51 protein-coding genes and 1 other RNA gene (1 of these 52 only partly in view) are annotated in these 56,634 nt (G+C 63.1%); 38 read left to right on the top strand and 14 right to left on the bottom strand.

The window, feature by feature from the left end:
- Positions 1-22 precede the first annotated feature (22 nt).
- On the top strand, positions 23-1,075 hold the full coding sequence (gene hisC, locus ACN0X6_RS16935) for a histidinol-phosphate transaminase (protein ID WP_417705696.1): 1,053 nt from the start codon (positions 23-25) through the stop codon (positions 1,073-1,075).
- A gap of 69 nt (positions 1,076-1,144) precedes the next feature.
- Here hisC and ACN0X6_RS16940 read toward each other — a convergent pair whose 3' ends face one another.
- The 3 genes from ACN0X6_RS16940 to algW all read right to left on the bottom strand — a co-directional run bounded on the left by ACN0X6_RS16940 (position 1,145) and on the right by algW (position 5,191).
- Complete coding sequence (locus ACN0X6_RS16940; RefSeq protein ID WP_417705698.1) at positions 1,145-1,864, bottom strand: DUF4198 domain-containing protein; 720 nt, start codon at positions 1,862-1,864, stop codon at positions 1,145-1,147.
- A 13-nt stretch (positions 1,865-1,877) separates the two neighbouring features.
- Positions 1,878-3,959: a TonB-dependent siderophore receptor gene (locus ACN0X6_RS16945; RefSeq protein WP_417705700.1), complete on the bottom strand. Its 2,082-nt coding sequence runs from the start codon at positions 3,957-3,959 to the stop codon at positions 1,878-1,880.
- Between the two features lie 89 nt (positions 3,960-4,048).
- On the bottom strand, positions 4,049-5,191 hold the full coding sequence (gene algW, locus ACN0X6_RS16950; protein ID WP_417705702.1) for a Do family serine endopeptidase AlgW: 1,143 nt from the start codon (positions 5,189-5,191) through the stop codon (positions 4,049-4,051).
- A 110-nt stretch (positions 5,192-5,301) separates the two neighbouring features.
- On the opposite strand from algW, the gene ACN0X6_RS16955 reads away from it, so the two are divergent.
- The 3 genes from ACN0X6_RS16955 (at position 5,302) to cysN (ending at position 9,018) form a co-directional block, all read left to right on the top strand.
- Positions 5,302-6,060, top strand: a complete 759-nt coding sequence (locus tag ACN0X6_RS16955) for a Nif3-like dinuclear metal center hexameric protein (protein WP_417705704.1) — start codon at positions 5,302-5,304, stop codon at positions 6,058-6,060.
- Positions 6,061-6,192: 132 nt separating this feature from the next.
- Complete coding sequence (gene cysD, locus ACN0X6_RS16960; RefSeq protein WP_074675866.1) at positions 6,193-7,110, top strand: sulfate adenylyltransferase subunit CysD; 918 nt, start codon at positions 6,193-6,195, stop codon at positions 7,108-7,110.
- Between the two features lie 12 nt (positions 7,111-7,122).
- Positions 7,123-9,018, top strand: coding sequence for a sulfate adenylyltransferase subunit CysN (gene cysN / locus ACN0X6_RS16965; protein ID WP_417705707.1), 1,896 nt, complete (start codon positions 7,123-7,125; stop codon positions 9,016-9,018).
- A gap of 187 nt (positions 9,019-9,205) precedes the next feature.
- On the opposite strand, the gene ACN0X6_RS16970 is transcribed toward cysN, so the two are convergent.
- Positions 9,206-9,637, bottom strand: coding sequence for a YhcB family protein (locus ACN0X6_RS16970; protein ID WP_160019485.1), 432 nt, complete (start codon positions 9,635-9,637; stop codon positions 9,206-9,208).
- Positions 9,638-9,902: 265 nt separating this feature from the next.
- Between ACN0X6_RS16970 and ACN0X6_RS16975 the strand changes: the two genes are divergently transcribed.
- From ACN0X6_RS16975 to zapE, 3 genes are all read left to right on the top strand, one after another.
- Positions 9,903-10,532: an alpha/beta hydrolase gene (locus ACN0X6_RS16975; RefSeq protein ID WP_417705709.1), complete on the top strand. Its 630-nt coding sequence runs from the start codon at positions 9,903-9,905 to the stop codon at positions 10,530-10,532.
- A 110-nt stretch (positions 10,533-10,642) separates the two neighbouring features.
- Positions 10,643-11,989, top strand: a complete 1,347-nt coding sequence (locus ACN0X6_RS16980; protein WP_417705711.1) for a tryptophan--tRNA ligase — start codon at positions 10,643-10,645, stop codon at positions 11,987-11,989.
- 134 nt (positions 11,990-12,123) lie between these two features.
- Positions 12,124-13,218, top strand: coding sequence for a cell division protein ZapE (gene zapE / locus ACN0X6_RS16985; protein WP_417705713.1), 1,095 nt, complete (start codon positions 12,124-12,126; stop codon positions 13,216-13,218).
- A 39-nt stretch (positions 13,219-13,257) separates the two neighbouring features.
- Here zapE and ACN0X6_RS16990 read toward each other — a convergent pair whose 3' ends face one another.
- The 4 genes from ACN0X6_RS16990 to ACN0X6_RS17005 form a co-directional block, all read right to left on the bottom strand.
- Positions 13,258-15,435 carry a TRAP transporter large permease subunit gene (locus ACN0X6_RS16990; protein ID WP_417705715.1) on the bottom strand — a complete coding sequence of 726 codons (2,178 nt, stop codon included), beginning with the start codon at positions 15,433-15,435 and terminating at the stop codon, positions 13,258-13,260.
- A gap of 53 nt (positions 15,436-15,488) precedes the next feature.
- On the bottom strand, positions 15,489-16,487 hold the full coding sequence (locus tag ACN0X6_RS16995) for a putative solute-binding protein (protein WP_417705717.1): 999 nt from the start codon (positions 16,485-16,487) through the stop codon (positions 15,489-15,491).
- Positions 16,488-16,539: 52 nt separating this feature from the next.
- Positions 16,540-17,571 carry a hypothetical protein gene (locus tag ACN0X6_RS17000; RefSeq protein ID WP_417705719.1) on the bottom strand — a complete coding sequence of 344 codons (1,032 nt, stop codon included), beginning with the start codon at positions 17,569-17,571 and terminating at the stop codon, positions 16,540-16,542.
- Positions 17,572-17,784: 213 nt separating this feature from the next.
- Positions 17,785-18,684: a GlxA family transcriptional regulator gene (locus ACN0X6_RS17005; RefSeq protein WP_417705871.1), complete on the bottom strand. Its 900-nt coding sequence runs from the start codon at positions 18,682-18,684 to the stop codon at positions 17,785-17,787.
- Positions 18,685-18,931: 247 nt separating this feature from the next.
- Between ACN0X6_RS17005 and ACN0X6_RS17010 the strand changes: the two genes are divergently transcribed.
- Entirely contained in the window at positions 18,932-20,071 is a 1,140-nt protein-coding gene (locus ACN0X6_RS17010) for an acyl-CoA dehydrogenase family protein (RefSeq protein ID WP_417705720.1), read from the top strand.
- 78 nt (positions 20,072-20,149) lie between these two features.
- Here ACN0X6_RS17010 and ACN0X6_RS17015 read toward each other — a convergent pair whose 3' ends face one another.
- On the bottom strand, positions 20,150-21,187 hold the full coding sequence (locus tag ACN0X6_RS17015; RefSeq protein WP_417705722.1) for an NADP(H)-dependent aldo-keto reductase: 1,038 nt from the start codon (positions 21,185-21,187) through the stop codon (positions 20,150-20,152).
- A 247-nt stretch (positions 21,188-21,434) separates the two neighbouring features.
- Here ACN0X6_RS17015 and rplM point away from each other — a divergent pair, with 247 nt between their 5' ends.
- The 7 genes from rplM to ACN0X6_RS17050 all read left to right on the top strand — a co-directional run bounded on the left by rplM (position 21,435) and on the right by ACN0X6_RS17050 (position 26,320).
- Entirely contained in the window at positions 21,435-21,863 is a 429-nt protein-coding gene (rplM, locus tag ACN0X6_RS17020; RefSeq protein WP_017678951.1) for a 50S ribosomal protein L13, read from the top strand.
- A 14-nt stretch (positions 21,864-21,877) separates the two neighbouring features.
- Positions 21,878-22,270 carry a 30S ribosomal protein S9 gene (gene rpsI / locus ACN0X6_RS17025; RefSeq protein ID WP_106738907.1) on the top strand — a complete coding sequence of 131 codons (393 nt, stop codon included), beginning with the start codon at positions 21,878-21,880 and terminating at the stop codon, positions 22,268-22,270.
- A 254-nt stretch (positions 22,271-22,524) separates the two neighbouring features.
- Positions 22,525-23,118 carry a ubiquinol-cytochrome c reductase iron-sulfur subunit gene (petA, locus tag ACN0X6_RS17030; protein ID WP_196473719.1) on the top strand — a complete coding sequence of 198 codons (594 nt, stop codon included), beginning with the start codon at positions 22,525-22,527 and terminating at the stop codon, positions 23,116-23,118.
- Positions 23,118-24,329, top strand: coding sequence for a cytochrome b (locus tag ACN0X6_RS17035; protein ID WP_196473718.1), 1,212 nt, complete (start codon positions 23,118-23,120; stop codon positions 24,327-24,329). The genes petA and ACN0X6_RS17035 overlap by 1 nt, the downstream gene beginning before the upstream one ends.
- Positions 24,329-25,108: a cytochrome c1 gene (locus ACN0X6_RS17040; protein WP_417705726.1), complete on the top strand. Its 780-nt coding sequence runs from the start codon at positions 24,329-24,331 to the stop codon at positions 25,106-25,108. Before ACN0X6_RS17035 ends, ACN0X6_RS17040 begins: the two co-directional genes overlap by 1 nt.
- Positions 25,109-25,275: 167 nt before the next feature.
- Positions 25,276-25,893: a glutathione S-transferase N-terminal domain-containing protein gene (locus ACN0X6_RS17045; protein ID WP_192979975.1), complete on the top strand. Its 618-nt coding sequence runs from the start codon at positions 25,276-25,278 to the stop codon at positions 25,891-25,893.
- Positions 25,894-25,906: 13 nt separating this feature from the next.
- On the top strand, positions 25,907-26,320 hold the full coding sequence (locus tag ACN0X6_RS17050; protein WP_017678955.1) for a ClpXP protease specificity-enhancing factor: 414 nt from the start codon (positions 25,907-25,909) through the stop codon (positions 26,318-26,320).
- A 48-nt stretch (positions 26,321-26,368) separates the two neighbouring features.
- On the opposite strand, the gene ACN0X6_RS17055 is transcribed toward ACN0X6_RS17050, so the two are convergent.
- From ACN0X6_RS17055 to ACN0X6_RS17070, 4 genes are read right to left on the bottom strand one after another with little or no spacing between them, the layout of a single operon-like run.
- Positions 26,369-26,902: a BON domain-containing protein gene (locus ACN0X6_RS17055; protein WP_417705729.1), complete on the bottom strand. Its 534-nt coding sequence runs from the start codon at positions 26,900-26,902 to the stop codon at positions 26,369-26,371.
- Positions 26,899-27,492: a phosphoheptose isomerase gene (locus ACN0X6_RS17060; protein ID WP_417705731.1), complete on the bottom strand. Its 594-nt coding sequence runs from the start codon at positions 27,490-27,492 to the stop codon at positions 26,899-26,901. Before ACN0X6_RS17060 ends, ACN0X6_RS17055 begins: the two co-directional genes overlap by 4 nt.
- Positions 27,493-27,517: 25 nt before the next feature.
- Positions 27,518-27,877, bottom strand: coding sequence for a YraN family protein (locus ACN0X6_RS17065; RefSeq protein WP_196473714.1), 360 nt, complete (start codon positions 27,875-27,877; stop codon positions 27,518-27,520).
- Positions 27,874-29,682, bottom strand: coding sequence for a penicillin-binding protein activator (locus ACN0X6_RS17070; RefSeq protein WP_417705733.1), 1,809 nt, complete (start codon positions 29,680-29,682; stop codon positions 27,874-27,876). Before ACN0X6_RS17070 ends, ACN0X6_RS17065 begins: the two co-directional genes overlap by 4 nt.
- 89 nt (positions 29,683-29,771) lie before the next feature.
- On the opposite strand from ACN0X6_RS17070, the gene rsmI reads away from it, so the two are divergent.
- The 18 genes from rsmI (at position 29,772) to lpxC (ending at position 49,099) form a co-directional block, all read left to right on the top strand.
- Complete coding sequence (gene rsmI, locus ACN0X6_RS17075) at positions 29,772-30,671, top strand: 16S rRNA (cytidine(1402)-2'-O)-methyltransferase (protein WP_417705735.1); 900 nt, start codon at positions 29,772-29,774, stop codon at positions 30,669-30,671.
- Between the two features lie 59 nt (positions 30,672-30,730).
- An RNA gene (gene rnpB / locus ACN0X6_RS17080) (RNase P RNA component class A) lies at positions 30,731-31,078 on the top strand.
- A 308-nt stretch (positions 31,079-31,386) separates the two neighbouring features.
- Positions 31,387-31,842 carry a division/cell wall cluster transcriptional repressor MraZ gene (gene mraZ, locus ACN0X6_RS17085; protein WP_003459315.1) on the top strand — a complete coding sequence of 152 codons (456 nt, stop codon included), beginning with the start codon at positions 31,387-31,389 and terminating at the stop codon, positions 31,840-31,842.
- Positions 31,843-31,844: 2 nt separating this feature from the next.
- Positions 31,845-32,789 (top strand): 16S rRNA (cytosine(1402)-N(4))-methyltransferase RsmH, encoded by a 945-nt coding sequence (gene rsmH / locus ACN0X6_RS17090; protein WP_417705738.1) that lies wholly within the window; start codon positions 31,845-31,847, stop codon positions 32,787-32,789.
- On the top strand, positions 32,786-33,079 hold the full coding sequence (gene ftsL / locus ACN0X6_RS17095; protein WP_160019505.1) for a cell division protein FtsL: 294 nt from the start codon (positions 32,786-32,788) through the stop codon (positions 33,077-33,079). Before rsmH ends, ftsL begins: the two co-directional genes overlap by 4 nt.
- Positions 33,076-34,803, top strand: coding sequence for a peptidoglycan D,D-transpeptidase FtsI family protein (locus ACN0X6_RS17100; protein ID WP_417705739.1), 1,728 nt, complete (start codon positions 33,076-33,078; stop codon positions 34,801-34,803). The genes ftsL and ACN0X6_RS17100 overlap by 4 nt, the downstream gene beginning before the upstream one ends.
- Positions 34,803-36,266, top strand: a complete 1,464-nt coding sequence (locus ACN0X6_RS17105) for a UDP-N-acetylmuramoyl-L-alanyl-D-glutamate--2,6-diaminopimelate ligase (RefSeq protein ID WP_417705741.1) — start codon at positions 34,803-34,805, stop codon at positions 36,264-36,266. Before ACN0X6_RS17100 ends, ACN0X6_RS17105 begins: the two co-directional genes overlap by 1 nt.
- Positions 36,259-37,629: a UDP-N-acetylmuramoyl-tripeptide--D-alanyl-D-alanine ligase gene (locus ACN0X6_RS17110; protein WP_417705743.1), complete on the top strand. Its 1,371-nt coding sequence runs from the start codon at positions 36,259-36,261 to the stop codon at positions 37,627-37,629. Before ACN0X6_RS17105 ends, ACN0X6_RS17110 begins: the two co-directional genes overlap by 8 nt.
- Complete coding sequence (gene mraY / locus ACN0X6_RS17115; protein ID WP_160019509.1) at positions 37,630-38,712, top strand: phospho-N-acetylmuramoyl-pentapeptide-transferase; 1,083 nt, start codon at positions 37,630-37,632, stop codon at positions 38,710-38,712.
- A gap of 6 nt (positions 38,713-38,718) precedes the next feature.
- Positions 38,719-40,065, top strand: a complete 1,347-nt coding sequence (gene murD / locus ACN0X6_RS17120) for a UDP-N-acetylmuramoyl-L-alanine--D-glutamate ligase (RefSeq protein WP_417705745.1) — start codon at positions 38,719-38,721, stop codon at positions 40,063-40,065.
- Entirely contained in the window at positions 40,065-41,273 is a 1,209-nt protein-coding gene (gene ftsW / locus ACN0X6_RS17125; protein WP_280069006.1) for a putative lipid II flippase FtsW, read from the top strand. Before murD ends, ftsW begins: the two co-directional genes overlap by 1 nt.
- Positions 41,263-42,333 (top strand): undecaprenyldiphospho-muramoylpentapeptide beta-N-acetylglucosaminyltransferase, encoded by a 1,071-nt coding sequence (murG, locus tag ACN0X6_RS17130; RefSeq protein ID WP_417705747.1) that lies wholly within the window; start codon positions 41,263-41,265, stop codon positions 42,331-42,333. The genes ftsW and murG overlap by 11 nt, the downstream gene beginning before the upstream one ends.
- Before the next feature lie 34 nt (positions 42,334-42,367).
- Positions 42,368-43,768: a UDP-N-acetylmuramate--L-alanine ligase gene (murC, locus tag ACN0X6_RS17135; protein ID WP_417705872.1), complete on the top strand. Its 1,401-nt coding sequence runs from the start codon at positions 42,368-42,370 to the stop codon at positions 43,766-43,768.
- Positions 43,765-44,706: a D-alanine--D-alanine ligase gene (locus tag ACN0X6_RS17140; protein ID WP_417705749.1), complete on the top strand. Its 942-nt coding sequence runs from the start codon at positions 43,765-43,767 to the stop codon at positions 44,704-44,706. Before murC ends, ACN0X6_RS17140 begins: the two co-directional genes overlap by 4 nt.
- A 3-nt stretch (positions 44,707-44,709) precedes the next feature.
- Entirely contained in the window at positions 44,710-45,576 is an 867-nt protein-coding gene (locus tag ACN0X6_RS17145; RefSeq protein ID WP_417705751.1) for a cell division protein FtsQ/DivIB, read from the top strand.
- 16 nt (positions 45,577-45,592) lie between these two features.
- Positions 45,593-46,840 carry a cell division protein FtsA gene (gene ftsA, locus ACN0X6_RS17150; RefSeq protein WP_160019515.1) on the top strand — a complete coding sequence of 416 codons (1,248 nt, stop codon included), beginning with the start codon at positions 45,593-45,595 and terminating at the stop codon, positions 46,838-46,840.
- Between the two features lie 42 nt (positions 46,841-46,882).
- On the top strand, positions 46,883-48,076 hold the full coding sequence (gene ftsZ, locus ACN0X6_RS17155; RefSeq protein WP_160019516.1) for a cell division protein FtsZ: 1,194 nt from the start codon (positions 46,883-46,885) through the stop codon (positions 48,074-48,076).
- Between the two features lie 111 nt (positions 48,077-48,187).
- The gene (gene lpxC, locus ACN0X6_RS17160) at positions 48,188-49,099 is read left to right on the top strand and encodes a UDP-3-O-acyl-N-acetylglucosamine deacetylase (RefSeq protein ID WP_192979965.1); all 912 of its coding nucleotides are present in this window, start codon (positions 48,188-48,190) and stop codon (positions 49,097-49,099) included.
- A 154-nt stretch (positions 49,100-49,253) separates the two neighbouring features.
- Here the strand turns inward: lpxC and ACN0X6_RS17165 are convergent, their stop codons facing one another.
- A complete protein-coding gene (locus ACN0X6_RS17165; RefSeq protein ID WP_417705754.1) occupies positions 49,254-49,709 on the bottom strand; it encodes a DUF721 domain-containing protein in 456 nt (151 codons plus the stop codon).
- A gap of 78 nt (positions 49,710-49,787) precedes the next feature.
- Between ACN0X6_RS17165 and ACN0X6_RS17170 the strand changes: the two genes are divergently transcribed.
- The 5 genes from ACN0X6_RS17170 to ACN0X6_RS17190 all read left to right on the top strand — a co-directional run.
- Positions 49,788-50,708: a M23 family metallopeptidase gene (locus ACN0X6_RS17170; protein ID WP_417705756.1), complete on the top strand. Its 921-nt coding sequence runs from the start codon at positions 49,788-49,790 to the stop codon at positions 50,706-50,708.
- A 238-nt stretch (positions 50,709-50,946) separates the two neighbouring features.
- On the top strand, positions 50,947-53,682 hold the full coding sequence (gene secA / locus ACN0X6_RS17175) for a preprotein translocase subunit SecA (RefSeq protein WP_417705758.1): 2,736 nt from the start codon (positions 50,947-50,949) through the stop codon (positions 53,680-53,682).
- A 159-nt stretch (positions 53,683-53,841) separates the two neighbouring features.
- Positions 53,842-55,059, top strand: a complete 1,218-nt coding sequence (gene argJ, locus ACN0X6_RS17180) for a bifunctional glutamate N-acetyltransferase/amino-acid acetyltransferase ArgJ (protein ID WP_417705759.1) — start codon at positions 53,842-53,844, stop codon at positions 55,057-55,059.
- A 114-nt stretch (positions 55,060-55,173) separates the two neighbouring features.
- Positions 55,174-55,806: a glutathione S-transferase family protein gene (locus tag ACN0X6_RS17185; protein WP_417705761.1), complete on the top strand. Its 633-nt coding sequence runs from the start codon at positions 55,174-55,176 to the stop codon at positions 55,804-55,806.
- A protein-coding gene (locus ACN0X6_RS17190) for a Nudix family hydrolase (RefSeq protein ID WP_417705763.1) crosses the window boundary here: on the top strand, positions 55,803-56,634 show its 5' portion. It continues 107 nt past the right edge of the window; 832 of the gene's 939 nt are visible here — the first part of the coding sequence; it begins with the start codon at positions 55,803-55,805; its stop codon lies off the right edge, out of view. Before ACN0X6_RS17185 ends, ACN0X6_RS17190 begins: the two co-directional genes overlap by 4 nt.

Genomic DNA, 56,634 nt, shown 5'->3' on the forward strand with positions numbered 1-56,634 from the left:
GCATTCGAGGAGAGAAGGGCAGATGAGCAAATTCTGGAGCCCCTTCGTCAAGGACCTGGTGCCCTATGTGCCGGGTGAGCAGCCCAAACTGAGCAAGCTGGTCAAGCTCAACACCAACGAGAACCCCTACGGCCCGTCGCCCAAGGCCATCGCGGCGATGCAGGCCGAGCTGAACGATGATCTGCGCCTGTACCCGGATCCCAATGGGGATCGCCTGAAGCATGCGGTGGCCGCCTATTACGGTGTGCAGCCCGCTCAGGTGTTCGTCGGCAACGGCTCCGACGAGGTGTTGGCGCACGCCTTCCATGGCCTGTTCCAGCACGAGGCGCCACTGCTGTTCCCGGATATCAGCTACAGCTTCTATCCGGTGTATTGCGGTTTGTACGGTATCGATTACCAGCAGGTGGCGCTGGACGAGCAGTTCCAGATCCGCGTCGAGGACTATGCCCGCCCCAATGGCGGCATCATCTTCCCCAACCCCAATGCGCCGACCGGCTGCCTGCTGCCGCTCGAGGCCATCGAGCGCCTGCTGCAGAACAGCCCGGACAGCGTGGTGCTGGTAGACGAGGCGTATATCGACTTCGGTGGTCAGACGGCCATCGCCCTGGTCGACAAGTACCCGAACCTGTTGGTCACCCAGACCCTGTCCAAGTCGCGTTCGCTGGCTGGTTTGCGCGTTGGCATCGCGGTCGGCCACCCGGATCTGATCGAAGCGCTGGAGCGAATCAAGAACAGCTTCAACTCCTATCCGCTCGATCGCATGGCCATCGCCGGTGCTGCGGCGGCGTTCGAGGACCGCGATCATTTCGAGAGAACCTGCCAACAGGTGATCGAGAGCCGTGAGGTGGTGGTCGCCGGTTTGCAGGGACTGGGCTTCGAGGTGCTGCCCTCGGCGGCGAACTTCGTCTTCGCTCGTCATCCGGGCAAGGATGCCGCCACGCTGGCGGCCGGGCTACGCGAGCAGGGGGTGATCGTGCGCCATTTCAAACAACAGCGCATCGCCCAGTTCCTGCGCATTACCATCGGTACGTCGGAGCAGAACCAGGCACTGCTGGACGCCCTGCAAGGCCTTTGATCCAGGCGAGTCTGAAGAGAGCCGGTGGCGCGTCAGCGTCACCGGCTTTTTTCATGGCACAGAGGGGGCTTACTCGTGATGCGGCTCGCCGAGGAAAGTCAGCGAGGTGAACAGACCGCGGCTTTCGATGTTGGGGTCGTTCTCTACCGGCAGGTAGACCGCCGCGCTGATGATGTTCAGCCCTTCGTTGCGCACTATCACCTGAGCGCGGCCTTCGGCATCGGTCTTGGCGCTGACCTGATGCGGCGCGCCGCGATAGTCGCCGACCAGCTCGACGCCCGCCAGCGGCTTGCCGTCGGCCAGCACGCGCACGGGCAGCGGTTTGCCAGGGCCGACCTTGAGCGGATCGACCTGCGGAACGATGACCAGTTTCAGCGGCTCGAGGTCGGGCAGCTTGGCGCCCTCGCTGTAGATCGCCAGGCTGTACTTGTAGGTGTGCAGCGACTGGGTCGAGTTCGGCACCTGACTGCGGCCCTGGTTGATCCATTGGCCTTCCGGGGTCTTTGACCAGGCGCCATTGTCCAGCGCCACGCCGAGCACGGCGGGTGTCTTCAAGGGTTGCAGGCGTGCGTGATCGGCCAGGCGTTCGACGGTCACCGGAATCATTCGACCGGCTGCGTCATAGGCCCAGGCGCCGCTGATCTTTTGTGCCTTGAAGGCATTGTCCTCGGCGCCATGGCCATAGACGACTTCGATATTGCCACGGCGCTCTTCGGTCCAGAGGCCGTGGGCCAGTGCACTGTTGCTGGCGAACAGGCCGGCGAGCAGCAGGTAGGCAGGAATACGCATGTGAATCTCCGATTCAAAGGTTGAGGGTCAGGCTGACGCTGAGATTGCGAGGGTCGCCGGGCATTACCCAGACGCTGTTGAACGAGCGCTCGTAGTACTTGCGGTCGAACAGGTTGTTGAGATTCAGGCCCAGGCTCAGGTCTTTGCTGGCCTGCCAGCGTGCGAGCAGGTCGACCGTGGTGTAGGCCGGCAACTCGAAATCGCTGCCGGTCTGCCCGGAACGGTCGCCAACGTAGGTGATCGCGGCGCCCAGTTCGGAGCCGTGCAGTGCGCCGCTCTGGAACTGGTAAACGCTCATCAGGCTGGCGCTGTTGCGGGCGATGCCGAGCAGGTCGCTACCTTCAGGAATGTTGTTGTCCTCGGTCACTTCGGCGTCGATGTAGGCATAGGCACCGATGACCCTCAGGGCCTCGCTGAGTTGACCGCTGATCTGCAGGTCCAGACCCTGGCTGCGCGCCTTGCCGGCGGCGATGCTGTCGCCGGGGTTGTTCGGGTCGGCAGTCAGCACGTTTTCCTTGTCGATATGAAACAGCGCCACGGTGGCGCCGATGCGACTGTCGAGCAGGTCGAGCTTGAGGCCGGTTTCGTAACCGAGGCCCTTCTCCGGTTTGAACACCTGGCCCTGAGCGCCGATGGCGTTGGGTTTGAACGACATCGAAGCATTGGCGAACACGCCGACCTCCGGTGTCAGCTGATAGAGCACGCCCGCGCGCGGGGTGGCGACATCCTTGCTCTGCTCGTTGCTGACGCGGGCGCTGCGGTTCAATGCGGTCTGTTCGAAGCGCTCCAGGCGCACGCCGAGCAGGCCGCTCCAGCGTTGGTTGAAACTGATCTGATCCTGCAGGTTGAGGGCGTAGCTTTCGCTGTGCTCGTGGAAGTCGTTGGGATTGACGATGGTGGGTTTCGGTTGCCCATGGATCGGCTTGTAGATGTCCTGGCCATAGCCCAGACCGGTAACGCTTTGCGGGTACTTCTGGCTGTTGCGATAGTTCTCGTACTCCAGCCCCAGCAGCGTCTGATGTTGCCAGCCGGCCAGCTCGAACTGCCCATGCAGTTCGGCCTGGGTAATGCTGTCGTTCCATTCGAAGCTGCGTTCGCGATAGAAGCGCGTGACCTGATCGCCAATCAGGCGTGACGGTTCGGAGCTGTTGCCGTCCAGCGTGCCCTGGCTGTAGTGATTGGCCAGGCGCAGCTTCCAGGCATCGTTCAGATAGTGCTCGAGGCTGACCTGCAGCAACTGGTTGTCGTTACGGATCTTGCCGTCATTGGGTTCGCCGAGAAAGGTCGAGCGTTTGACCGCGCCCATCTTGCCGTTGACGGCGGGAATGCCACGGTCGAACACCGAGTCGGTGCGGGAAAACTCGCTGTCGATCATCAGCAGAGTGTCTGGCGACAACTGCCAACTGAAGGTCGGGTTGATGATCTGTCGCTGGTTGCCGAGGTGATCACGGAAGCTGCCGTTGTCTTCCACTGCCAGGTTGACCCGCGAAAGCAGGGTGCCGTCCTCGTTCAGCGGCGTATTGACATCGAGGCTGCTGCGGTAGCGATCCCAGCGTCCGGCGCTGGCCTTGAACTGGGTGAAGGGCTGCAGTTGCGGGCGCTTGGTGACGATATTGACCAGGCCACCGGGGTCGCCACGGCCGTAGAGAGCCGCCGCCGGCCCCTTGAGCACTTCCAGGCGCTCGATGGCCGATGCGTCCGGCGAGCTGTAGCTGCCGCGGTTGATGGCAAAACCGTTGCGATACAACTCGCCGGTGGTGAAACCGCGCACGCTGTAGTTGAGGAAGGTCAGGCCGCCGAAATTGTTCTGCCGCGAGACGCCGCCAGCGAAATCCAGGGCGCGGTCGATACGGCTGCTGCCGAGATCGTCCAGCACCTGGGCGGGGACCACGCTGATGGCCTGGGGAATTTCGCTGATCGGTGTGTCGGTGCGGGTGGCAGTGGATGAGCGTTTGGCGCGGTAGCCCTGCACCGGCCCATCGGCTTGTTCACTGGGGGCGCTGATGATGCTGTCGGCCAGTTGGGCCGGAGATTCGGCGGCAAGAGTGCAGGGTGTTAACAGGCTGCCGGCAAGCAAGGCGGAAGTGACGCGCAAGGGGAAGAGTCTCTGGATGATTGGTGTTTATGTAATAACATTACAATAACCTCAACCGAGAAAAGTTCCCACTTGAAAATGAGCGCCGATCAGTTGCCGTTAACGGGAGGGCGAATACCGACCTCGGCGGTCAGCTGCAGCGGCTTGCCGTTGCGCAGCACGTCGATGCGGATATTGTCGCCAGGCGTGGTGCGTGCGACCTGATTCATCGAACGGCGACCGTCACTGGCCGGTTCGCCATCGATGCTGAGAATCAGGTCGCCAGGCTGCAGGCCGGCCTTCTGTGCCGGGCCGTCGCGATAGACACCGGCGACGACGATGCCGGGACGGCCATCGAGACCGAAGGACTCGGCCAGCTCCGGCGTCAGTGGTTGCACCTCGACGCCGAGGTAGCCGCGAATCACCTGGCCATGCTCGATGATTGCCTGCATCACCTCCATGGCCAGTTTCACAGGAATGGCGAAGCCGATGCCCTGCGAGCCACCGGACTTGGAGAAGATCGCGGTGTTGATGCCCACCAGGTTGCCGTGCGCATCGATCAGTGCGCCGCCGGAATTGCCGGGGTTGATCGCCGCATCGGTCTGGATGAAGTCTTCGTAGGTGTTGAGGCCCAGCTGGTTGCGCCCGGTGGCGCTGATGATGCCCATGGTCACGGTCTGACCGACGCCGAAGGGGTTGCCGATGGCCAGGGTGACGTCGCCGATGCGAATGCTGTCGGAGCGCCCCAGGGTGATCGCCGGGAGATTGGGCAGGTCGATCTTCAATACGGCCAGGTCGGTTTCCGGGTCGTTACCGATCACCCGTGCCAGGGTTTCGCGGCCATCCTTGAGGGCAACGACGATCTGGTCGGCGCCGCTGACCACGTGATTGTTGGTCAGCAGATAGCCTTCACGGCTCAACAGTACGGCCGAGCCGAGGCTCGACTCCATGCGCTGCTGGCGGGGCAGGTTGTCGCCGAAGAAGCGGCGGAAGGTCGGATCTTCGAACAGCGGATGGGCCGGTTTGCTCACCAGTTTGGTGGTGTACAGGTTGGCCACTGCTGGCGATGCGGTATCGACTGCCTCGGAGTAGGACACCGGGCCTTCCTGCAGGCGGCTGTAGAGCGGTGCTTGCACCAGTTGCACGTCCTGGCGTGGCAAGCCGACCCACTGCGGGTAGCGCTGAATCAGCAGCAGTGCGAACAACACACCGACCAGCAGGGGCCAACCGAGAAAACGCAGTGCCTGGGGCATCGAGACAATCCTGAGGGTTGCGGGGGCCAAATCCGGCCCTTAAGGTGGCGCATTATAATGAGGAGCTCGCCAATTAGGCAGCGGCCCGCAACAGCTTGTGAGGAATCTTCATGGCCATTGCCCTGAGCACGTTAGTGGAAGAAGCTGACACCTTTCTGAACGCGTCGCGTATCAATGATTACTGCCCCAATGGCCTGCAGGTCGAGGGGCGTCCGCAGGTCAGTCGCATCGTCAGCGGCGTCACTGCCAGCCAGGCGCTGATCGAAGCGGCCATCGAGGCCGAGGCCGATGTGCTGCTGGTGCATCATGGCTATTTCTGGAAGGGCGAGAACCCCTGTGTCACCGGCATGAAGCAGCGCCGCCTGAAAGCGTTGCTGGCCAACGACATCAGCTTGCTGGCCTATCACCTGCCGCTGGACGTGCATCCCGAGGTGGGCAACAACGTGCAGCTCGCACGGCAGTTGGGCATCGTCGTCGAGGGGCCGCTGGAGCCGGAAAATCCGCGCACCGTCGGCCTCGTCGGCTCGCTGCAAGAGCCGATGAGCGCGTCCGACTTCGCCCGGCACGTGCAGCAAACGCTGGGGCGTGAGCCGCTGCTGGTCGAGGGCGATGGGCTGATTCGTCGAGTTGGTTGGTGCACGGGCGGCGGGCAGGGCTATATCGACCAGGCGATTGCTGCAGGTGTCGATCTTTACCTGACCGGCGAAGCCTCCGAGCAGACCTTCCACAGCGCGCGAGAGAATGGCGTGAGCTTCATCGCCGCCGGCCATCACGCTACCGAACGCTACGGCGTGCAGGCCCTGGGGGATTATCTGGCGCGGCGTTTCGCCCTCGAACACCTGTTCATCGACTGCCCCAACCCGATCTGAATCGCCCGCACGGGCAGGCATAACGCTAGATCGTTTCGGTCTAACCAGCGTCCTGAGTATAAGCAGACGCTGTGTTAGAGTGCGCGCTCGTCCACGGCCCGCCGGCCCCATAACAGCAAACCGTGAGTAGCCATGCTCGACAAATTGACCCATCTGAAGCAGTTGGAGGCGGAAAGCATCCACATCATTCGTGAAGTGGCCGCCGAATTCGACAACCCGGTGATGCTCTATTCCATCGGCAAGGATTCAGCCGTGATGCTGCACCTGGCCCGCAAGGCGTTCTTCCCAGGCAAGCTGCCCTTTCCGGTGATGCACGTCGATACCCGCTGGAAATTCCAGGAGATGTACCGCTTCCGCGAGAAGATGGTCAGCGAGATGGGTCTGGATCTGATCACCCACATCAACCCTGATGGTGTGGCGCAGGACATGAACCCCTTCACCTACGGCAGTGCCAAGCACACCGACGTGATGAAGACCGAAGGCCTCAAGCAGGCGCTGGACAAGTACGGCTTCGATGCCGCCTTCGGTGGCGCGCGTCGCGACGAAGAGAAGTCGCGCGCCAAGGAGCGCGTGTATTCCTTCCGCGACAGCAAGCACCGCTGGGACCCGAAGAACCAGCGGCCGGAGCTGTGGAACGTTTACAACGGCAAGGTCAAGAAGGGCGAGTCGATCCGCGTCTTCCCGCTGTCGAACTGGACCGAGCTGGACATCTGGCAGTACATCTACCTGGAGCAGATTCCGATCGTGCCGCTGTACTTCGCCGCCGAACGCGAAGTGATCGAGAAGAACGGCACGCTGATCATGATCGATGACGAGCGCATCCTCGAGCACCTGTCCGATGAAGAGAAGGCGCGCATCACCAAGAAGATGGTGCGTTTCCGTACCCTCGGCTGCTACCCGCTGACCGGGGCGGTGGAGTCCACGGCACTGACTTTGCCCGAAATCATCCAGGAGATGCTCCTGACCCGTACTTCCGAGCGCCAGGGCCGCGTGATCGATCACGATGCCGCCGGGTCGATGGAAGAAAAGAAACGTCAGGGCTATTTCTGAGGATCGCGCACCATGAGTCACCAATCCGATTTGATCGGCCAGGACATTCTCGCTTACCTGGCTCAGCACGAGCGCAAGGAACTGCTGCGCTTTCTTACCTGTGGCAACGTCGACGACGGCAAGAGCACGCTGATCGGCCGCCTGCTGCACGATTCCAAGATGATCTACGAAGATCACCTGGAAGCCATCACCAAGGATTCGAAGAAGGTCGGCACCACCGGCGATGACATCGACCTGGCACTGCTGGTCGACGGCCTGCAGGCCGAGCGCGAGCAGGGCATCACCATCGACGTGGCCTACCGCTACTTCAGCACCGCCAAGCGCAAGTTCATCATCGCCGACACCCCCGGCCATGAGCAGTACACGCGCAACATGGCCACCGGCGCTTCGACCTGCGACCTGGCGATCATCCTGATCGACGCCCGTTACGGCGTGCAGACCCAGACCAGGCGCCACAGCTTCATCGCCTCCCTGCTGGGCATCAAGCACATCGTCGTCGCCGTCAACAAGATGGACCTCAAGGACTTCGACCAGGGCGTGTTCGAGCAGATCAAGGCCGACTACCTGGCCTTCGCCGAGAAGATCAACCTGCGCCCGACCACCCTTGAGTTCGTGCCCATGTCGGCGCTCAAGGGCGACAACGTGGTCAACAGGTCCGAGCGCTCGCCCTGGTACACCGGCCAGTCGCTGATGGAGATTCTCGAGACCGTCGAGGTCGCTGGCGACCGCAACTTCGACGACCTGCGCTTCCCGGTGCAGTACGTCAATCGCCCGAACCTGAACTTCCGCGGTTTCGCCGGCACCCTGGCCAGCGGCATCGTGCGCAAGGGTGATGAGATCATGGCGCTGCCGTCGGGCAAGACCAGCAAGGTCAAGTCCATCGTCACGTTCGAGGGCGAGCTGGAGCAGGCCGGCCCGGGCCAGGCCATTACCCTGACCCTGGAAGACGAGATCGACGTCTCTCGTGGCGACATGCTGGTGCATGCCGACAACCGTCCGCAGGTCACCGACAGCTTCGAGGCCATGTTGGTCTGGATGGGCGAAGAGCCGATGCTGCCGGGCAAGAAGTACGACATCAAGCGCGCCACCAGCTACGTGCCGGGCTCTATCCCGAGCATTGTGCATCGCGTTGACGTGAACACCCTGGAGCAGGGCGCGGCCAGCGAGCTGAAGCTCAACGAGATCGGCCGGGTCAAGGTGGCACTGGATGCGCCGATCGCCCTGGATGGTTACGAGTACAACCGCACCACCGGCGCCTTCATTATCGTCGATCGCCTGACCAACGGCACCGTCGGTGCCGGCATGATCATCGCCGATCCGGTCGCTCATGGCGGCGGTCAGCATGGTCGTCTGGCGCATGTGTCGACCGAGGAGCGTGCTTCGCGCTTCGGTCAGCAGCCAGCCACCGTGCTGTTCAGCGGTTTGTCTGGAGCGGGCAAGAGCACCCTGGCCTATGCGGTCGAGCGCAAGCTGTTCGATATGGGCCGCGCTGTGTACGTGCTGGATGGCCAGAACCTGCGCCACGACCTGAACAAGGGCCTGCCGCAGGATCGCGCCGGCCGCGCCGAAAACTGGCGCCGCGCCGCCCATGTAGCGCGTCAGTTCAACGAGGCCGGCTTGATCGCCCTGGCTGCGTTCGTGGCACCGGATGCCGAAGGGCGCGAGCAGGCCAAGGCGCTGATCGGCAGCGAGCGCGTCATCACCGTTTACGTCCAGGCTTCGCCGCAGATCTGCGCCGAGCGCGATCCGCAGGGCTTGTATGCCGCTGGTGGCGACAACATTCCGGGCGAAGGCTTCCCCTACGATGTGCCGCTGGATGCCGATCTGGTGATCGACACCCAGGCGCAGTCGGTCGAGGAGGGCGTCAAGGCGGTGCTGGATCTGCTGCGTAGCCGCGGCGCGATCTAAAACTCGCGATGCAGCATGATGAGCCCCGCCTATTAGCGGGGCTTTTTCATTGCTTGCCCCGCAAGGCACCGGCCGGTCGTTGGAGCGAGCTCCGCTCGCGAAGCGTTCGCGAACAGCGCTCGCTCCTGCAATCGTTGCCCAATAAAAAGCCCCGCAATCCGCGGGGCTCCGTGTTTTGCCTGGCGGGTTACTTCTTAAGCCCGTAGCTCTCGTCCAGCATGCCCGGGCCGTCGCTTTTCGGCGCGTAGTCCTTGGGCATTTCATGGTTTTTCGGCGGGGTCAGGCGCTCGCGCTTTTCGCCTGCTTCGGTGCTGTTCAGGGTGGCCAGCAGGCGCTGACGGGTCAGCTCATCCAGGGCCAGGCGGTTGGCGCCGTCGGACAGGTGTTCCTGCACGTCCTGGTAGCTCTGGGTGAGTTTCTTCACCAGGCTGGCGGTGGTGTTGAAGTGGGTCACCACTTCGTTCTGGTAGGCCTCGAAGCGTGCCTGCATTTCATCCATCTGCCGCTGCGTACGGCCCGGTGCAGCATTGGGGGCCAGGCGGGCGAGCACAAAGCCCACGGCGATGCCGACCACCAGGGTCAGGGCGGGTATCAACCAGGCTGTAACGGTCTGTTCCACGAGTCCTTCCTCTCAAAACGGCTTTGCTTTACGTTAGCGGCTCGAGCCTGTGCTGTATACGACCAGAACCTGCTCAGAGTCTACTGCGCGTCGGCACTGCTGGGTTAAAAACAGGTTCGGAATGCTCATGTACACCAGTACACTGCGCTTTCTCTCCTGTTCTTGCCGTGCATTGCGCGAGCTCTCGAGACGCTGAACAGGTTCATTTGCCGCACAGGCAGTTTGCTAGACGAGTCGACCCGTTGCGGGGTCACGGAGTTCAGTGTTGCTCAGTCGCGAAACCCCTCTTTTCATTCAAGGCCCGGTGGGTCAACTCGAAGCCCTTCTGCTGGAAGTACCGGACGCCCGAGGCGTGGCGCTGATCTGCCATCCCAACCCGGTGCAGGGCGGCACCATGCTCAACAAGGTGGTGAGCACCTTGCAGCGCACCGCACGTGACTATGGATATCACACGTTGCGTTTCAATTATCGTGGCGTTGGCGCCAGTTCCGGCAGTCACGACATGGGCACCGGCGAGGTGGACGATGCCGAAGCCGTTGCCGCCTGGCTGCAGGAGGAATATCCGAACCTGCCCGTCACGCTGCTGGGCTTTTCCTTCGGTGGCTTCGTCGCTGCGGCGCTGGGTGCGCGCCTGGAGGCGCAGGGGCAGGTGCCGAGCAAGCTGTTCATGGTGGCGCCGGCGGTGCATCGGCTGACCGCCGAGACGCCACCTGCCAGCCAGTGCCCGCTGGTGGTGATCCAGCCCGATAGCGACGAAGTGGTCGAGCCGCAGGCCGTGTACGACTGGTCGACCCATCTCGGGCGTGCCCATGAGCTGCTGAAAGTGGCAGAATGCGGTCACTTTTTTCACGGCAAGCTGACGGATCTGAAGGAACTCCTTCTGCCGCGTCTGTGAACGTGGCGCAGGGTTCGCCGTGCGCACCCTACGACCAATCTGGCATCAAGGCGTCCCGCGGCCCCGGCTCGCGCGATCAGCGAAATAGTTCAAGCAAAGCGAATCTGATCATGACCACCCGTATCCTTACCGGTATCACCACCACCGGCACGCCGCACCTGGGCAACTACGCCGGCGCCATCCGTCCGGCCATCGTTGCCAGTCGCGATCCGCAGATGGATTCCTTCTACTTCCTCGCCGACTACCACGCGTTGATCAAGTGCGATGATCCGGCGCGCATCCAGCGCTCGCGCCTGGAAATCGCGGCCACCTGGCTGGCACTGGGCCTGGATACCGACAAGGCGACCTTCTACCGCCAGTCCGACATTCCCGAGATTCCCGAGCTGTGCTGGCTGCTGACCTGCGTCGCCGGCAAGGGCCTGCTCAACCGTGCGCACGCCTACAAGGCGTCGGTGGACAAGAACGTCGAGCAGGGCGAAGACCCGGATGCCGGCGTGACCATGGGCCTGTTCAGCTACCCGGTGCTGATGGCGGCGGACATCCTGATGTTCAACGCGCAGAAGGTGCCGGTCGGTCGCGACCAGATCCAGCACGTGGAGATGGCCCGCGACATTGGCCAGCGCTTCAACCATCTGTTCGGCAAGGGCAAGGACCTGTTCGTCCTGCCCGAGGTGGTGATCGAGGAAGAAGTGGCCACGCTGCCCGGCCTCGATGGGCGCAAGATGAGCAAGAGCTACGACAACACCATCCCGCTGTTCGGCACCGCCAAGCAGCTCAAGGACGCCGTGGCGCGCATCGTCACCGATTCCAAACTGCCGGGCGAGCCCAAGGATGCCGAGGGTTCGCACCTGTTCACCCTGTACCAGGCCTTTGCCAGCCACGCGCAGCAGGCCGAGTTCCGTGCCGAGCTGGAAGGCGGCCTGGCCTGGGGCGAGGCGAAGAACTGTCTGTACCAGTTGCTCGAAGACACTCTGGGCGAGGCGCGCGAGCGCTACAACGCGCTGATCGCCAGGCCAGCCGATCTCGAGGACATCCTCCTCGCCGGAGCAGCCAAGGCGCGCAAGATCGCCACGCCGTTCCTCGGCGAGCTGCGCGAGGCGGTGGGCCTGCGCTCGTTCCGCGAACAGGTGCAGGTCACTGCTGGCGAGAAGAAGAAAGCCGCCAAGAGCGCACGCTTCGTCAGCTTCCGCGATGAAGACGGCAGCTTCCGTTTCCGTCTGCTCGATGCCGATGGCGAGCAATTGCTGCTGTCGAAATCCTTCGCCGATGGCAAGTCGGCCGGCATGATCAACAAGCGTCTGCAATCTGGCGAACCGCTGGATGTGCGTGCCGAAGGTCAGCTGTTCTCGGTCTGGATCGACGGTGAAAGCGTGGCGAGCAGCCCCGAGTTCGCTGACGGCCAGGCGCTGGAAGATGCCATCGCCCGTCTGCGTGAGGCGCTGGCGCCGCAGGAATGAAATAGCCCGGATGCAATCAGGGGCACGCATCGCCACTATCCCCCGGATTGCATCCGGACTACGGCCATGATTGCCAAGCAACGGGGGCGTCGCTAAAGTGACGCCCCCGTTTTTACTTGCCCGGCTAACGAATCATGACCCCCCTAGAGCGTTATCAGGCCGATCTCAAGCGGCCAGACTTCTTCCATGATGCGGCCCAGGAAAATGCCGTCCGTCATCTGCAGCGTCTGTACGACGATCTGATCGCGCGTGACCAGAGCAAATCCGGGCTGATGGGCAAGCTGTTCGGCAAGAAGCCGCAGGGGCCGGTCAAGGGCCTGTATTTCTGGGGTGGCGTCGGGCGTGGCAAGACCTACCTGGTCGACACCTTCTTCGATGCACTGCCGTTCGAGCAGAAGATGCGCACCCACTTCCACCGCTTCATGAAGCGCGTGCACGAGGAGATGAAGACCCTCAAGGGCGAGAAGAACCCGCTGACCATCATCGGCAAGCGTTTCGCCGACGAGGCGCGGGTGATCTGCTTCGATGAGTTCTTCGTCAGCGATATCACCGACGCCATGATCCTCGCCACGCTGATGGAAGAGCTGTTCAAGAACGGCGTGTCCCTGGTGGCCACTTCCAACATCGTGCCGGACGGCCTGTACAAGGACGGCCTGCAGCGCGCGCGCTTCCTGCCGGCCATTGCCCTGCTCAAGGAACACACCGACATCGTCAACGTCGACAGCGGCGTCGACTATCGCCTGCGTGCGCTGGAGCAGGCCGAGCTGTTCCACTTCCCGCTCGGCCCGGCCGCTGAAGACAGCCTGCGCAAGAGCTTCCAGAGCCTGCTGCCGGACTGCACCCACATGGTGGAGAACGAGGCGCTGATGATCGAGAACCGCGCGATCCACGCCGTGCGGATATGCGAGGACGTGGCCTGGTTCGAATTCCGCGAGCTGTGCGACGGCCCGCGCAGCCAGAACGATTACATCGAGCTGGGCAAGATCTTCCACGCGGTGATCCTGGCCAATGTCGAGCAGATGAGCGTGGCCAAGGACGACATGGCGCGCCGCTTCATCAACCTGGTGGACGAGTTCTACGACCGCAACGTCAAGCTGATCATCTCCGCCGAGGTGGAACTCAAGGATCTCTATACCGGCGGCCGCCTGAGCTTCGAGTTCCAGCGCACGCTGAGCCGTCTGCTGGAAATGCAGTCGCACGAGTTCCTCTCGCGCCCACACCGGCCCTGAAAACTGGCGCCCGCCCTGCGCTGGGCGGGCGTTGCCCGGTCACTGTGGCAGCCAGCCGCGCCACAGCTCCAGCGTCTGCGCACCGTGCTCGACGATCAGTTCACCGCCATAGGTGACGATCAGCAGCGCCACGATCATTACCGTCATCGGCAGGATCCAGCGCTCGTAGCGGTAGTAGAAGCCCATATGACGCACCTCCTTGTCGGCGGCGGCGATCTCCGCCTCGCCCACTACCTGCCTGGCCAGTAGATGGTTGAGCGCCACGGGGGGTGACAGGTAGGCCAGCTCCATGGCGGTCAGGGCGATCATCCAGAAATGCACCGGGTGAATGCCGTTGGCATAGGCGATCGGCGCAATGGTGGCCGATACCAGGATCACCACGCCAAAGGCGTCCATCACCATACCGATCAGGAACAGCACCACCATCAACGCGGTCAGTGCCAGCCAGATGCTCTGGAAGTCCTGCGGGATCAGCTCCATGAGGCCGGAGCGTTCGATCACCCCGCCAGTGGATACCGACAAGGCCATCAGCAAGGTCAGCGCGCCGATATGGCCGACAGTGTCGTAAGTGGCGGCGCCCACGGCCTGGGTGAAGTTGCGCTGGCTGTTGCCCTGATCGTTCTCGATGGCGCGGGCGCTCGGTGTTTCCAGCAGTGACTCGCCGCGCAGCTTGTCGAAGATCAGCACCACCAGCAGGATGACCGGCAACATCACCGGCGCGGTGAACTCGTTCAGCCGGGTGTCGAGCAGGTAGCTGTAGATCCAGACCACCATGATGGCGATGAGGATATACGGGGCCACTGGCACCAGCGCGCGAGCCATGGCGGGCATGGCGTCACGTGGATGGGCAATGTTGAATCGTTGTTGACGCAGCACCTGCGAGGCGATCAGGAACAGCGACGAGGTCAGGACGAAAACGGCGATCCCCCAGTTGTACAGTTCGGCCGTGGTCACCTGCTTGTTCAGTGCTGCCACCACCACGATCAGCAGGCAGGGGCGCAGTACCACGCCGAGCGAGCCGGACATCGCCGAGACGGCCAGGGCGAATTGCCGGCGGCCCCCGGAGAGCAGCACTTCGCGGTAGATGATGGCCCCAGCGGCGATGACGAAGATGCCCGAGGCGCCCGTGTAGGCCGTCGGCACGGCGGCGCCGATCAGCAGAATCCAGGTCAGCAGCTCCGGCGACAGACGCCAGGGGCGAACCAGATCGAGGAAGCGGTCGACCACGTTGGTCTGCTTGAGCAGCATGCCGGCCCAGATGAACAGGGCCAGGTTGAGGAAAATACCCGACAGCTCGACCAACTGACCCAGGTAGATGGCGATGCCGCCATGGTGGCCTTGCAGCGAAAACGAGGTGAAGGAACTGATCGCCATGATGGCGTACAGCGGCGTGCAGAGCAGCGCCAGTCCCAGATTGCCGCCAGGCTCGGCGTCCGCCGGTGGTTTGAGCAAGTGGTAGACGCTGATCAGGCACAGGCAGCTGAACAGCGCGATCCACAGCCCATTGAGATACGGCCTGTTCAGTGGCAGGTCGGCGTTGAGCAGGGTATGCAGGTAATGGCTGCAGGAAAACACCAGCAAGGCATTGGCGATGACCATGCCAGCAGCCGAGACGCGGTGATCGAGCCGGCTCTTGGCGGGACGCAGCGAGATATGGTGGTTGCGCAGGGTGGTGGTGATGCCGGCGATGGCGATGAGCAGCAGCAGGAGCAGGGCGCGGTTGTCGGTGCCGAAGCGAAAGATGCCGAAGAACGAGGTTTCCAGGCTGCGGAACAGTTTCAGTTCGGGCGTCATGTGCGCGACGACGGCCGCGTGCAGCGTATGCCGCTGCGCGCAGAGTCGAGCGGCACGTTGCAGGGCGCTGCGTTGCGCTTGCGGGTCGACCTCGGTCGCGTCGAACAGGTCGTCGATATCGCTGCTGGTCTGGGCGGGCTGCCTGGCCAGCGGAGCATCGAGGTCGGGGCTGGGATCGCAGGTTGGGGTCACCGGATCGGCGCGCAGCATGAAGTACTGCACACCGGCAGCCGGATCGCCGAACAGACGCTCGCCCATGCGCAGAAGTTGGCCATGGAGCATCTCCCCGGTGCCTATGACCAGGGTCAGGGTCAGCAGAAGGAAGACCGGCAGGGTGGAAAGCCAGCGGCCAAGCAGAGGACGTTTGAACGTCTGGGCTGGCGCAGGCTGGTCATGGCTGATCATGGTCGAGGCAATGGGCATGGCAGGCTCTACGGTCAAGGCCGAGTCCGGGGGCGTGCCCCCGTTCGTTATTGTTATTCGAGGTTCTGGGCGCACTCGGCATCGGCTGAGTCGATCTGGCAGCGCACGCGCTTCATCACCGCCATCATGCGTTTGTCATAGATGCCTTCTTCGGTCAGTGAAATGCGCGCTTCACGCAGCATCACGTTGTACTTCTCCATGTCCTCGGGCGGGATGTCGATCCAGTAGTGACTGTCGATCTCGCTTTCCGATTGCGTGATGATGTCCATGGCGCGGCTGTACTGGCTGAGGGCGAACTCGCGTGATTGCTGCCCGAAGCCTTCGGGGAAACGGTCGGGACGGATGACCAGTTGGTAGGTCAGTTGCAGCACCGGGAAGCGCGCCACACCGCCGCGCTGGCCCATGCCCTTCTGCAGTTCCAGCGGTTTGTAGGCTGCCGCCGGTGCTCCGACCACATCCACCGAGCCGTTATTGAACTTGCCGGCGAAGTTGGTGACATCGGAGGCGATTGGCTGGGCGCCGATGCGCTGCACCATCTTCGCCTGGGCATTGTCGTAGTCCATGATCGCGAACTTCTTGCCCGACAGTTTGCTGATGTCGTCGATGGTGCGGTCGTTGACGAACAGGTAGGCCGCGCCCATGGGCACGATGCCGGCCACTTCGTAGGGGCCGTTGAGCATGAACTTGCTGGCCTTGGCTGAACTCAGGGTGGCGATCACCGTTTCCAGCGCCTGGTAGCTGGGCAGGGCACCCAGGGCTTCCAGGCTGCCGGTGAACCCGTTGAACTGACGAGCGCGCAAACCCATGATCATCACGCCATCGCATTGCCCGGCCTTGAAGTCTTCTGCAGCGATTTTCTCGTCGGTGTAGGGCTTGAGTTCGAGGCTGGCGCCGAACTGGTTGGCGGCCAGTTGGTAGTCCTTCATCAGGCTGTAGATGTCGCCCTGGGCGCCGAGGATGTCGAACACGCAGATCTTCTGGGCGAAGGCCTGGGGGGCGGCGCCCAGTGCCAGACAGAGCAGGGCGGGGGCGGCTAGGTTGGAACACTTCATGGCGGATACTCCGGATCATGCCGCTGAGGCGGGAAGGCTTGTGACGAGCTGACTAGAGCAGGTCGTCGATCTCGATGGCGGTATCGACCGGCTGCTGCTCGTCCCAGAAACGCAGCAGGCCGCCGATTGGCGTGCGTGTGCCGGCATTGGTCGTCCAGTAGCGATCGGCATTGTTCATGACGGTGCTGCTGCTGATGGCATCGACCTGGGCATAGGGTTCGTTGAGCCTGAAGCTGCTGTTCGCCGCTTCGGTCGCGCCGAAGGCCCGCAGCACGCTGCGCAGGTGCTGCTCATCGTTCTTCGCGGCGGCGGAGATCGCGTAGAGGGCGTGGGCCAGGCGTACGCCGTGACGCTCACCGATCTGTCGCGACTGCTCGAGCACCTGCCAGGGGTTCTGTCCCTCACCGCTGCCTGGCAGCATGTTCCAGACCAGGGCCCGCGCCGCCATCGGGGCGCCCCACCACTTCTCGTTGTCCAGGCAGCTCATGGCACGCTCGGTCTTGGCCGCGATGTCCTTGGGCACGCCGACGGCATTCTGCGAGTTGATGTCGTTCTGAATGGCTTGCAGTCCCTGGATCAGGCCGAGCAGGTAGATCAGTTCGTCGAGGTCCTTGTCGAAGGCCGGGCAGCTATCGCCAATGCGGATATCGAAGCGCTTCTCGTAGTGGTTGGCGAAGTTCTGGTACGACTGGTATTGGCGCCGTGCCGCCAGTTCGGCATAGCGCTTCTGGGTGATGCGTGCGTCCTGCGCCTCTTCGATCTGCTTGCTGCGTGAGGCGCGCAGGTAGCGCAGCTCCTGCTCGAAGGCGGTCTGCTCGGCACAGGTGGCGGCGGTGAGGTAGAGCAGGGTCAGCAACTGCTGGTTGTCGGCACCCATGCCGCTGGTGGACTGGATGAGTGGGGCGACGGACGCGCCGGAATAACAGGCCATGTCGGCGTCATGGCTTTCGAGCATGGGGCCGACCAGGTTGTTTTCCATGAAGCGCAGCGATTGGTTGGCACCGAAGCGCTTGATCGGGGTGCAGGCTGTCAGTAGCACCAGCGATGCAAGGGCACACAGGCGCAGCACACGAGAGGCTCCCATGACGTTCTCCATCGTTATTGTTGTAGAGGCGCATCCAGCGCAGGGTCTTGTGTGTCGGCCAGGCGTAAGCGGGCCGACCACCCAAGCACTCTACTGGCAGCGGGTTGGGCTGATACCCAATCTTCTGGTGGGTGTGGCGGAGTGGTGGACGGGGTGTCTAGTGCTGAGCGTTACCGAATCGCCGCAGGCGCGGCGAATGGCGCCTGCGCGATTTCACTGGGGCTGCTGCTGAAACTGGCGGCGATAGTGGTTGGGGGACAGCCCCGTATGCTGGCGGAACAGGCGCGCGAAGAAGCTGGCATCGTCGTAGCCGATCTCGTAGCTGACGGTCTTGATGCTCTTGCGAGTGGAAGACAGCAGGCTCTTGGCGGTTTCGATGCGCAGGCGTTGCAGGTAGTGCAGGGGCTTGTCGCCGGTGGCACCCTGGAAACGACGCATGAAGTTGCGGATGCTCATGCCGTGCTCGCGGGCCACGTCCTCGAAACGGAACTTGTCGGCATAGTGCTCCTCCAGCCAGTGCTGGATCTGCAGCACGGTGACGTCCTGATGCAGCTTCTGGCCGCCGAAGCCGATGCGCCCTGGCGTATAGCTGCGCTGTACCTCGTAGAGAATGTCGCGCGCCACGCCCTGGGCCACGCCGGCGCCGCAGTAGCGTTCGATCAGATAGATATAGAGGTCGCAGGCCGACGTGACGCCGCCTGCGCAATACAGATTGTCGGCATCGGACAGGTGCTTGTCCTGATTGAGCAGCACCTTGGGAAAACGCTCGGCAAATTCGCGGAAGAAACGCCAGTAGGTGGTCGCTTCCTTGCCGTCGAGCAGGCCGGCTTCGGCCATCCAGAACACCCCGCTGGCCTCGCCGCAGATCGCCGTGCCGCTGGCATGCTGACGTTTGAGCCAGTCCAGCACCTGTGGATAACGACGACTGAGTGCGTCGAAGTCGTCCCAGAAGGCGGGCAGGATGATCACGTCGCAGCTGTCCAGGCCGCCGTCTACCGGCACCTTGACCTTGCTGAAGCTGTTCACCGGCAGTCCATCCGGGCTGACCAGATGGATGTCGAACGGCGGTTCGAAGCCCAGGCCTTGCTGCTTGGCATAGCGAATGCCAGCCATGTGGAAGAAGTCCTTGGCCTGCATCAGGGTGGAGGCGAACACGCCGTCGGTGGCGAGAATGCTGACGCGGCGCAACGCCGTGCGCGGCTCTGGAATAACCATAAGTATTTATTCTTGTTCAAGGCTAAGTGGTCATGCAGCGGCTGGATCGTCTTATTTTTTGGCGCTTGTGTCCAGTGCGACCAAGCGTTTGCTTGGCTAAAGTCGAGGCCATGCTTTTTCTCCCGCCTCAGACACAGGTAGCGCCATGATCCCCAGAACTCTATTCAGCTCCGACCATGAACTGTTTCGCGACAGCGTGCGCAAGTTTCTCGAGCAGGAAGCCGTGCCTTATCACCAGCAATGGGAGAAGGACGGGCATGTCGACCGCGCGCTATGGAACAAGGCGGGCGAGGCGGGGATGCTGTGTTCGCATATCCCGGAGGAGTACGGCGGCATGGCGGCCGACTTCCTCTACAGCACCGTGGTGATCGAGGAAATCGGTCGGCTTGGATTGACCGGCATCGGTTTCTCGCTGCATTCGGACATCGTCGCGCCCTACATCCTGCACTACGGCAGCGAGGCGCAGAAGCAGCACTACCTGCCCAGGTTGGTGAGCGGCGAGATGGTCACGGCCATCGCCATGACCGAGCCGGGGGCGGGGTCCGACCTGCAGGGCGTGAAGACCACTGCCGTTCTCGATGGCGACGAGTACGTGATCAACGGCTCGAAGACCTTCATCACCAATGGCTGGCTGGCCGATCTGGTGATCGTCGTGGCCAAGACCGACCCCAAGGCCGGCGCCAAGGGCACCAGTCTGTTTCTGGTCGAAGCCAATACGCCCGGTTTCTCCAAGGGCAAGCGCCTGGAGAAGGTCGGTATGAAGGCGCAGGACACCTCCGAGCTGTTCTTCCAGGACGTGCGCGTACCCAAGGAAAATCTGCTCGGCCAGCCGGGTATGGGCTTCGCCTACCTCATGCAGGAGCTGCCGCAGGAACGCCTGACCGTCGGCATCGGTGCCCTGGCTTCGGCGGAAGCGGCGCTGCAGTGGACGCTGGATTACACCCGTGAACGCAAGGCTTTCGGCAAGGCCGTGGCGGACTTCCAGAACACCCGTTTCAAGCTCGCCGAAATGGCGACGGAGATTCAGATTGGTCGGGTGTTCATCGACCGCTGCCTGGAGCTGCACCTGGCGGGCAAGCTCGATGTGCCGACGGCGGCGATGCTCAAGTACTGGACCACCGATCTGCAGTGCAAGGTGCTCGATGAGTGCGTGCAGCTGCACGGCGGCTACGGTTACATGTGGGAATACCCGGTGGCGCGCGCCTGGGCCGACGCGCGGGTGCAGCGCATCTACGCCGGCACCAACGAGATCATGAAGGAAATCATCGCTCGTTCACTGGTGTAAATCCGTAGGGGGGCGCTGTGCGCACCTGCAACGCTGAGGTGCTTGTCGGTGCGCACGGCACACCCTAGGTAGGGTGCGTCAGGGCGCGGGGTTGGGTTGCGCCTTGTGGATCGCCTCGATGCCGGCGAGCACGTCCTCGGGGAGCTTCAGCTCGGCGCTGGCCAGGTTGCTGTCCAGTTGCTCCAGGCTGGTGGCGCCAATGATGTTGCTGGTCACGAAGGGCTGCGCGGTGACGAAGGCCAGGGCCATCTGCGCCGGATCCAGGCCGTGCTCGCGCGCCAGGGCCACGTAGCGTGAGCAGGCTGCTTCCGACTGCGGGTTGGTGTAGCGGGCAAAGCGGCTGAACAGGCTGATGCGTGCGCCGGCCGGGCGAGCGCCGCCTTCGTATTTGCCGCTGAGCATGCCGAAAGCCAGTGGCGAGTAGGCCAGCAGGCCGCATTGCTCGCGAATCGCCACCTCCGCCAGACCCACTTCGAAGCTGCGATTGAGCAGGTTGTAGGGGTTCTGGATCGACACGGCGCGCGGCCAGCCACGGCTTTCGGCCAGTTGCAGGAACTTCATGGTGCCCCACGGGGTTTCGTTGGACAGGCCGATATGGCGGATCTTGCCGGCCTTGACCTGCTCGTCGAGCACTTCCAGGGTTTCTTCCAGCGGCGTGAACTCAACGTCCTTGTGCTTGTAGTCGAGCTGACCGAAGAAGTTGGTCGGCCGCTCCGGCCAGTGCAGTTGGTACAGATCGATCCAGTCGGTCTGCAGGCGCTCGAGACTGGCGTCCAGTGCGTTGACGATGTGTTGGCGGTTGAACTTCAGCTGGCCGTCACGGATGTGCGAGATGCCGTTGCCGGGGCCGGCGATCTTGCTGGCCAGGATCCAGTCGGCGCGGTCGCCACGCTGCCTGAAGTAGCTGCCGATGATCTGCTCGGTCTTGCTGTAGGTTTCGGCGCGCGGTGGCACCGGGTACATCTCTGCGGTATCGATGAAATTGATGCCGCTGGCCTTGGCCCGCTCGATCTGGGCATGGCCTTCGCTCTCGCTGTTCTGCTCGCCCCAGGTCATGGTGCCCAGGCACAGTGCGCTGACATCGAGATCGGTTCGGCCTAGCTTGCGGTATTCCATGATTGACTCCTTCGGCAAAAGAGTCATACAAGCAGGTTGAAATTTTTTTCGCAATCAGGATAATTCGGCACCTCTTTCTGCGGTGGAAGTGATGCGCCGCCTGCCGAAGAATCTTGCCGTATTGTGGACGCGCTGACCCGAGCCCCCGATAGCGTCCGTATGCGGCTGCCTTTGACTTGTCAAAGTACGCACTATCCAGTAAGATCCGCCGTCTATTTTTGCTGGGCGGCCCCTGAGGCTATAAAGAATGAAAACTTTTACTGCTAAACCGGAAACAGTAAAACGCGACTGGTTCGTCGTTGATGCTGCTGGCAAGACCCTGGGTCGTCTGGCCACCGAAATCGCGAGCCGTCTGCGTGGCAAGCACAAGCCCGAGTACACCCCGCACGTTGACACTGGCGACTACATCGTCGTGATCAATGCCGAGCAGGTGCGTGTAACTGGTGCCAAGGCCAGCGACAAGAAGTACTACTCCCACTCCGGTTTCCCGGGCGGCATCAAAGAGATCAACTTCGAGAAGCTGATCGCTCGTGCTCCTGAGCGCGTGATCGAGACTGCGGTCAAAGGCATGCTGCCGAAGAACCCGCTGGGTCGCGACATGTACCGTAAGCTGAAGGTGTACAAGGGTGCAGTTCACCCGCACACCGCTCAGCAGCCCCAAGAACTGAAGATTTAACGGAATAGTTCATTATGTCGGCGACTCAAAATTACGGCACTGGCCGTCGCAAGACCGCAACCGCGCGCGTTTTCCTGCGTCCGGGCACTGGTAACATCTCGATCAACAATCGCGCCCTGGATACCTTCTTCGGTCGTGAAACCGCTCGCATGGTCGTGCGTCAGCCGCTGGAGCTGACCGAGACCGTCGAGAAGTTCGACATCTTCGTCACCGTTGCCGGTGGTGGTGTCAGTGGTCAAGCTGGTGCCATTCGTCACGGCATCACCCGCGCTCTGATCGAGTACGACGAAACCCTGCGCAGCCCGCTGCGTAAAGCCGGTTACGTTACTCGCGACGCCCGTGAAGTCGAGCGTAAGAAAGTCGGTCTGCGTAAAGCGCGTAAGCGTCCGCAGTACTCGAAGCGTTAATCGCGACTACGCTTCCCAAAGCGCCCAGTTTCCTTACGGAGCTGGGCGTTTTTTATGGGCGTGGCAAAATGCTGCGACAACGTGCCGCATACGCGTAAGCCGCATCCTCCAAGGCTTTCGCCAGTCTCTTCGGGGGTAATTACCTTGTCAGAAAAGGGGCTTTTCTTTACCATTTGGCGAATTTTTTGCGCGGCCCGATTTTTACTTAGTAGAGGCCTGAACAACAGGCCACAAAGCTGATGGGAGACGACTGAATGAGCAATGACGGCGTGAATGCAGGCCGGCGTCGCTTCCTGGTTGCAGCCACCTCCGTGGTGGGTGCAGCAGGAGCGGTAGGTGCTGCGACTCCGTTCGTGGGGTCATGGTTCCCCAGTGCCAAGGCCAAGGCGGCCGGTGCACCGGTGAAGGTGAACGTCAGCAAGATCGAGGCGGGTCAGCAGATGGTTGCTGAGTGGCGCGGTCAGCCGGTGTTCATCGTGCGCCGTACCGAGGAGATCCTGGCCAATCTGACCAAGATCGAAGGCAGTGTCGCCGATCCCGAGTCCGCTGCCTCCGTGCAGCCGGAGTACGTGGACAAGAAGACCCGCTCGATCAAACCAGAGCTGCTGATTCTGGTAGGTCTTTGCACTCACCTGGGGTGTGCGCCGTCCTTCCGTCCGGAAGTGGCCCCGGCTGACCTGGGTCCGGACTGGGTGGGTGGCTATTTCTGCCCTTGCCACGGTTCGCGTTACGACCTCGCCGGTCGCGTGTACAAGTCGCAGCCTGCACCGCTGAACTTGCCAGTGCCGCCGCACACCTACGAAACGGATGATGTGATCATCATCGGTGTGGACCAGGAGAACGCGTGATGAGCAAATTCATGGAATGGGTGGATGCGCGCTTCCCCGCCACCAAAATGTGGGAAGATCATCTCTCCAAGTACTACGCCCCGAAGAACTTCAACTTCTTCTATTTCTTCGGCTCGCTGGCTCTGCTGGTGCTGGTCAACCAGATCGTTACCGGTATCTGGCTGACCATGAGCTTCGAACCTTCGGCCGAAGGCGCTTTCGCCTCCGTCGAATACATCATGCGTGACGTCGAGTACGGCTGGATTCTGCGTTACCTGCACTCCACCGGTGCCTCTGCGTTCTTCGTGGTGGTCTACCTGCACATGTTCCGCGGTCTGCTCTACGGCTCCTATCAGAAGCCGCGCGAGCTGGTGTGGATCTTCGGCATGCTGATCTACCTGGTGCTGATGGCCGAGGCCTTCATGGGCTACCTGCTGCCGTGGGGCCAGATGTCCTACTGGGGCGCCCAGGTGATCATCTCGCTGTTCGGTGCCATTCCGGTCATCGGTGACGACCTGACCCAGTGGATTCGCGGTGACTACCTGATCTCCGGTATTACCCTGAACCGCTTCTTCGCCCTGCACGTGATCGCACTGCCGATCGTGCTGCTTGGCCTGGTCGTGCTGCACATCCTGGCGCTGCACGAAGTGGGTTCGAACAACCCGGACGGCGTCGACATCAAGAAGCTCAAGGACGAGAACGGTGTGCCGCTCGATGGCATCGCCTTCCACCCTTACTACACCGTGAAAGACATCGTCGGCGTGGTGGTGTTCCTGTTCGTGTTCTGCTTCGTGGTGTTCTTCTTCCCGGAAATGGGCGGTTACTTCCTCGAGAAGCCGAACTTCGAAGCTGCCAACCCGTTCAAGACCCCTGAGCACATCGCCCCGGTTTGGTACTTCACGCCGTTCTACGCGATTCTGCGTGCAGTGCCGGACAAGCTGCTCGGCGTGATCGCCATGGGCGCAGCCATCGCCGTCCTGTTCGTGCTGCCCTGGCTCGACCGTAGCCCGGTCAAATCCATGCGCTACAAGGGCTGGATGAGCAAGATCTGGCTGGTGGTGTTCTGCATCTCCTTCGTCATCCTGGGCGTGCTGGGTGTGCTGGCGCCGACCCCGGGTCGTACCCTGCTGTCGCAGGTGTGCACCTTCCTGTACTTCGCGTACTTCATCCTGATGCCGTTCTACACCAGGATGGAGAAGACCAAACCGGTTCCGGAAAGGGTGACTGGCTGATGAAAAAGCTCTTTGCTGCATTTGTTTTCGCTGCGCTGCCGGCCCTGGCCATGGGCGCTGCCAGCAACTACCCGCTGGACAAGGTCGACATCGACCTGACCGACAAGGCTGCCATGCAGGACGGCGCGCGGACCTTCGCCAACTACTGCATGGGTTGCCACTCGGCTCAGTATCAGCGTTACGAGCGTGTTGCCGATGACCTCGGCATCCCGCACGAAATCATGCTGGACAACCTGGTGTTCAACGACGCCAAGATCGGTGACCACATGAAGATCGGCATGAAGCCGGACGACGCCAAGGCCTGGTTCGGTGCAGCGCCACCTGATCTGACCCTGGTCGCTCGTGTGCGTGGCAACGACTGGCTGTACACCTACCTGCGCACCTTCTACGCCGATCCGAGCCGTCCGCTGGGCGCCAACAACAAGGTGTTCCCGAACGTGGGTATGCCCAACGTGCTGGTGGGTCTGCAGGGCAACCAGGTCATCGGCTGCAAGCAGGTTCAGGTCGTCACCGACGGCAAGAAGCAATTCGACCCGCTGACCGGTGCGCCGATCACGCACGAGGCCTGCGATCAGTTGACCGTCGAGGAGAAGAGCGGCGCGCTGAGCGAGGCCGAGTTCGACGAGAAGATCAAGAACCTGGTGACCTTCCTGGCCTATTCGGCCAACCCGGTCAAGCTGAAGTCCCAGCGCATCGGCACCTATGTGCTGCTGTACCTGGCGTTCTTCTTCGTGTTCGCTTACCTGCTCAAGCGTGAGTACTGGAAGGACGTGCATTAAGCCGTCGCAGTTCTCTGCATACACCTGCGCGCCCACATGGGCGCGCAGGTTTTTGTGCCCTGCCATTCCGAGTGACCACCTTGCGGTGTCGTCACCTGCAACTTCAAGAATTGCCCTGGGCAATTTTTCGTGTTTCTGCAAAATCACAACAAGCGAGGAGGATCGCCATGGCGGTGACCAATAGGTTGACCTGCTACTCCGACCCCGCCGACCACTATTCCCATCGCGTGCGTCTGGTGCTCGCCGAGAAAGGTGTCAGCGTCGAGATCATCGATGTCGAGCAGGGCCGTTGTCCGCCCAGGCTTGCCGAGGTCAATCCCTATGGTAGTGTGCCGACGCTGGTCGATCGTGACCTGGCGCTGTACGAATCGTCCGTGGTGATGGAATATCTGGACGAGCGCTACCCGCATCCGCCTTTGCTGCCTGTGTATCCGGTTGCTCGCGCCAACAGCCGTCTGCTGATGCACCGCATCCAGCGTGACTGGTGTGTGCTGGTCGACCGCATTCTCGACAAGCGCAGCAAGGAGGCCGAGCGCCAGTTGGCGCGCAAGGAGCTGCGCGAGAGTCTGACCGGTGTATCGCCGCTGTTCGCGGACAAGGCATTCTTCCTCAGTGACGAGCTGAGCCTGGTGGATTGCTGCCTGCTGCCCATTCTCTGGCGTCTGCCTGTCCTGGGTATCGAACTGCCGCGTCCGGCCAAGCCCTTGCTCGACTATATGGAGCGTCAGTTTGCTCGTGAGGCCTTTCAGGCCAGTCTTTCCGCTGCCGAGCGCGCGATGCGCTGAGAAGGAGGAAACCATGAATTCCAGTCGTCCCTATCTGGTGCGCGCCCTCTACGAATGGATCGTCGATAACGATTGCACGCCACATCTGCTGGTCAGTGCCGAGTATCCGGGCGTGCAGGTGCCGCCCGGCTTCGCCAGTGATGGCCAGATCGTGCTGAATGCTTCGCCCAGCGCTGTGCGTCATCTGCATATGGACAATCAGGCGGTGAGCTTCGAAGGGCGCTTCGGTGGTGTGGCGCATAGTTTGTACATTCCGGCAGCGGCGATCCTGGCGATCTACGCGCGGGAGAACGGTCAGGGCATGGTCTTCGATATGGAGCCGTCGGTTGCGGGTGGTCCAGAAGAGCCTGAGCCGGATGATGATGGGCCTTCCGGTGGCGAGCCGTCGCGTCCTAGCGGCCGGCCAAGCCTGAAAGTGGTCAAGTGAGCAATGAAAAGGGCGCCCATGGGCGCCCTTGTCGTTTCTGCGTTCGAATCAGTTGGTGTATTCGAACAGGCGTACGACCCGCTGCACCCCCGATACGCTCTGTACCACGCGAGTGGCGGCGTTGGCTTCTTCGCGCGTGACCAGGCCGAGCATGTAGACGATGCCGTTCTCGGTCACGACCTTGATCCGCGCGCTCGGTACGTTGCTGTCGGTCAACATCTGCGCCTTGATCTTGGTGGTCAGCAGCGAGTCGTTGCTACGGGCCAGCAGGGAGGCCGGTTGCTGCACCTGCAGCTCGTTGTAGATCTTCTTCACACCCTGAACGCCGCGTGCGGTCTGAGCGGCGCGATCCTTGAGCTCGCTGCGTGGGGTTTGCCCTGCGAGCAGAATCACGCCGTTATAGCTGGTAACCACGATGCGCGAGGTCGGGCTGGACAGGTCGGCGTGTGCATTGCTGATGCGTGACGCGACTTCCGGGCCGAGGAACTGGTCATCGATCTTGTTGCCGATGCTGCGGCTGCCACAGCCTGCCAGGGTCAGGGTAATGGCCAGGGCGGCCAGAATCAGGGCGGAACGCTTCATTCTTCACTCCCAAACAATTGACTGTCGATCAGGTCGCAGAGGCAGTGGATAGTCAGCAGGTGGACTTCCTGGATGCGTGCGGTGACTTTGGCTGGAACGCGGATTTCGACATCTTCCGGCAGCAGCAGCGAGGCCATGCCGCCGCCGTCACGGCCGCTGAGGGCGACGACGGTCATCTCGCGATCATGTGCAGCTTGAATGGCCTGGATGACATTCGCTGAGTTGCCACTGGTGGAAATCGCCAACAGCACGTCGCCGGGTTGGCCGAGCGCGCGGATCTGCTTGGAGAAGATTTCGTTGTAGCTGTAGTCGTTGGCGATGGAGGTGATGGTCGAGCTGTCGGTGGTCAGGGCGATGGCCGGCAGGCTCGGGCGCTCGCGCTCGAAGCGGTTGAGCAGCTCGGAGGAGAAATGCTGGGCATCGCCGGCGGAGCCGCCATTGCCGCAGGAAAGAATCTTGCCCTCGTTGAGCAGGGCCTGGACCATCACCAGGCTGGCATGCTCGATGTATGGAGTCAGAACCTCCATGGCCTGTTGCTTGGTATCGATGCTGGCTTGGAAGAGCTGGCGGATTCGGGATTGCATGTCCATCGGTTAAACCTTGAATTTACGGCCGTCAGGCATCGAAGGCGTTTTTGATCCAGTCGAGGCGAGTGGCGCCGTCGGTACTGATGGCGACCACGTCGAAGCGGCAGGGGTAGCGGGCCCAGCGTGAGTGTTGCTGAAGGAAGAGCTCTGCGGCGATGACCAGCTTGCCACGCTTGCGCGCATCGATGCTCTCCAGGGCACCGCCCCAGGCGCTGTGGCGGCGGGCGCGGACCTCGACGAATACTACTGTATCGCCGTCGAGCATGACCAGATCGAGCTCGCCACGGCGACAGCTCCAGTTCTGTTCGATCAGTTTCAGGCCGCTGCGTTCCAGATGCTGACGAGCCGCCTGTTCGGCGGCTCGTCCCAGATCGTTGTGTGCGCTCAATTGATGCTGTCAGGAAGGCGCTGGATCTGGCCGCCACGGAACTCGGCCCAGGGCAGCTGGCGCTCGATGCGCTGCGTGGCGTTGAGGCTGAGGCTGCCCGACAGGCCGTCGATGCGCGAGTCCGGCAGGGCCTGGAGCTGGCCCAGGCGTGGCGCCAGGCGGTAGGCGTCGACACCCATGGCATACAGGCGGCCCAGGCTGCCACCGGCCTGCGGCCACTGATTGCTGACGTCCTGACGCAGCGGTGCGTGGGTATCGAGCAGCCAGGGCGTTTCGCAGAAGCGAATGCCTTCCAGGTCCTGGTACTGGGCCTGGCTATGGGCGCCGGTGAACAGGTGCGAGGTGGCGTAGACCGGCACGTCGCCAGCGTACTGGAAGGCCAGGGTCGGCTTGATCTGCTGCGCCTGTTGCGGCGTGGCGGCGAGGAAGATGAAGTCGATGTCCTGGCGGCGCGCCGGTTGTGCGTCCAGGCTGGTGCCCAGGGTGTTCTGCAGGCGGCGCGCGCGGGCTTCGCTTTCGCGCAGCTGGAACAGGTCGGCGATCTGGCGAGCCAGCTCCACGGGCTGATCGACGTGCTCGGCGGCGATCAGGGTGCCGCCCTGGGCTTGCCAGCTCTGGCGGAAGGCGTCCAGTACGCGGTCACCCCAGTCGCCACGCGGCACCAGGGCCACAGCGCGGCGCATGCCATCATTCCAGGCGCGGCGTGCTACTTCGCGTGCTTCGTCCTCGGCGGCCAGGCCGAACTGGAACAGTTGCGCCGGACCTTCCTGGCCTGGGTCGCTGTAGTTCAGGGCGAGGGTGGTGATTGGCAGTTGTTCGCGATCGCTGAGCTGCTTGACCAGCGGTTTTTCCAGTGGGCCGACCACCAGTTGCACGCCATCGGCCTGCGCCTGCTGGTAGAAGGCGTCCAGCGAGCCAATGCGGGAGCTGTCGTAGAGCTTGATTTGCGGTGGGTTCTGTCCGGCTTGCTGGGCTTCGTAATGCGCGGCGAGGAAGCCGTCACGCAGGGCGCGGGCGACATTGGCCAGTTGGCCTTCCTGCGGCAGCAGCAGCGCGACGCGGGTCAGCGGCTGGCTGGCCAGCTCGCGCAGTTTGCTCAATGCCTCGGGCAGTTGTTCGGCTGCCGGGTGCTGCGGGTTCTGCGCGATCCACTGGTCGATGGCGGCTTGCTGCTGCTCCAGGGTGGCCCCGGCCTTGGTCACGCGCGCCAACTCCAGCCAGCCAGCCAGGTCGCTGTCGGCACCGGCCGAGGTCTGCGGCGGCAGGACGGAAACCAGGCCCCAGATGCTTTCATGGTTGTCGTGGGCGGCCTGGCCGCTCAGTAGCGGCGCGATGAACACCCGCTCGCGGGCGGCGGCCAGGGTCTGACCGTCGGCTTCCAGTGCGCGTGCACGGACCAGTTGGGTGCGAATCTGTTGCTCGACCGGCAGCTCAGCCAAGCGCTCGAAGCTGGGGTGCTGCAAGGCTGCAAGGGCGCTCTTGGGTTGCTTGCGGGCCATTGCCAGCTCGGCCTTCAGGGTGCTGGCGAAGATCTGCTGGGCAGGCTGCAGGCTGGCAATGTCGATCTGCTCGAGAATGCGAGTGGCGCGGGCCACGTCGTTTTGCTGGTAGCTCTGGTCGGCAGCGGACAGACGCAGCAGGGCGGCCTGCTCGGGTTTGCTCTCGGCAGCTTGCTGAAGCATCTGCTCGATGCTGGCTTGTGGCGTGCGAGGCAACTGGCCCAGGTTATTGGAGGGCGAGCTGGCGCAGGCGGCGAGCAGGCCGGCCAGGAAAAGAGCAGAAAGAGGGCGCAGGCTAGCGATCATCGGGTCATCCTGATACTTGAGCAAAACGAGCGGCGATTGTACCCAAGGGGCGACATCCATGCGATGCCGCTGGGGCGGAACCGGCTAGAATGAGCGCTCTTTCAATTAACGAGGTGTTTCCAGTGAGTCAGCCCGCAGTCTCAAGCGTCCAGCCAGGCAGCCTGTATGTGGTCGCCACGCCCATTGGCAACCTGGATGACATCAGCGCGCGGGCGTTGCGGATCTTGCGCGAGGTGACGCTGATCGCTGCTGAAGACACGCGGCATTCGGTGCGCCTGCTGCAGCATTTTGGTATCGAGACGCCATTGGCGGCCTGTCACGAACACAACGAGCGCGACCAGGGTGGGCGTTTTCTGGCACGCCTTAAGGCAGGCGAGGACGTCGCGCTGATTTCCGATGCAGGGACGCCGCTGATTTCCGATCCGGGTTACCACCTGGTGCGCCAGGCGCGCGCTGCGGGTATCGCGGTGGTGCCCGTGCCCGGCGCCTGCGCCCTGATCGCCGCGCTTTCGGCTGCCGGGTTGCCCTCGGATCGTTTCATCTTCGAAGGTTTTCTGCCGGCCAAGGCGGCGGGGCGCCGTGCGCGCCTGGAGCAGGTGCGGGAGGAGCCGCGCACGCTGATCTTCTATGAGGCGCCGCACCGCATCCTCGAGTGCCTGGAGGACATGCGCGAAGTCTTTGGTGGTGATCGCCCGGCGTTGCTGGCGCGTGAACTGACCAAGACCTTCGAGACCCTCAAGGGCTTGCCGTTGGATGAGTTGTGCGCCTGGGTGGCCGCAGACAGCAATCAGCAGCGCGGCGAGTGCGTGGTGCTGGTGGCGGGTTGGCAGGCGCCGGAGGGCGAGGAGGCGGTCAGCGCCGAAGCCCTGCGCGTACTCGATCTGCTGATGGCGGAAATGCCGCTCAAGCGGGCGGCGGCGCTGGCGGCGGAGATCACCGGTGTGCGCAAGAACCTGCTTTATCAGGTTGCTTTGGCGCGCAAGAACTAGGTCTCGCGCTGTCGGTCCAGCTTGCAGCTTGCCATCACGCCCGGTACCCTTGCCGGCGGAGAGTCGATCGGGCAGTCGCTGCCTTCGCAAGAAGGGGGAGGAAAGTCCGGGCTCCATAGGGCGGAGTGCCAGGTAACGCCTGGGAGGCGTGAGCCTACGGAAAGTGCCACAGAAAATAACCGCCTAAGCGTTTCGGCGCCGGTAAGGGTGAAAAGGTGCGGTAAGAGCGCACCGCGCGGCTGGCAACAGTCCGTGGCTAGGTAAACCCCACTCGGAGCAAGACCAAATAGGGTTCCATCGGCGTGGCCCGCGCTGGAACCGGGTAGGTTGCTAAAGGCGTGCAGTGATGTACGCCGTAGAGGAATGACTGTCCTCGACAGAACCCGGCTTACAGATCGACTCTCCTCCTTTCTCCCTCGTTTCGCGCTTCTATTCCCCGCTCGTCTGATACCAAAAAAATCTTACTCTTAACAAATCACTTTAAGTTCGAATTTCAGCTGGCTGGAATGGTTGAGTTTTATCTGTCAAAAGCCGGTTCCGGCATCCCTTTTTCCCTCGCTTTTGTTCGCTAAATCTCCGTCCTGTAAGGATTTTTCCCTTCTGGCGCGCCTTGACGGTGGGGCGTGCGCGTTCCTATAGTGTGCGCAAGTGGTAAGAAGTGGCATGAAGTGGGTTTTTTTGGGCATGGAAAGCTAATTACAGGGGAAGCGCAGCCGTGTTTCGCGGAGCTAACGCCATCAGTCTCGACGCCAAAGGGCGCCTCGCGATGCCGAGTCGGTATCGTGACGAGCTCGTTGCGCGTTGCAGTGGCCAGCTCATCGTGACCATCGACGCCGTCGATCCCTGTCTTTGCGTTTATCCACTGGCCGAGTGGGAGTTGATCGAGAACAAGCTGCGCGAGCTGGCCTCCTTTCGTGAAGAGAACCGCCGCCTGCAGCGTCTGTTGATCGGTAATGCCGTCGACCTCGAGCTGGACGCCAGTGGCCGCTTCCTGGTCCCTCCGCGCTTACGCGAATACGCCAAGCTGGACAAGCGAGCGATGCTCGTCGGTCAGCTGAACAAGTTTCAACTCTGGGATGAAGATTCCTGGAATGCCGTAGCCGAAGCCGACCTCGCTGCCATCAAGCAGCCGGGTGCCCTTTCCGATGACCTGCGTGACCTGATCCTGTGACCATGACCGATAGCAACTTCCGCCATATCACCGTGCTGCTCGACGAAGCCGTCGAGGGGCTGGCTGTGCGCGGTGATGGCCGTTATATGGATGGCACCTTCGGGCGTGGCGGGCATAGCCGGCTGATTCTGCAGAAGCTCGGGCCAGATGGACGGCTTCTGGGGTTCGACAAGGATCCCCTGGCGATAGCCACCGGGGAAGCATTGGCGGCCGAAGACGGCCGCTTTGTCGTTGTGCAGCGCAGTTTTGCGGAACTTGGCGATGAAGCTGTTGTCCGCGGCATTTGCGGTCAGGTCTCCGGCATCCTGCTCGATCTCGGCGTGTCTTCGCCGCAGCTGGACGATCCCGAGCGTGGCTTCAGCTTTCTCAATGACGGCCCGCTGGACATGCGCATGAACCCGGACATCGGCGTCAGCGCGGCAGACTGGATCGCCACGGCGGCCGAAGACGAAATCGCCCGTGTGCTCAAGGATTATGGCGAAGAGCGTTTCGCCAAGCGTATGGCGCGCGCTGTGGTGCTGCGCCGCGCCGAGCAGCCGTTTACCCGCACTGCCGATCTGGCGCAGGTGCTGACCGTGGCCAATCCGGCCTGGGAAAAGGGCAAGAATCCGGCGACTCGTGCCTTCCAGGGCATTCGCATTCACGTCAACAACGAACTCGGCGATCTCGAGCGCGGCCTCGAGGCGGCGCTGGAAACGCTCGAGGTGGGTGGTCGTCTGGTGGTGATCAGCTTCCACTCGCTGGAAGACCGCATCGTCAAGCAGTTCATGAAGCGTCAGGCCAAGGGCGAAGCAGACAAGCTGCCGCGTGACCTGCCGATCATTCCCAAGGCCTTCGAGCCGCGCCTGAAGCTGATCGGCAAGCCGGTCTACGCCGCTGAGGCCGAACTCAAGGCCAATCCGCGCTCGCGCAGCGCGGTGATGCGCATCGCGGAGAAGTTGCGGTGAGCCGCCGACTGATCAAGTCCATGCCCAGCGGCAGCTTCCTGATGCTGCTGCTGTTCATCGCTGTCCTGGTTTCCGCTGTGGCGGTGTCTTACAGCGCGCACTGGAATCGTCTGCTGCTCAATGAGCTGTATGGCGAACTGAGCGTGCGCGACAAGTCGCAGGCCGAGTGGGGACGACTGATTCTCGAGCAAAGTACCTGGACCGCGCACAATCGCATCGAGGCGCTGGCCAGCGAACAGCTGAACATGCACATTCCTGACCCTGCCGCCGTGCGCATGGTGCGTCCATGATCGGGCTCGAAGGCGCACTCTATCCCTGGCGCTTCCGCCTGGTGCTGGTGTTGCTGGCGCTGATGGTCTGCGCCATCGCCTGGCGCATGCTCGACCTGCAGGTGCTCGATCATGACTTCCTCAAGGCGCATGGCGATGCCCGCAGCGTGCGACACATCCCGATTCCCGCGCACCGCGGTCTGATCACTGACCGCAATGGTGAGCCGCTGGCCGTCAGTACTCCTGTCACCACGCTGTGGGCCAATGGCAAGGAATTGCAGGCCGGTCGTGAACAGTGGCCGGCGCTGGCTGCCGCACTCGGGCAGGATGCCGCCAGCTTCACCGCGCGTCTCGAGCAGAACAAGGACCGCGAGTTCATGTATCTGGTGCGTGGCCTGACCCCGGAAAACGGTCAGCGTGTGCTGGATCTGAAAGTGCCAGGCGTCTATGCCATCGAAGAGTTTCGCCGTTTCTATCCGGCTGGCGAGGTGGCTGCTCATGTCGTCGGCTTCACCGACATCGACGACCGTGGGCGTGAAGGCATGGAGCTGGCCTACGAAGACTGGCTGGCCGGTGTGCCGGGCAAGCGTCAGGTGCTCAAGGATCGGCGTGGCAAGTTGATCAAGGACGTGCAGGTCGCGCAGAACGCCAAGGCTGGCAAGGCCTTGGCGTTGTCCATTGATCTGCGCCTGCAGTACCTGGCCCATCGCGAACTGCGCAATGCGCTGCTGGAAAACGACGCCAAGGCGGGCAGCCTGGTGATGGTCGATGTGAAGACCGGTGAAGTGCTGGCGATGGTCAACCATCCCACCTACAACCCGAACAATCGCCGTAACCTGACCCCGGCCGCCATGCGCAACCGCGCCATGATCGACGTATTCGAGCCCGGTTCGACCATCAAGCCGCTGTCAATGGCCGCCGCGCTGGAAACGGGGCGCTGGAAGCCCAGTGACATCGTTCAGGTCGGTAACGGCACGCTGCAGATCGGTCGTTACACCATTCGCGACGTGTCCCGCACCCAGGGGCCGGCGCTGGACCTGACCGGCATTCTGATCAATTCCAGTAACGTCGGCATGAGCAAGGTTGCCTTCGATGTCGGCGGCGAGCAGTTGCATCATGTATTCAGCAATCTCGGCTTCGGCCGTGATACCGGGCTGGGCTTCCCCGGTGAGCGGGTGGGTAACCTGCCCAATCATCGCCAGTGGCGCGAGGCCGAAACGGCCACGTTGTCCTACGGCTATGGCCTGTCGGTCACGGCGGTGCAGCTGGCCCATGCCTATGCAGCGCTGGCCAATGGCGGTGGGATGACGCCGCTGTCGATGATCCGCGTGGATGAGAAACCCAGTACGATGCAGGTGGTTCCGGCTGAGGTGGCCAAGACCGTGCAAGGCATGCTGCAGCAGGTCATCGAAGCGCCGCGTGGCGTGTTCCGCGCCCAGGTGCCGGGTTACCACGTCGCGGGCAAGAGTGGTACCGCGCGCAAGACCAACTCTGGTGCCAAGGGCTACCAGACCAATTCCTACCGTTCCCTGTTCGCTGGCTTTGCCCCGGCACAGGACCCGCGTATCGCGCTGGTCGTGGTGATCGACGAGCCAGGCAAGGGCGCCTACTACGGCGGCCTGATCTCCGCCCCGGTATTCAGCCGGGTGATGGCAGGTTCGCTGCGTTTGATGAACATTGCGCCAGACAATCTGCCGCCGCCCGAGCAGAAGATGGCCGCCGTTGGCCAGGGAGGGCACAACTGATGCCCATGTCGCTCAATCAATTGTTGCCAGCTGCCGGGAGCAGCGTGCTGATTCGTGAACTGACCCTGGACAGCCGCAAGGTGCGTCCGGGTGATCTGTTCCTGGCGGTGCCGGGCACCCAGCAGGATGGCCGCGTACATATCGCCGATGCCATCGCGCGCGGCGCTGCGGCAGTGGCCTTCGAGGCCGAGGGTGCTGCACCCATGCATGCTGAAAGTGCTGTGCTGGTGCCCGTCAAGGGGCTGGCCGGTCAGCTTTCGGCCATTGCCGGGCGCTTCTACGGTGAGCCGAGCCGCGCGTTGCACCTGATCGGTGTTACGGGTACCAACGGCAAGACCAGCGTCAGCCAGTTGCTGGCTCAGGCGCTGGATCTGCTCGGTCAGCGCTGCGGCATCGTCGGCACCCTGGGTACCGGCTTCCATGGCGCGCTGGAGCAGGGCAAGCACACCACGCCGGATCCGGTCGGCGTGCAGGCGACCCTGGCCTCGCTCAAGCAGGCCGGTGCCCGTGCCGTGGCCATGGAGGTCTCTTCCCATGGTCTGGATCAGGGCCGTGTCGCGGCGCTGGAGTTCGACGTGGCGGTGTTTACCAACCTGTCGCGTGATCACCTTGATTATCACGGCAGCATGCAGGCCTATGGCGCTGCCAAGGCCAAGCTGTTCGCCTGGCCGAACCTGCGTTGCCGGGTGCTCAACCTGGATGACGCTTTCGGTCGTGAACTGGCTATGCAGGCGCACGAGTCGCGTCTGATCGGTTACAGCCTGAACGATGCCAGCGCCTTCCTTTATTGCAGCGAAGCGCACTTCGATGATCAGGGTGTGCGTGCGCGCCTGGTGACGCCGCGTGGTGAAGGTGTGCTGCGCAGCAATCTGCTCGGCCGCTTCAATCTCAGCAACCTGCTGGCCGTGGTCGGTGCGCTGCTGGGGCTGGATTACGCCCTCGACGAGATTCTCAAGGTCCTGCCGCAACTGCAGGGGCCTGCTGGTCGCATGCAGCGCCTCGGTGGCGGCGACAAGCCGCTGGTGGTGGTCGATTATGCGCACACCCCGGATGCGCTGGAGAAAGTGCTCGAAGCCATGCGTGCGCACGTCGAAGGGCGTCTGGTCTGCCTGTTCGGCTGCGGCGGCGATCGTGACCGTGGCAAGCGTGCGCTGATGGCCGCGGTTGCCGAGCGCCTGGCCGATGCGGTGTGGGTGACCGATGACAACCCGCGTACGGAAGCACCGGCGCAGATCGTCGCCGATATCCGCGCAGGTTTCAAAGCGCCGGAGCAGGTGCAGTTCATTCATGGCCGTGGCGATGCCATCGCCCGGCTGATCGCCCAGGCCGAAGCCGCCGATGTAGTGGTGCTGGCGGGCAAGGGGCACGAGGATTACCAGGAGATCATGGGCGTGCGTCAGCCGTTCTCCGATCTGATCGAAGCGAACAAGGCCCTGGCGGCCTGGGAGGCTGCGCATGCTTAAGCCCTGGCTGCTCAGCGAAGTCGCCGCCAACTTGAGCGCGCGCGTGATTGGCACCGATGTCGCCTTCTCGTCCGTGGGCACCGACAGCCGCACCATCGCTGCGGGCCAGCTGTTCGTGGCGCTGACCGGGCCGCGCTTCGACGGCCATGACTATCTGGCCGAGGTTGCCGCCAAGGGCGCGGTCGCCGCGCTGGTCGAGCGTGAGGTGGCGAATGCACCGTTGCCGCAATTGCTGGTGGCCGATACCCGCCTGGCGCTCGGTCAACTGGGCGCGCTGAATCGCCAGGCCTTCACCGGCCCGCTGGCTGCGGTGACCGGCTCCAGTGGCAAGACCAGCGTCAAGGAAATGCTCGCGGCTGTCCTGCGGGCAGGTCTTGGCGGCGCGGTACTGGCCACGCGTGGCAATCTCAATAACGACCTCGGTGCGCCACTGACCCTGCTGGAACTGGCGCCCGAGCATCGCGCCGGGATGATCGAGCTGGGCGCCAACCATGTAGGTGAGATCGCCTACACCGTCAGCCTGACCCGACCGCAGGTGGCGATCATCACCAATGCCGGCAATGCCCATGTCGGCGAGTTCGGCGGTCCGGAAAAGATCGTCGAGGCCAAGGGCGAGATTCTCGAAGGCCTGCCGAACGATGGCGTGGCCGTGCTCAACCTGGATGACAAGGCGTTCATCACCTGGCAGCGCCGCGCTGCCGGGCGCAAGGTGCTGAGCTTTGCCTTGCGCGACACCCGCGCTGACTTCCACGGCAGCGATCTGGCCCGCGACGCGCGTGGCTGCCAGGGTTTCACCCTGCGTAGCCCGCTCGGCAGCGCGCGCATTCAGCTCAACCTGCTGGGCGAGCACAACGTGGCCAATGCGCTGGCGGCCTGTGCTGCCGCTCATGCCCTGGGCATGCCGTTGGTCGCCATGGTCGAAGGGCTGGAAAGCCTGCAACCGGTCAAGGGCCGCGCCGTAGCGCAGCTGGCGCCGAACGGCGTGCGAGTCATCGATGACAGTTACAACGCCAACCCGGTGTCCATGTGTGCGGCGGTGGATATACTCGCCGGCTTCTCCGGTCGCACCGTTCTGGTGCTGGGAGACATGGGCGAGCTGGGCGAATGGGCCGAACAAGGCCATCGCGATGTCGGCCGCCATGCCGCCGGCAAGGTCGATGCGCTGTATGCCGTTGGCCCGCTGATGCGCCATGCGGTCGAGGAGTTCGGCTCAAAAGGCCGTCACTTCGTCGATCAGGCCGAGCTGATCGAAGCACTGCGTGCCGAACAGTCCGGCAGCACACTACTAATCAAGGGTTCACGCAGCGCAGCCATGGACAAGGTCGTGGCGGCGCTGTGTGGCGTATCTGGGGAGATTCACTAAATGCTGCTGCTGCTGGCGGAGTACCTGCAACAGTTCCACAAGGGCTTCGCGGTCTTTCAGTACCTGACCCTGCGCGGCATCCTCGGCGTGCTCACCGCCCTGGCGCTGTCGCTGTGGCTTGGCCCGTGGATGATCCGTACCCTGCAGATACGTCAGATCGGCCAGGCGGTGCGCCACGATGGCCCGCAGTCGCACCTGTCGAAGAAAGGCACGCCGACCATGGGCGGCGCGCTGATCCTCAGTGCCATCACCGTGAGCACGTTGCTCTGGGCCGACCTGTCCAACCGCTACGTCTGGGTGGTGCTGGCCGTGACACTGGCGTTCGGCGCCATCGGTTGGGTCGATGACTACCGCAAGGTGATCGAGAAGAATTCGCGGGGTCTGCCGAGCCGCTGGAAGTACTTCTGGCAGTCGGTGTTCGGCCTCGCTGCTGCCGTCTTCCTTTATATGACTGCGCAGAACCCGGTGGAAACCACCCTGATCCTGCCGCTGCTGAAGGACGTCGCCATTCCCCTGGGCGCCGGCTTCGTGGTGCTGACCTACTTCGTCATCGTCGGTACCAGCAATGCGGTGAACCTCACCGATGGCCTCGACGGCCTGGCCATCCTGCCCACCGTGATGGTGGCCGGTGCGCTGGCGATCTTCTGCTACCTGTCGGGCAACGTGAACTTCGCCGAGTACCTGCTGATTCCCTACGTGCCGGGCGCCGGTGAGCTGATCGTGTTCTGCGCCGCGCTGGTTGGCGCCGGCCTGGGCTTTCTGTGGTTCAACACCTACCCGGCGCAGGTGTTCATGGGTGACGTCGGCGCGCTGGCGCTCGGCGCCGCGTTGGGCACCATCGCCGTGATCGTTCGCCAGGAAGTCGTGCTGTTCATCATGGGCGGGGTGTTCGTCATGGAAACCCTGTCGGTGATCATCCAGGTCGCCAGCTTCAAGCTGACCGGCAAGCGCGTATTTCGCATGGCACCGATTCACCACCATTTCGAACTCAAGGGCTGGCCTGAGCCGCGTGTGATCGTCCGTTTCTGGATCATCACCGTGATTCTCGTGCTGATCGGCCTGGCCACCCTGAAACTGAGGTAATAGAGCGTGTCATTGATCGCTTCCGACCAGTTCCGCATCGTTGTCGGCCTCGGCAAGAGCGGCATGTCCCTGGTGCGCTTCCTGGCGCAGCAGGGTGTGCGCTTTGCCGTGGCCGACACGCGCGTGAACCCGCCGGAGCTGGAGACGCTCAAGCGTGACTACCCGCAGGTGGAAGTACGTTGCGGCGAGCTGGAGGTGGACTTCCTCTGCCGCGCCTCGGAACTGTACGTAAGCCCCGGCCTGGCCGTGGCGACTCCAGCGCTGGCCGAAGCCGCTGCGCGCGGGGTGAAGCTGTCCGGCGATATCGACCTGTTCGCCCGCCACGCCAAGGCACCGATCGTCGCCATCACCGGCTCCAACGCCAAGAGCACCGTCACCACCCTGGTCGGCGAGATGGCGGCCGCTGCCGGCAAGCGCGTCGCCGTGGGCGGCAACCTCGGTATGCCGGCGCTGGATCTGCTGGCCGAGGATGTCGAGCTGTACGTGCTGGAGCTGTCCAGTTTCCAGCTGGAGACCACCGATCAGCTCAACGCCGAAGTGGCGACCTGCCTGAACATCAGCGAAGACCACATGGACCGTTACAGCGGTCTGCCGGCCTATCACCTGGCCAAGCATCGGATCTTCCGGGGTGCCCGTCAGGTGGTGATCAACCGCGACGACGCACTGTCGCGTCCGCTGATCGCCGACCAGGTCACCTGCTGGGAATTCGGCCTGGGCAAGCCGGACTTCAAACGCTTCGGTTTGCTCGAAGACAACGGCGAGAAGTGCCTGGCGTTTCGCTTCGACGCGCTGCTGCCGGTGAGCGAGCTGAAGATCCGTGGCGCGCACAACCAGTCCAACGCCCTGGCGGCGCTGGCGCTCGGTCATGCCGTTGGCCTGCCGATGGAGGCCATGCTCGCCACCCTGCGCCAGTTCGCCGGCTTGCCGCATCGCTGCCAGTGGGTCGGTGAGCGCGCCGGGGTGAATTATTACGATGACTCCAAGGCCACCAACGTCGGAGCGGCGCTGGCAGCCATCGAAGGCCTGGGCGCGGATATCGCCGGCAAGCTGGTGTTGATCGCCGGTGGCGATGGCAAGGGCGCAGATTTCAGCGCGCTGAAGAATCCGGTCGCGCGTTTCTGCCGGGCGGTGGTGCTGCTGGGACGTGATGCTCAGCGCCTGGCCGACACCCTGGGCGACGCCGTACCACAGGTGCGGGTAGCGAGTCTGGAGGAAGCCGTGCAGCGCTGCAGCGAGCTGGCCGAGGCCGGCGACGCCGTGCTGCTGTCGCCGGCCTGCGCCAGCCTGGACATGTTCAAGAACTTCGAAGAGCGCGGACGCCTGTTCGCCCAGGCTGTGGAGGGGCTCGTCTGATGCTGTCCTTCCTGCAGATTCGTCCCTCGCCACTACTGGGTCGCGGCCTCGATCTGGACTTCCCGCTGCTGGCCGGTTGCCTGGGCCTGCTCGGCCTCGGCCTGGTGATGATCGCTTCGGCGTCTTCGGAAGTGGCTGCAGCGCAGACCGGCAGCCCGCTCTATCACATGATTCGCCATCTGATTTACCTGGTGATCGGCCTGGGTGCCGCTGGCGTGGTGCTGTTGGTGCCGATGAGCATCTGGCAGCGTTACGGCTGGATCATGCTGCTGGCGGCTTTCGCCCTGCTGGTGCTGGTGCTGGTGCCGGGAATCGGCCGTGAGGTCAACGGCGCGCGGCGCTGGATCGGCTTCGGCGCGTTCAACGTGCAGCCGTCGGAAATCGCCAAGGTGTTCGTGGTGGTCTACCTGGCCGGCTACCTGGTGCGGCGTCAGGAAGAAGTGCGCGAGAGTTGGGCCGGTTTCTTCAAGCCTTTCGTCGTGCTGCTGCCAATGGCCGGCCTGTTGCTGCTGGAGCCTGACTTCGGTGCCACCGTGGTGATGATGGGCTCGGCCATGGCCATGCTGTTCCTCGGCGGCGTCGGCCTGCTGCGCTTCGGCCTGATGGTGGCCCTGGCGGTCGGCGCGGTGTTCGTCCTGGTGCAGACCCAGGAATACCGTCTGCAGCGCCTGATCACCTTCACCGACCCCTGGGCCGACCAGTACGGCGCAGGCTACCAGCTGACCCAGGCACTGATCGCCTTCGGCCGCGGCGAGTGGTTCGGTGTCGGTCTGGGCAACAGCATCCAGAAGCAGTTCTACCTGCCGGAAGCCCACACCGACTTCGTCTTCTCGGTGCTGGCCGAGGAGCTCGGCCTGGTTGGCGCGCTGGCCACCCTGGGGCTGTTCGTCTTCGTCAGTGTACGTGCGCTGTACGTCGGTCTGTGGGCCGAGAAGGCCAAGCAGTTCTTCTCTGCCTATGTCGCCTACGGTCTGGCGTTCCTGTGGATCGGTCAGTTCCTGATCAATATCGGCGTGAACACCGGTCTGTTGCCGACCAAGGGCCTGACCCTGCCGTTCCTCAGCTACGGCGGCTCGTCGCTGGTGATCTGCTGCGTGAGTCTGGCGCTGCTGCTGCGTATCGAGTGGGAGCGGCGCAACATCCTGGGTAACGAGGACGTGGATTTCACCGAAGCGGATTTTGCCGAGGAGGTCAGCCATGCGCGGTAATGTGCTGATCATGGCCGGCGGCACCGGTGGTCACGTATTCCCGGCGCTGGCCTGCGCGCGCGAGTTCCAGGCGCGCGGTTACGTCGTGCACTGGCTGGGCACGCCGCGTGGCATCGAGAACGAACTGGTCCCGCAGGCAGGCCTGCCGCTGCACCTGATCAACGTCAGCGGCCTGCGTGGCAAGGGCAAGCTGTCCTTGCTCAAGGCGCCGTTCCAGCTGTTGCGTTCGCTGCTGCAGGCGCGTCGTATCGTGCGTGAACTGCAGCCGGTGTGCGTGCTCGGCATGGGCGGCTATGTCACCGGGCCTGGCGGTCTGGCCGCGCGCATGGCCGGTGTGCCGCTGGTGATTCATGAGCAGAACGCCGTGGCCGGTACCGCCAATCGTCTGCTGTCGCGCATCGCCACGCGCATCTGCGAGGCTTTCCCTAACACCTTCGCGGTTTCCGACAAGCGCCGCACCACTGGCAACCCGGTGCGTGAGGAGCTGTTCCTGGAAACGCCGCGCGAGCCGCTGGCCGGTCGCAAGCCGAAACTGCTGGTGCTGGGCGGCAGCCTGGGTGCCGAGCCGCTGAACAAATTGCTGCCTGCCGCGCTGGGGAAAATCCCTGTTGACCTGCGTCCGCAGGTGTTCCATCAGGCCGGCAAGCAACATGCCGAAATCACTGCGGAGCGTTATCGCGATGCCGCGGTCGAAGCCGAGGTCGCGCCCTTCATCAAGGACATGGCTCGCGCTTATGGCTGGGCCGATCTGGTGGTTTGCCGCGCCGGTGCGCTGACTGTCAGCGAACTGGCCGCAGCCGGTCTGCCGTCGTTTCTCGTGCCACTGCCGCACGCCATCGACGACCACCAGAGCCGCAATGCCGAATATCTGGCGAAGGAGGGCGCCGCTGTCCTTCTTGCGCAACATGCCACTGACGCGGACACGCTCGCCGCGCAGCTCACCGAGGTTCTGATGCACCTGGAAAAACTCAATGTCATGGGCGCCACCGCGCGTCGCCTGGCCAAGCCCGATGCCACCCGCTCGGTGGTCGACATCTGCCAGGAGGTGATGCGTGGCTAAGTCTCCCGCTGCGGTCAAAGCCGAAGTTCGGCGCATGCGCCGTATCCGCCGCATCCATTTCGTCGGTATCGGCGGCGTGGGCATGTGCGGTATCGCCGAGGTGCTGTTGAACCTGGGTTACGAAGTCTCCGGCTCCGACCTCAAGGCTTCGGCCGTCACCGAGCGGCTGAAGAGTTTCGGCGCGCAGATTTTCATCGGTCATGCTGCCGAGAACGCCGAACTGGCCGACGTGCTGGTGGTGTCCAGTGCCGTCAACACCAGCAATCCGGAAGTCGCCACCGCCCTGGAGCGGCGTATCCCGGTGGTGCCGCGTGCCGAGATGCTCGCCGAGCTGATGCGCTACCGTCACGGCATCGCCGTGGCCGGCACCCATGGCAAGACCACCACCACCAGTCTGCTGGCGTCGGTGTTCGCCGCCGGTGGTCTCGACCCGACCTTCGTCATCGGTGGGCGGCTGAATGCGGCCGGCACCAATGCCCAGCTTGGCTCCAGCCGCTTCCTGATCGCCGAAGCCGACGAGAGCGACGCCAGCTTCCTGCACCTGCAGCCGATGGTCTCGGTGGTCACCAATATCGACGCCGACCACATGAGCACCTACGGCGGTGACTTCAACAAGCTGAAGAAGACCTTCATCGAGTTCCTCCACAACCTGCCGTTCTACGGTCTGGCCGTGCTCTGCGTGGACGATCCGGTGGTGCGCGAGCTGCTGCCGCAGGTCGGCCGCCCGACCGTGACCTATGGCTTTGCCGAAGATGCCGACGTGCGTGCGATCAACGTGCGCCAGGAAGGCATGCGCACCTACTTCACCGTGCTGCGCCCGGACTGCGAGCCGCTCGACGTGTCGGTGAACATGCCGGGCAACCACAACGTCCTCAATGCCCTGGCGACCATCGCCATCGCCAGCGACGAGGGCATCGACGATGCCGCCATCGTAGCCGGGCTGTCGGGCTTCCAGGGTGTTGGTCGACGCTTCCAGATCTACGGCGAACTGCCGGTGGACGGTGGCAGCGTGATGCTGGTCGACGACTACGGTCATCACCCGCGCGAAGTGGCCGCCGTGATCAAGGCCGTGCGTGGTGGCTGGCCGGAGCGTCGCCTGGTGATGGTCTACCAGCCGCACCGCTACAGCCGCACCCGTGATCTGTATGACGACTTCGTGCAGGTGCTCGGCGAAGCCAACGTGCTGCTGCTGGTGGAAGTCTACCCGGCTGGCGAAGAGCCGATTCCGGGCGCCGACAGCCGCCAGCTGTGCCACAGCATCCGTCAGCGTGGCCAGCTCGACCCGATCTATGTCGAGCGTGGTGCCGACCTGGCGCCGCTGCTCAAACCGCTGCTGCGTGCCGGCGACATCCTGCTGTGCCAAGGCGCTGGCGATATCGGCGCAGTGGCACCGCAACTGATCAAACACCCGCTGTTCGTAGGGGAGTCGAAATGAGTTTGCACAGTACCCTCGATCCCAAGGCCTTCGGCCGCGTCGCCGTGCTGTTCGGCGGCAAGAGCGCCGAGCGCGAGGTGTCGCTGAAATCCGGCAACGCCGTGCTCAGCGCCCTGCAGGCCGGTGGTGTGGACGCCTTCGGCATCGACGTGGGTGATGATTTCCTGCAGCGCCTTGTCAGCGAGACGATCGACCGCGCCTTTATCGTGCTGCACGGTCGCGGTGGCGAGGACGGCTCCATGCAGGGCCTGCTCGAGTGCGCCGGCATTCCCTACACCGGCAGCGGCATCCTGGCCTCCGCCCTGGCGATGGACAAGCTGCGCACCAAGCAGGTCTGGCACAGCCTCGGCCTGCCGACGCCGCGCCATGCCGTGCTGACCTCGCGTGCTGACTGCGAGGCCGCTGCCACCGAACTGGGCTTCCCGCTGATCGTCAAACCGGCGCATGAAGGTTCCAGCATCGGCATGGCCAAGGTCGACAGCGTCGAGGCGCTGATCGCTGCCTGGCAGGACGCCGCGCGCTACGACAGCCAGGTGCTGGTCGAGCAGTGGATCGCCGGCCCGGAATACACCATCGCGGTGCTGCGTGGCCAGGTGCTGCCGCCCATCGGGCTCGGCACGCCACACACGTTCTACGACTACGACGCCAAGTACCTGGCCGATGACACCCAGTACCGCATTCCCTGTGGTCTGTCCGCCGAGAAGGAAGCCGAGCTCAAGGAATTGACCGCGCGTGCCTGCGAGGCCGTGGGCACTCAGGGTTGGGCGCGTGCCGACGTGATGCAGGATGCCAGTGGCCAGTTCTGGCTGTTGGAAGTGAATACCGTACCGGGCATGACCGATCACAGCCTGGTACCGATGGCCGCGCGTGCTGCCGGTCTGGATTTCCAGCAACTGGTGCTGGCGATCCTGGCTGACAGCGTCGAGGCGAGGGGTTAAGCGATGAGCATCGCTCTGCGTCATCAGGACTCGCTGAGGGCTCCGCAACGCGGCAAGCCCGCGCCGCGTGGCGCCAGCCGTCTGGTGGCCAAGGAGCCGATGCGTCTGCGCATGCCCAAGGCGGATTTCTCCTGGGTTGGACGGCTGCTCTGGCCGCTGGTGCTGGTCGGTCTGGGCTTTGGCGCTTACGAAGGGGCGCTGCGCCTGCTGCCGTACGCCGACCGCCCGATTGCGCGCATCAGCGTGCAGGGTGATCTGGCTTATGTCAGTCAGCAGGCGGTGCAGCGGCGGATCGCGCCGTACATCGAGGCGAGCTTCTTCAGTGCTGACCTGCGTGGCATGCGCGAGGAGCTCGAGCGCATGCCCTGGATCGCCCACGCCGAAGTGCGTCGCGTCTGGCCGGATCAGATCGACGTGCGCCTGGAAGAACAGCTGCCCATCGCCCGTTGGGGCGACGAGGCACTGCTCAACAACCAGGGTCAGGCGTTCGCGCCGCAGGAGCTGGACAACTATCAGCATCTGCCGCAGCTGTCCGGCCCGAAGCGGGCGCAGCCGAAGGTGATGCAGCAGTATCAGATGCTCAGCCAACTGCTGCGGCCGCTGGGCTTCACCGTGGTCGGGCTGCAGTTGCGCGAGCGCGGCAGCTGGTTCCTCTCGGCCACCGAGAATGCCAGCGGCCAGCGCATCGACATCCTGCTGGGACGTGATCACGTGGTGGAAAAAATGCGTCGTTTCGCCGCCATCTACGAGCGGGAGCTGAAAGAACAAAGCGCGAACATCGCGCGCATCGACCTGCGTTATGCCAACGGCCTGGCCGTGGCCTGGCGTGAGCCGGTGGAGCCGGCTACGGCCGAGCAGAAAGTGAATTGAGGAGAGGCAGGACTAAATGAATAGCGCGCAGAGCGGCAAGATGATCGTTGGCCTGGACATCGGCACCTCCAAGGTGGTGGCGCTGGTGGGCGAGGTGACGGCCGACGGTCAGCTGGAAATCGTCGGTATCGGCACTCATCCGTCGCGCGGGCTGAAGAAGGGCGTGGTGGTCAATATCGAATCCACCGTGGCCTCGATTCAGCGTGCCGTGGAAGAGGCGCAGCTGATGGCTGGCTGCCGCATTCACTCGGCGTTCGTCGGTGTGGCCGGCAATCACATCCGCAGCCTGAACAGCCACGGCATCGTAGCCATCCGTGATCGCGAAGTCAGCCCGGCCGACATCGAGCGCGTGCTCGACGCCGCGCAGGCCGTGGCGATCCCGGCGGACCAGCGCGTGCTGCACACCCTGGCGCAGGACTACGTGATCGACAATCAGGAAGGCGTGCGCGAGCCACTGGGCATGTCCGGCGTACGCCTGGAGGCCAAGGTGCACGTGGTGACCTGCGCCGTGAACGCTGCGCAGAACATCGAGAAGTGCGTGCGCCGCTGCGGCCTGGAAGTCGACGACATCATCCTCGAGCAGCTGGCTTCGGCTTACTCGGTGCTGACCGAGGACGAGAAGGAACTGGGCGTGTGCCTGGTGGACATCGGCGGCGGCACCACCGATATCGCCATCTTCACCGAAGGCGCCATTCGCCATACCGCGGTGATCCCGATTGCCGGTGACCAGGTCACCAACGACATCGCCATGGCCCTGCGCACGCCGACCCAGTACGCCGAGGAAATCAAGATTCGCTACGCCTGCGCCCTGGCCAAACTGGCCGGTGCTGGCGAAACCATCAAGGTGCCCAGCGTCGGTGACCGTCCGCCGCGCGACCTCTCGCGTCAGTCCCTGGCCGAAGTCGTCGAGCCGCGTTACGACGAGCTGTTCACCCTGGTGCAGGCCGAGCTGCGTCGCAGCGGCTACGAAGACCTGATCCCGGCCGGCATCGTCATGACCGGCGGCACGGCGAAGATGGAAGGCGCGGTCGAGCTGGCCGAGGAAATCTTCCATATGCCGGTGCGGCTCGGTGTGCCGCACAGCGTCAAGGGCATGGGCGACGTGGTGCGCAACCCGATTTATTCCACCGGTGTGGGCTTGCTGTTGTACGGGCTGCAAAAGCAGAACGACGGCATTTCCATGTCGGTGGGCAGTCCTTACCAGGACGAAAGCAAAACCCCGGTACTCGAACGCATCAAGCGTTGGGTGCAAGGCAATTTCTAAATTTGCAGTAGGCGTTACAACTAGAAAGGAAGGAGAGGGATCATGTTCGAACTAGTAGATAACATTCCGCAAAGCGCGGTTATCAAAGTAATAGGTGTCGGTGGTGGCGGCGGCAACGCAGTCAATCACATGGCGATCAGCAACATCGAGGGCGTCGAGTTCATCTGCGCCAATACCGATGCGCAGGCGCTGAAGAACATCGGCGCACGTACCGTTCTGCAACTCGGCCCGGGCGTGACCAAGGGGCTGGGTGCTGGTGCCAATCCGGAGGTCGGTCGTCAGGCCGCGCTGGAAGATCGCGAGCGCATCGCCGAAGTGCTTGCCGGCACCGACATGGTGTTCATCACCACCGGCATGGGGGGTGGTACCGGTACCGGCGCTGCGCCGGTGATTGCCGAGGTGGCCAAGGAACTGGGCATTCTCACCGTGGCCGTGGTCACCCGTCCGTTCCCGTTCGAGGGCAAGAAGCGCATGGTCATTGCCGATGAAGGCATCCGCGCGCTGTCCGAGAGCGTCGACTCGCTGATCACCATCCCCAACGAAAAACTGCTGACCATCCTCGGCAAGGACGCCAGCCTGCTGTCCGCCTTCGCCAAGGCTGACGACGTGCTGGCGGGTGCGGTACGCGGTATCTCCGACATCATCAAGCGTCCGGGCATGATCAACGTCGACTTCGCCGACGTGAAGACCGTGATGAGCGAAATGGGCATGGCCATGATGGGCACCGGCTGCGCCAGCGGTCCGAACCGTGCGCGTGAAGCGACCGAGGCGGCGATCCGCAACCCGCTGCTGGAAGACGTCAACCTGCAGGGCGCGCGCGGCATCCTGGTGAACATCACTGCCGGTCCGGACCTGTCGCTGGGTGAGTACTCCGACGTGGGTAACATCATCGAACAGTTCGCTTCCGAGCACGCCACCGTCAAGGTTGGCACCGTGATCGACGCCGACATGCGCGACGAACTGCACGTCACCGTGGTCGCTACCGGTCTCGGCGCGCGCATGGAGAAGCCGGTGAAGGTGGTCGACAACACCGTTCAGGTCGCCGTCAGCCAGCCGGTTGCCCAGCAGCCTGCCGCGCAGCCGCGCAGCGAGCAGTCGGTCAACTACAAGGACTATGAGCGTCCCACCGTGCAGCGCCAGAGCCATGGCGGTGCGGCCACTGCAGCCAAGCTCAATACCCAGGATGACCTCGATTACCTGGATATTCCGGCTTTCCTGCGTCGCCAGGCTGATTGATGGAATTTATCAGGAGTATATGGGTGATTGGTGTTCAGCAAAGGTCGGTTCTGCTATCATTCCCGACCATTGTTGAAAACAGTTCGCAACTAGCGATATAGCGGCCAAGCCATGATCAGACAACGCACCCTGAAGAACATCATCCGTGCCACCGGCGTTGGCCTGCATTCGGGGGAAAAGGTTTACCTGACCCTGAAGCCGGCTCCGGTGGACACCGGTATCGTGTTTCGTCGTACCGACCTCGATCCTGTCGTGGAAATCCGCGCGCTGGCCGGGAATGTCGGTGAAACCACCATGTCGACTACGTTGATCAATGGTGATGTCAAGGTGGATACGGTAGAGCACCTGCTTTCGGCCATGGCAGGCCTGGGCATCGATAACGCCTACGTCGAGCTCTCCGCGTCCGAAGTGCCGATCATGGATGGCAGTGCGGGTCCCTTTGTATTCCTGATTCAATCCGCCGGCCTGCAGGAGCAGGACGCGCCGAAGAAGTTCATCCGCATCCTGCGTGAGGTGACGGTGGAGGAGGGCGACAAGCGCGCCACCTTCGTGCCTTTCGACGGTTTCAAGGTGAGCTTCGAGATCGACTTCGATCACCCCGTGTTCCGCAATCGCACGCAGAGCGCCAGTGTGGATTTCTCCAGCACGTCTTTCGTCAAGGAAGTCAGCCGGGCCCGCACCTTCGGCTTCATGCGTGACATCGAGTTCCTGCGTTCGCAGAACCTGGCGCTCGGTGGCAGTGTGGAAAACGCCATCGTGGTCGACGAATATCGCGTGCTCAACGAAGACGGCCTGCGTTACGAGGACGAATTCGTCAAACACAAGATTCTCGATGCCATCGGCGACCTGTACCTGCTGGGCAACAGCCTGATCGGCGAGTTCAAGGGCTTCAAGTCGGGTCACGCGCTGAACAATCGTTTGCTGCGTACGTTGATCGAACAGACCGATGCCTGGGAAATGGTGACCTTCGAGGACGCCAAGCTCGCACCGATCTCTTACATGCGTCCGGTTGCGGCGGTGTAAACGCACTCTCTTTCCAGCTTCAATTGAGGCCACCTTCGGGTGGCCTTTTTTATGGTTGGTCGTTCAGTGGAGTGGTTTTTGCTGTGAGGAAATCTGGCGCCATTTATCTGGCATGCGCGCCGAAGCGAACTTTACCGACGAGCGGAGCGGGGGCTTATTGGTCTTTCAGCGTATGGCTGGCCAGGCGCTCAAGTGCCGCGCGCAGCCTGGGGTCGCTGATACCTTCGGCTGTTGCCTGGATGCTTTGCGCGGCGCTATTCGACAAGTGCAAGGTGCGACCGGTTCCACGATTCTGGCCGCCTTGAGGTTGCACCTTGAAGAGGATTTTCGTTAAGGTCTCGAACTCTTCGAGTGCCTGTAGTTGTCGTTGCAGTCTTCTTTGCTGATAACGCAGGCGTGTTGCCCAGTGGCCATCGGTCACTATCAATAGCAAACAGCCGTCGCGCCAGGACGCTACATGACAGTGTTCCCGGGCGGCAGGCTGCAGCTGGCCATCGACAAGACGCTGCAGGTGGGTAAGGCGTTGCGCCTGACCGAACAGCGCTTTCAGGGGCTTGGCTTCGCGTAACAGCTTAGCGGGTGCCTGGGCCGGCAAGGGACGAAACGTCATGGCAGGAAGCCTTAGGTTGCAGAACCGTCATGGTAGCAGAGCGTGCTGCCGGCCTGTGTTCTGCGAAAGGGGGAAGTCATGCATATCATCTTGCTAAATAGCCGTCACGGTTCGGCGCGAACGATCCATCTGGACCTGCGCTGGTTGCTGCTGTCGGTTGTCCTGCTGCTGGTCCTGAGCCTTGCCGCCGGTGCTGCAATGGGCGCCAAGTGGTTGATCGCCGAACCGGTGGTCGACACTTCGCTGGTCGAAGCGCTCGACCAGCAGCGTGAGCAGGTCGGCGCCGTGCGCCTGGACGCTCAGCGTCAGCTCGACGCATTCGCCGTGCACGTGGCGGATTTGCAGGCGCGCCTCACCCGTCTCGATGCGCTCGGTGAGCGTCTCACTGAGCTGGCGGAGCTGGACGCCGGTGAGTTCGACTTCTCCCTCAGTGTCGGACAGGGCGGTGCGGAGGATGCGCTAGGTGCCTCGGCCTATGCACCTCCACCTTTCATGAATACGCTGGATGATCTGGCCCTGCGCGTGGAGAGTCGTGAACAGCAGTTGGAAGTGCTGGAGCAACTGCTTGGCGAGCGCCGTCTGAACGAAGCCGAAACCCTGTCCGGTCGCCCGGTCTTGCACGGTTATGTGTCGTCACCCTTCGGCCGTCGTGTGCATCCGCTGACCGGCCGCAGCAGTGTCCACAAGGGCATCGATTTCGCAGCCAAGCCCGGCAGTGACGTGGTTTCGGTTGCTGCTGGCGTAGTGACCTTTTCCGGCAGGAAGAATGGCTACGGTAATACCGTGGAAATCAGCCACGCCGATGGCTACGTGACGCTCTACGCTCACAATCAGAGCAACACCGTGCAGATCGGTGATCTGGTGCAGCGCGGCCAGGTCATCGCCAAGGTCGGTCGCAGCGGTCGCTCCACCGGTTATCACGTGCATTTCGAAGTCAGCAAGGATGGCCGACAGGTCAATCCCGCTCTTTATATCGCGCGCGCCAACGGCGTCGAGTAAGTCCGGGTCGCTGGCTGGACTTGAATTGCCAGCATTCATCCCCATATAAGGTGTCACGCCGCGCCCCTGGCTGACCGGGGATGCGTGGCCTGCGCCATCACACGGCAGCAACGGGCTGACAACGTCACTTTCCTCCCTGGGTTTTCCGGGTAGAATGCCCCCTTCGCCCGCAGCCATGCTGGCTGCCAGGTCGCGATTTGCGCCGACCTCCATCCATTCGCCGGAAGATCCTGTCGATATGTTTGCGCCTCTGTTTAAAAAACTTTTCGGAAGCAAGAATGAGCGTGAAGTCAAACGCTTGCTCAAGGCGGTGCAGTCCGTCAATGTCCTCGAAGAGCAGATGATCGCCCTCTCGGACGAGCAACTGCGCGGCAAGACCGAAGAGTTCAAGGGCCGTCTGGCTCAGGGCGAAACCCTCGACAAGCTGCTTCCCGAAGCCTTCGCCGTGGCCCGTGAGGCCGGCAAGCGTGTGATGGGCATGCGCCACTTCGATGTGCAGTTGATCGGCGGCATGACCCTGCACGAAGGCAAGATCGCCGAGATGCGTACCGGTGAGGGCAAGACGCTCGTAGGTACCCTGGCGGTCTATCTCAACGCACTGTCCGGCAAGGGCGTGCACGTGGTCACGGTCAACGAGTACCTGGCCCGCCGCGACGCCAACTGGATGCGTCCGCTGTACGAGTTCCTCGGCCTGTCCGTTGGCATCGTCACCCCCTTCCAGCCGCCGGAAGAGAAGCGCGCCGCTTACGCCGCCGACATCACCTACGGCACCAACAACGAATTCGGTTTCGACTACCTGCGCGACAACATGGCCTTCAGCCTGGAAGACAAGTTCCAGCGTGAGCTGAATTTTGCCGTGATCGACGAAGTCGACTCCATCCTCATCGACGAAGCCCGTACCCCGCTGATCATCTCCGGTCAGGCCGAAGACAGCTCCAAGCTGTACATCGAGATCAACAAGCTGATCCCGCGCCTCAAGCAGCACATCGAGGAAGAGGAAGGCGTGGTGACTCAGGAAGGCCACTACAAGGTCGACGAGAAAACGCGCCAGGTCGAACTCAACGAGGCCGGCCACCAGTACGTCGAGGAGATGCTCACCACTGCCGGTCTGCTGGCCGAAGGTGAAAGCCTCTACTCCGCGCACAACCTCGGCCTGCTGACCCACGTGTATGCCGGCCTGCGTGCGCACAAGCTGTTCAACCGCAATGTCGAGTACATCGTGCAGAACGGCCAGGTGATCCTGATCGACGAGCACACCGGCCGTACCATGCCGGGCCGCCGCCTCTCCGAGGGCCTGCACCAGGCCATCGAGGCGAAGGAAGGCGTGAACATCCAGGCCGAGAGCCAGACCCTGGCCTCGACCACCTTCCAGAACTACTTCCGCCTCTACAACAAGCTGTCCGGCATGACCGGTACCGCCGATACCGAGGCGTTCGAATTCCGTCAGATCTATGGTCTGGACGTCATGGTGATCCCGACCAACAAGCCGGTTGCGCGCAAGGACTTCAACGACCTGGTCTACCTGACCCAGGAAGAGAAGTACCAGGCGATCATCGCCGACATCAAGGATTGCCAGGCCCAGGGGCGTCCGATTCTGGTCGGCACCGCCACCATCGAAACGTCCGAGTACGTCAGCCAGTTGCTGGACAAGGAAGGCATCGAGCACAAGGTGCTCAACGCCAAGTTCCACGACAAGGAAGCCGAGATCATCGCCCAGGCCGGTCGTCCGGGGGCGCTGACCATCGCCACCAACATGGCCGGTCGTGGTACCGACATCCTCCTCGGTGGCAACTGGGAAGTGGAAGTCGCGGCGCTGGAAAACCCCACCGACGAGCAGATTGCGCAGATCAAGGGTGAGTGGCAGAAGCGTCACCAGCAGGTGATCGAAGCGGGTGGCCTGCACGTGATCGCCTCCGAGCGCCACGAATCGCGCCGTATCGACAACCAGCTGCGCGGTCGTGCCGGCCGTCAGGGCGATCCGGGTTCCAGCCGCTTCTACCTGTCGCTGGAAGACAACCTGATGCGTATCTTCGCCTCGGATCGGGTGAAGAACTTCATGAAGGCCCTCGGCATGCAGTCCGGCGAGGCCATCGAGCACCGCATGGTCACCAACGCCATCGAGAAGGCTCAGCGCAAGGTCGAAGGGCGTAACTTCGACATGCGCAAGCAACTGCTCGAATTCGACGATGTGGCCAACGAGCAGCGCAAGGTGATCTACCACATGCGCAACAGCCTGCTGGCCGCCGAGAGCGTTGGCGACACCATCGCCGAGTTCCGCGAGGAGGTGCTGACCGCAGCGGTCAACAACCATATTCCGCCGCAGTCGATGCCAGAACAGTGGGACGTGTCGGGCCTGGAGTCGACGCTGCAAAGCGACTTCGGCATCAAGCTGCCGATCCAGCAGTGGCTGGACGAAGACGACAAGCTGTACGAGGAAACCCTGCGTGAGCGCATCCTTGCCGAGCTGCTGAGCGCGTACAACGAGAAGGAAACCCAGGCCAGCGCCGAGGCCCTGCGTACCTTCGAGAAGCAGATTCTGCTGCGCGTGCTGGACGACCTGTGGAAAGACCACCTGTCGACCATGGACCACCTGCGTCACGGCATCCACCTGCGCGGTTATGCACAGAAGAACCCGAAGCAGGAATACAAGCGCGAGTCCTTCGCCCTGTTCCAGGAACTGCTGGAGTCGATCAAGCGCGACGCCATCCGCGTGCTCAGCCACGTTCAGGTGCGTCGCGAAGACCCGGCCGAAGAAGAAGCCCGACTGCGTCGCGAAGCCGAAGCCATGGCCGAGCGTCTGCAGTTCCAGCACGCCGATGCTTCGGCCCTGGCCGCTGAACAGAGCAATGGCGAAGAGGGCGACGTCGCCGTGGCCGCAGCACCGGTACGCGCCGAGCAGAAGGTCGGCCGCAACGAGCCCTGCCCTTGCGGGTCGGGCAAGAAGTACAAGCACTGCCACGGTCAGATCGGCTGATCATGGCAGTAGCGCGCCGCTGAAGGCGCTTGCAGTAGAGAGGGCTTCGGCTATGCTGCCTGCGCCCTCGATGACGCCGCGACGGCTTTGCCGCTCGCGGCGTTTTACCATCTTCCAGACCGCCTGGCGGTCGGCAATGTCTCACAAGGAGCTCACCTTATGGCTGTTGGTCTTGGCCCGCTGTCTACCCTGCACCCGGTTCCTGGTTTCGAGCTGGGCATCGCCTCGGCCGGTATCAAGCGTCCCGGGCGCAAGGATGTGGTGGTGATGCGTTGCGCAGAAGGTTCGCGCATCGCCGGTGTGACCACCACCAACGCCTTCTGCGCGGCCCCTGTGCTGGTCACTCGCGAGCGTCTGGGTGGTGAAGTGCGTTACCTGCTGACCAACACTGGCAATGCCAATGCCGGCACCGGCGCCGATGGTCTGGCCCGTGCGCGCCGTGCCTGTGCGCGGCTGGCCGAGTTGACCGGTGTGAGCGAAAACGCCGTGCTGCCGTTCTCCACCGGTGTGATCGGCGAGCCGCTGCCGGTCGAGAAGATCGAGTCCGCGCTGCAGGCGGCGCTGGATGATCTCAAGGCCGACAACTGGGAAGCAGCGGCCACCGGCATCATGACCACCGACACCCTGCCCAAGGGCGCCAGCCGGCAGTTCCAGCACGATGGCGTGACCATCACCGTCACCGGCATCTCCAAGGGCGCCGGCATGATCCGCCCGAACATGGCCACCATGCTCGGCTACATCGCCACCGACGCCAAGGTGGCCCAGGGCGTGTTGCAGGATCTGGTGCGCGACGCGGCGAACAAGTCGTTCAACCGCATCACCATCGATGGTGACACCTCCACCAATGACTGCTGCATGCTGATCGCTACCGGCCAGGCTGCGTTGGCGGAAATCACCGAGGCTTCCGGTGAGTTGTTCGCCAAGCTCAAGCAGGCCGTGTTCGAGGTATTCATGGAGGTGGCGCAGGCCATCGTCCGCGACGGCGAGGGCGCGACCAAATTCGTTACCGTACAGGTCAACGGCGGTGGCACGCATCAGGAGTGCCTGGACGTGGCCTACGCCGTGGCCCATTCACCGCTGATCAAGACCGCGCTGTTCGCCTCCGATCCGAACTGGGGACGTATCCTGGCTGCCGTGGGCTATGCCGGGGTAGCGCAGCTGGATGTGAGCAAGATCGACGTGTTCCTCGGCGAGGTCTGCATCGCCAGCAAGGGCTGCCGCGCGACCACCTACACCGAAGAACAGGGCGCGGCGGTGATGGCCCGTGAGGAAATCACCATTCGCATCGAACTTGGCCGTGGCAGCTGCAGCGAGACCATCTGGACCACCGACCTGTCCCACGAGTACGTCAAGATCAACGCCGAATACCGCACCTGATCGCGTCCTGCTCGTCCGTATTCCCGCGCCTCATGCCCCCATGACGCGCGGGAATTTGCTATTCGGGGGGCAGGCTTTTAACGTCGAGCGACTTCATTCCCGAGGATGCGCGAGATGGCTCTGAAACTGGTGATTGGCGACAAGAACTATTCCTCCTGGTCGTTGCGCGCCGCTCTGGCGGTCGAGCTGGCTGGCGTGGAATGCGAAGAGGTGCTGGTGCGCCTGTACCAGCCCGACAGCCGTGCGCAACTGCTGCGTCATTCGCCCACCGGCAAGGTGCCGGTTCTGCTGACCGAGCACGGGCCGGTGTGGGATTCCCTGGCGATAGCCGAGTATCTGGCCGAGTGCTATCCCGAGGCGCAGCTGTGGCCGCAGGATCGTCAGGCCCGTGCCTTGGCGCGTAGCGTCTGTGCGGAGATGCACAGCGGCTTCGGCGCTCTGCGTAGCCACCTGCCGATGGACCTGGCGCGAGACAAGGCGTTGCTCGAGCTACCGGACGCGGCGCAGGCCGATATCGATCGCATTTGCGCGATCTGGGCCGGCTGCCGCGAGCGTTTCGCCAGCACCGGCAACTATCTGTTCGGTCAGGCCAGCATTGCCGATGCCTTCTATGCACCGGTCGCCGCGCGTCTGCGCGCTTATCATGTGGCGCTGCCGACAGCGGCAGCGGCCTATGTCGAAACCATCTATCGCTGGCCGGCATTCCAACGCTGGTATCAGGCGGCATTGCAGGAGGTAAAGGGGTGAAACGCGTTCATGTCGCAGCAGCGGTGATTCGGGGTGCCGATGGACGCATCCTGATCGCCAGGCGCCCGCAGGACAAGCACCAGGGCGGTCTGTGGGAATTTCCCGGCGGCAAGGTGGAGGAGGGCGAGGCCGTGCGCGCCGCCCTCGATCGCGAGCTGGAGGAGGAACTGGGCATTCGTCCGCAGGCTGCGCGCCCGCTGATCCAGATTCGCCACGACTACCCGGACAAGCAGGTGTTGCTGGACGTCTGGGAAGTCTCGGCCTTCAGTGGCGAGCCGCATGGCGCGGAAGGCCAACCATTGGCCTGGGTCAGCGAGCGGCAATTGCTGGAGTACGAATTTCCTGCCGCGAACAAACCCATAGTCGCCGCCGCGCGCCTGCCTGATCGCTACCTGATCACCCCGGATGGCCAGCCGCCGAGTGAGCTGCTCGCCGGCATCCGCAGCGCCCTGGCGCAGGGCGTGCGACTGATTCAACTGCGTGCGCCGAACATGTTCGACCCGCAATACCGCGACCTGGCTGTCGATGTGCAGGGCCTGTGTGCCGGCAAGGCGCAGCTGATGCTCAAAGGGCCGCTGGAGTGGCTGGGGGATTTTCCTGCGGCCGGCTGGCACCTGACCGCCGAGCAGCTGCGCAAGTACGCCGCTGGTGGCCGCCCGTTCCCTGAGGATCGCTGGTTGGCTGCGTCCTGCCACAGTGCCGAGGAGCTGACGCTGGCCATGCAGATGGGCGTGGACTTCGTCACCCTGTCGCCGGTGCAGGCGACCGCGACTCATCCCGAAGCGCAGCCGCTGGGCTGGGAAGCCGCGCGCGAGATGCTGACCCATT

It is taken from the genome of Pseudomonas sp., from assembly GCF_048269965.1.
Classification (GTDB): Bacteria; Pseudomonadota; Gammaproteobacteria; order Pseudomonadales; family Pseudomonadaceae; genus Aquipseudomonas.

Coding starts and splice junctions, on each gene's coding strand:
- ftsA (WP_160019515.1), top strand. CDS start 45,593: ATGAATAGCGCGCAGAGCGGCAAGATGATCGTTGGCCTGGACATCGGC.
- ACN0X6_RS17145 (WP_417705751.1), top strand. CDS start 44,710: ATGAGCATCGCTCTGCGTCATCAGGACTCGCTGAGGGCTCCGCAACGC.
- ACN0X6_RS17185 (WP_417705761.1), top strand. CDS start 55,174: ATGGCTCTGAAACTGGTGATTGGCGACAAGAACTATTCCTCCTGGTCG.
- ACN0X6_RS17140 (WP_417705749.1), top strand. CDS start 43,765: ATGAGTTTGCACAGTACCCTCGATCCCAAGGCCTTCGGCCGCGTCGCC.
- ACN0X6_RS17165 (WP_417705754.1), bottom strand. CDS start 49,709: ATGACGTTTCGTCCCTTGCCGGCCCAGGCACCCGCTAAGCTGTTACGC.
- ftsW (WP_280069006.1), top strand. CDS start 40,065: ATGCTGTCCTTCCTGCAGATTCGTCCCTCGCCACTACTGGGTCGCGGC.
- zapE (WP_417705713.1), top strand. CDS start 12,124: ATGACCCCCCTAGAGCGTTATCAGGCCGATCTCAAGCGGCCAGACTTC.
- secA (WP_417705758.1), top strand. CDS start 50,947: ATGTTTGCGCCTCTGTTTAAAAAACTTTTCGGAAGCAAGAATGAGCGT.
- hisC (WP_417705696.1), top strand. CDS start 23: ATGAGCAAATTCTGGAGCCCCTTCGTCAAGGACCTGGTGCCCTATGTG.
- lpxC (WP_192979965.1), top strand. CDS start 48,188: ATGATCAGACAACGCACCCTGAAGAACATCATCCGTGCCACCGGCGTT.
- murC (WP_417705872.1), top strand. CDS start 42,368: ATGCGCCGTATCCGCCGCATCCATTTCGTCGGTATCGGCGGCGTGGGC.
- ACN0X6_RS16995 (WP_417705717.1), bottom strand. CDS start 16,487: ATGAAGTGTTCCAACCTAGCCGCCCCCGCCCTGCTCTGTCTGGCACTG.
- ACN0X6_RS17170 (WP_417705756.1), top strand. CDS start 49,788: ATGCATATCATCTTGCTAAATAGCCGTCACGGTTCGGCGCGAACGATC.
- murG (WP_417705747.1), top strand. CDS start 41,263: ATGCGCGGTAATGTGCTGATCATGGCCGGCGGCACCGGTGGTCACGTA.
- rplM (WP_017678951.1), top strand. CDS start 21,435: ATGAAAACTTTTACTGCTAAACCGGAAACAGTAAAACGCGACTGGTTC.
- rsmI (WP_417705735.1), top strand. CDS start 29,772: ATGAGCGCTCTTTCAATTAACGAGGTGTTTCCAGTGAGTCAGCCCGCA.
- ACN0X6_RS16955 (WP_417705704.1), top strand. CDS start 5,302: ATGGCCATTGCCCTGAGCACGTTAGTGGAAGAAGCTGACACCTTTCTG.
- ACN0X6_RS17015 (WP_417705722.1), bottom strand. CDS start 21,187: ATGGAATACCGCAAGCTAGGCCGAACCGATCTCGATGTCAGCGCACTG.
- ACN0X6_RS17005 (WP_417705871.1), bottom strand. CDS start 18,684: ATGGCTGGCATTCGCTATGCCAAGCAGCAAGGCCTGGGCTTCGAACCG.
- ftsZ (WP_160019516.1), top strand. CDS start 46,883: ATGTTCGAACTAGTAGATAACATTCCGCAAAGCGCGGTTATCAAAGTA.
- mraY (WP_160019509.1), top strand. CDS start 37,630: ATGCTGCTGCTGCTGGCGGAGTACCTGCAACAGTTCCACAAGGGCTTC.
- ACN0X6_RS16980 (WP_417705711.1), top strand. CDS start 10,643: ATGACCACCCGTATCCTTACCGGTATCACCACCACCGGCACGCCGCAC.
- rsmH (WP_417705738.1), top strand. CDS start 31,845: ATGACCGATAGCAACTTCCGCCATATCACCGTGCTGCTCGACGAAGCC.
- ACN0X6_RS17010 (WP_417705720.1), top strand. CDS start 18,932: ATGATCCCCAGAACTCTATTCAGCTCCGACCATGAACTGTTTCGCGAC.
- cysN (WP_417705707.1), top strand. CDS start 7,123: ATGAGTCACCAATCCGATTTGATCGGCCAGGACATTCTCGCTTACCTG.
- cysD (WP_074675866.1), top strand. CDS start 6,193: ATGCTCGACAAATTGACCCATCTGAAGCAGTTGGAGGCGGAAAGCATC.
- algW (WP_417705702.1), bottom strand. CDS start 5,191: ATGCCCCAGGCACTGCGTTTTCTCGGTTGGCCCCTGCTGGTCGGTGTG.
- ACN0X6_RS17045 (WP_192979975.1), top strand. CDS start 25,276: ATGGCGGTGACCAATAGGTTGACCTGCTACTCCGACCCCGCCGACCAC.
- ACN0X6_RS17055 (WP_417705729.1), bottom strand. CDS start 26,902: ATGAAGCGTTCCGCCCTGATTCTGGCCGCCCTGGCCATTACCCTGACC.
- ACN0X6_RS17100 (WP_417705739.1), top strand. CDS start 33,076: ATGATCGGGCTCGAAGGCGCACTCTATCCCTGGCGCTTCCGCCTGGTG.
- argJ (WP_417705759.1), top strand. CDS start 53,842: ATGGCTGTTGGTCTTGGCCCGCTGTCTACCCTGCACCCGGTTCCTGGT.
- ACN0X6_RS17000 (WP_417705719.1), bottom strand. CDS start 17,571: ATGGGAGCCTCTCGTGTGCTGCGCCTGTGTGCCCTTGCATCGCTGGTG.
- ACN0X6_RS17060 (WP_417705731.1), bottom strand. CDS start 27,492: ATGGACATGCAATCCCGAATCCGCCAGCTCTTCCAAGCCAGCATCGAT.
- ACN0X6_RS16990 (WP_417705715.1), bottom strand. CDS start 15,435: ATGCCCATTGCCTCGACCATGATCAGCCATGACCAGCCTGCGCCAGCC.
- petA (WP_196473719.1), top strand. CDS start 22,525: ATGAGCAATGACGGCGTGAATGCAGGCCGGCGTCGCTTCCTGGTTGCA.
- ACN0X6_RS16940 (WP_417705698.1), bottom strand. CDS start 1,864: ATGCGTATTCCTGCCTACCTGCTGCTCGCCGGCCTGTTCGCCAGCAAC.
- rpsI (WP_106738907.1), top strand. CDS start 21,878: ATGTCGGCGACTCAAAATTACGGCACTGGCCGTCGCAAGACCGCAACC.
- ACN0X6_RS17110 (WP_417705743.1), top strand. CDS start 36,259: ATGCTTAAGCCCTGGCTGCTCAGCGAAGTCGCCGCCAACTTGAGCGCG.
- ACN0X6_RS17050 (WP_017678955.1), top strand. CDS start 25,907: ATGAATTCCAGTCGTCCCTATCTGGTGCGCGCCCTCTACGAATGGATC.
- ACN0X6_RS17040 (WP_417705726.1), top strand. CDS start 24,329: ATGAAAAAGCTCTTTGCTGCATTTGTTTTCGCTGCGCTGCCGGCCCTG.
- ACN0X6_RS17105 (WP_417705741.1), top strand. CDS start 34,803: ATGCCCATGTCGCTCAATCAATTGTTGCCAGCTGCCGGGAGCAGCGTG.
- ACN0X6_RS17070 (WP_417705733.1), bottom strand. CDS start 29,682: ATGATCGCTAGCCTGCGCCCTCTTTCTGCTCTTTTCCTGGCCGGCCTG.
- ACN0X6_RS17035 (WP_196473718.1), top strand. CDS start 23,118: ATGAGCAAATTCATGGAATGGGTGGATGCGCGCTTCCCCGCCACCAAA.